The 57343-nt window shown below is 70.6% G+C and carries 51 protein-coding genes and 1 riboswitch (1 of these 52 cut by a window edge); of the genes, 24 read left to right on the top strand and 27 right to left on the bottom strand.

The features are described from left to right. Positions 1-221: 221 nt before the first annotated feature. The 4 genes from ACIRJP_RS03305 to lipB form a co-directional block, all read right to left on the bottom strand. Positions 222-929: a DUF4191 domain-containing protein gene (locus tag ACIRJP_RS03305; protein ID WP_266736869.1), complete on the bottom strand. Its 708-nt coding sequence runs from the start codon at positions 927-929 to the stop codon at positions 222-224. A 19-nt stretch (positions 930-948) separates the two neighbouring features. Next, the gene (locus ACIRJP_RS03310) at positions 949-1149 is read right to left on the bottom strand and encodes a hypothetical protein (protein WP_404167676.1); all 201 of its coding nucleotides are present in this window, start codon (positions 1147-1149) and stop codon (positions 949-951) included. A 342-nt stretch (positions 1150-1491) separates the two neighbouring features. Then, positions 1492-2457, bottom strand: coding sequence for a lipoyl synthase (gene lipA, locus ACIRJP_RS03315; RefSeq protein ID WP_404167678.1), 966 nt, complete (start codon positions 2455-2457; stop codon positions 1492-1494). Between the two features lie 132 nt (positions 2458-2589). Further along, entirely contained in the window at positions 2590-3402 is an 813-nt protein-coding gene (lipB, locus tag ACIRJP_RS03320) for a lipoyl(octanoyl) transferase LipB (protein ID WP_404167680.1), read from the bottom strand. Positions 3403-3666: 264 nt separating this feature from the next. Between lipB and ACIRJP_RS03325 the strand changes: the two genes are divergently transcribed. Beyond that, positions 3667-5364 (top strand): regulator, encoded by a 1698-nt coding sequence (locus tag ACIRJP_RS03325; RefSeq protein WP_404167682.1) that lies wholly within the window; start codon positions 3667-3669, stop codon positions 5362-5364. An 83-nt stretch (positions 5365-5447) separates the two neighbouring features. On the opposite strand, the gene ACIRJP_RS03330 is transcribed toward ACIRJP_RS03325, so the two are convergent. Beyond that, a complete protein-coding gene (locus tag ACIRJP_RS03330) occupies positions 5448-6749 on the bottom strand; it encodes an NAD(P)/FAD-dependent oxidoreductase (RefSeq protein ID WP_404167684.1) in 1302 nt (433 codons plus the stop codon). 177 nt (positions 6750-6926) lie between these two features. Then, on the bottom strand, positions 6927-7826 hold the full coding sequence (locus ACIRJP_RS03335; RefSeq protein WP_404167686.1) for a TIGR01777 family oxidoreductase: 900 nt from the start codon (positions 7824-7826) through the stop codon (positions 6927-6929). Positions 7827-7978: 152 nt separating this feature from the next. Here ACIRJP_RS03335 and ACIRJP_RS03340 point away from each other — a divergent pair, with 152 nt between their 5' ends. Next, a complete protein-coding gene (locus tag ACIRJP_RS03340) occupies positions 7979-8503 on the top strand; it encodes a GNAT family N-acetyltransferase (protein WP_404167688.1) in 525 nt (174 codons plus the stop codon). Positions 8504-8543: 40 nt separating this feature from the next. Here the strand turns inward: ACIRJP_RS03340 and ACIRJP_RS03345 are convergent, their stop codons facing one another. Further along, positions 8544-9179 (bottom strand): TetR family transcriptional regulator, encoded by a 636-nt coding sequence (locus ACIRJP_RS03345; protein WP_404167690.1) that lies wholly within the window; start codon positions 9177-9179, stop codon positions 8544-8546. Positions 9180-9336: 157 nt separating this feature from the next. Here ACIRJP_RS03345 and ACIRJP_RS03350 point away from each other — a divergent pair, with 157 nt between their 5' ends. Next, positions 9337-10107, top strand: a complete 771-nt coding sequence (locus ACIRJP_RS03350) for an SDR family NAD(P)-dependent oxidoreductase (RefSeq protein WP_404167692.1) — start codon at positions 9337-9339, stop codon at positions 10105-10107. A gap of 19 nt (positions 10108-10126) precedes the next feature. Here the strand turns inward: ACIRJP_RS03350 and ACIRJP_RS03355 are convergent, their stop codons facing one another. From ACIRJP_RS03355 to ACIRJP_RS03385, 7 genes are all read right to left on the bottom strand, one after another. Then, the gene (locus ACIRJP_RS03355; protein ID WP_358951865.1) at positions 10127-10648 is read right to left on the bottom strand and encodes a DUF4240 domain-containing protein; all 522 of its coding nucleotides are present in this window, start codon (positions 10646-10648) and stop codon (positions 10127-10129) included. Positions 10649-10709: 61 nt separating this feature from the next. Then, positions 10710-11681 (bottom strand): helix-turn-helix transcriptional regulator, encoded by a 972-nt coding sequence (locus ACIRJP_RS03360; protein WP_404167693.1) that lies wholly within the window; start codon positions 11679-11681, stop codon positions 10710-10712. A gap of 113 nt (positions 11682-11794) precedes the next feature. Beyond that, complete coding sequence (gene aceE, locus ACIRJP_RS03365) at positions 11795-14464, bottom strand: pyruvate dehydrogenase (acetyl-transferring), homodimeric type (RefSeq protein ID WP_404167695.1); 2670 nt, start codon at positions 14462-14464, stop codon at positions 11795-11797. Positions 14465-14729: 265 nt separating this feature from the next. Next, positions 14730-15353 carry a GntR family transcriptional regulator gene (locus ACIRJP_RS03370; protein ID WP_404167697.1) on the bottom strand — a complete coding sequence of 208 codons (624 nt, stop codon included), beginning with the start codon at positions 15351-15353 and terminating at the stop codon, positions 14730-14732. Between the two features lie 148 nt (positions 15354-15501). Next, positions 15502-17322 (bottom strand): 2-oxoglutarate dehydrogenase, E2 component, dihydrolipoamide succinyltransferase, encoded by a 1821-nt coding sequence (gene sucB / locus ACIRJP_RS03375; protein WP_404167699.1) that lies wholly within the window; start codon positions 17320-17322, stop codon positions 15502-15504. Positions 17323-17384: 62 nt separating this feature from the next. Then, complete coding sequence (gene lpdA, locus ACIRJP_RS03380) at positions 17385-18773, bottom strand: dihydrolipoyl dehydrogenase (protein WP_266736850.1); 1389 nt, start codon at positions 18771-18773, stop codon at positions 17385-17387. Between the two features lie 327 nt (positions 18774-19100). Beyond that, complete coding sequence (locus ACIRJP_RS03385; RefSeq protein ID WP_404167701.1) at positions 19101-20657, bottom strand: leucyl aminopeptidase; 1557 nt, start codon at positions 20655-20657, stop codon at positions 19101-19103. A 259-nt stretch (positions 20658-20916) separates the two neighbouring features. Here ACIRJP_RS03385 and ACIRJP_RS03390 point away from each other — a divergent pair, with 259 nt between their 5' ends. Continuing rightward, positions 20917-21756 (top strand): endo alpha-1,4 polygalactosaminidase, encoded by an 840-nt coding sequence (locus tag ACIRJP_RS03390; protein WP_404167703.1) that lies wholly within the window; start codon positions 20917-20919, stop codon positions 21754-21756. Here ACIRJP_RS03390 and cobS read toward each other — a convergent pair. Beyond that, the gene (gene cobS, locus ACIRJP_RS03395; protein WP_404167705.1) at positions 21753-22532 is read right to left on the bottom strand and encodes an adenosylcobinamide-GDP ribazoletransferase; all 780 of its coding nucleotides are present in this window, start codon (positions 22530-22532) and stop codon (positions 21753-21755) included. The two genes, ACIRJP_RS03390 and cobS, sit on opposite strands and share 4 nt — an antisense overlap. 88 nt (positions 22533-22620) lie before the next feature. Here cobS and ACIRJP_RS03400 point away from each other — a divergent pair, with 88 nt between their 5' ends. Beyond that, a complete protein-coding gene (locus ACIRJP_RS03400) occupies positions 22621-23382 on the top strand; it encodes a hypothetical protein (RefSeq protein WP_404167707.1) in 762 nt (253 codons plus the stop codon). Here ACIRJP_RS03400 and ACIRJP_RS03405 read toward each other — a convergent pair. The 4 genes from ACIRJP_RS03405 to ACIRJP_RS03420 all read right to left on the bottom strand — a co-directional run bounded on the left by ACIRJP_RS03405 (position 23289) and on the right by ACIRJP_RS03420 (position 28401). Next, positions 23289-24044 carry a hypothetical protein gene (locus ACIRJP_RS03405; protein WP_404167709.1) on the bottom strand — a complete coding sequence of 252 codons (756 nt, stop codon included), beginning with the start codon at positions 24042-24044 and terminating at the stop codon, positions 23289-23291. The two genes, ACIRJP_RS03400 and ACIRJP_RS03405, sit on opposite strands and share 94 nt — an antisense overlap. Next, positions 24041-25843 (bottom strand): phosphatidylglycerol lysyltransferase domain-containing protein, encoded by a 1803-nt coding sequence (locus ACIRJP_RS03410; protein WP_404167711.1) that lies wholly within the window; start codon positions 25841-25843, stop codon positions 24041-24043. Before ACIRJP_RS03410 ends, ACIRJP_RS03405 begins: the two co-directional genes overlap by 4 nt. 103 nt (positions 25844-25946) lie before the next feature. Continuing rightward, positions 25947-27059: a nicotinate-nucleotide--dimethylbenzimidazole phosphoribosyltransferase gene (gene cobT / locus ACIRJP_RS03415; protein ID WP_404167713.1), complete on the bottom strand. Its 1113-nt coding sequence runs from the start codon at positions 27057-27059 to the stop codon at positions 25947-25949. A gap of 139 nt (positions 27060-27198) precedes the next feature. After that, entirely contained in the window at positions 27199-28401 is a 1203-nt protein-coding gene (locus ACIRJP_RS03420; protein WP_404167715.1) for a bifunctional adenosylcobinamide kinase/adenosylcobinamide-phosphate guanylyltransferase, read from the bottom strand. 128 nt (positions 28402-28529) lie between these two features. Here ACIRJP_RS03420 and ACIRJP_RS03425 point away from each other — a divergent pair, with 128 nt between their 5' ends. Further along, positions 28530-28739 (top strand): hypothetical protein, encoded by a 210-nt coding sequence (locus tag ACIRJP_RS03425; RefSeq protein ID WP_072483289.1) that lies wholly within the window; start codon positions 28530-28532, stop codon positions 28737-28739. Between the two features lie 215 nt (positions 28740-28954). Here ACIRJP_RS03425 and ACIRJP_RS03430 read toward each other — a convergent pair whose 3' ends face one another. The 3 genes from ACIRJP_RS03430 to ACIRJP_RS03440 form a co-directional block, all read right to left on the bottom strand. After that, the gene (locus ACIRJP_RS03430) at positions 28955-30025 is read right to left on the bottom strand and encodes a S1C family serine protease (protein ID WP_404167717.1); all 1071 of its coding nucleotides are present in this window, start codon (positions 30023-30025) and stop codon (positions 28955-28957) included. Positions 30026-30122: 97 nt separating this feature from the next. Then, positions 30123-30857, bottom strand: a complete 735-nt coding sequence (locus tag ACIRJP_RS03435) for a class I SAM-dependent methyltransferase (protein ID WP_404168187.1) — start codon at positions 30855-30857, stop codon at positions 30123-30125. A gap of 113 nt (positions 30858-30970) precedes the next feature. Then, a complete protein-coding gene (locus ACIRJP_RS03440) occupies positions 30971-31570 on the bottom strand; it encodes a DUF3043 domain-containing protein (RefSeq protein WP_404168189.1) in 600 nt (199 codons plus the stop codon). Positions 31571-31867: 297 nt separating this feature from the next. Here ACIRJP_RS03440 and ACIRJP_RS03445 point away from each other — a divergent pair, with 297 nt between their 5' ends. The 6 genes from ACIRJP_RS03445 to ACIRJP_RS03470 all read left to right on the top strand — a co-directional run bounded on the left by ACIRJP_RS03445 (position 31868) and on the right by ACIRJP_RS03470 (position 39493). Continuing rightward, positions 31868-32650 (top strand): PspA/IM30 family protein, encoded by a 783-nt coding sequence (locus ACIRJP_RS03445; RefSeq protein ID WP_360918550.1) that lies wholly within the window; start codon positions 31868-31870, stop codon positions 32648-32650. Between the two features lie 9 nt (positions 32651-32659). Then, positions 32660-32938, top strand: coding sequence for a hypothetical protein (locus ACIRJP_RS03450; RefSeq protein ID WP_404167719.1), 279 nt, complete (start codon positions 32660-32662; stop codon positions 32936-32938). 205 nt (positions 32939-33143) lie between these two features. After that, complete coding sequence (locus ACIRJP_RS03455) at positions 33144-34373, top strand: sensor histidine kinase (protein ID WP_404167721.1); 1230 nt, start codon at positions 33144-33146, stop codon at positions 34371-34373. Between the two features lie 74 nt (positions 34374-34447). Beyond that, on the top strand, positions 34448-35143 hold the full coding sequence (locus tag ACIRJP_RS03460; protein WP_404167723.1) for a response regulator: 696 nt from the start codon (positions 34448-34450) through the stop codon (positions 35141-35143). A 322-nt stretch (positions 35144-35465) separates the two neighbouring features. Then, positions 35466-38624 (top strand): efflux RND transporter permease subunit, encoded by a 3159-nt coding sequence (locus ACIRJP_RS03465; protein ID WP_404167725.1) that lies wholly within the window; start codon positions 35466-35468, stop codon positions 38622-38624. A gap of 557 nt (positions 38625-39181) precedes the next feature. Next, positions 39182-39493 carry a hypothetical protein gene (locus ACIRJP_RS03470; protein WP_404167727.1) on the top strand — a complete coding sequence of 104 codons (312 nt, stop codon included), beginning with the start codon at positions 39182-39184 and terminating at the stop codon, positions 39491-39493. 102 nt (positions 39494-39595) lie between these two features. On the opposite strand, the gene nadA is transcribed toward ACIRJP_RS03470, so the two are convergent. Continuing rightward, positions 39596-40792: a quinolinate synthase NadA gene (gene nadA / locus ACIRJP_RS03475; RefSeq protein WP_404167729.1), complete on the bottom strand. Its 1197-nt coding sequence runs from the start codon at positions 40790-40792 to the stop codon at positions 39596-39598. Positions 40793-41037: 245 nt separating this feature from the next. Between nadA and ACIRJP_RS03480 the strand changes: the two genes are divergently transcribed. Continuing rightward, a complete protein-coding gene (locus ACIRJP_RS03480) occupies positions 41038-41394 on the top strand; it encodes an iron-sulfur cluster assembly accessory protein (RefSeq protein ID WP_030933606.1) in 357 nt (118 codons plus the stop codon). Positions 41395-41525: 131 nt separating this feature from the next. On the opposite strand, the gene ACIRJP_RS03485 is transcribed toward ACIRJP_RS03480, so the two are convergent. Continuing rightward, on the bottom strand, positions 41526-43007 hold the full coding sequence (locus ACIRJP_RS03485) for a hypothetical protein (RefSeq protein WP_404167731.1): 1482 nt from the start codon (positions 43005-43007) through the stop codon (positions 41526-41528). A 147-nt stretch (positions 43008-43154) separates the two neighbouring features. Then, a complete protein-coding gene (locus ACIRJP_RS03490; RefSeq protein ID WP_351257415.1) occupies positions 43155-43352 on the bottom strand; it encodes a hypothetical protein in 198 nt (65 codons plus the stop codon). 159 nt (positions 43353-43511) lie between these two features. Here ACIRJP_RS03490 and ACIRJP_RS03495 point away from each other — a divergent pair, with 159 nt between their 5' ends. After that, complete coding sequence (locus ACIRJP_RS03495) at positions 43512-44486, top strand: carbohydrate kinase family protein (protein WP_404167733.1); 975 nt, start codon at positions 43512-43514, stop codon at positions 44484-44486. Here ACIRJP_RS03495 and ACIRJP_RS03500 read toward each other — a convergent pair whose 3' ends face one another. Further along, entirely contained in the window at positions 44487-45869 is a 1383-nt protein-coding gene (locus tag ACIRJP_RS03500) for a cysteine desulfurase/sulfurtransferase TusA family protein (RefSeq protein WP_404167735.1), read from the bottom strand. 270 nt (positions 45870-46139) lie between these two features. Here ACIRJP_RS03500 and coxB point away from each other — a divergent pair, with 270 nt between their 5' ends. From coxB to ACIRJP_RS03520, 4 genes are all read left to right on the top strand, one after another. Beyond that, positions 46140-47102 (top strand): cytochrome c oxidase subunit II, encoded by a 963-nt coding sequence (coxB, locus tag ACIRJP_RS03505; RefSeq protein ID WP_404167737.1) that lies wholly within the window; start codon positions 46140-46142, stop codon positions 47100-47102. Continuing rightward, positions 47099-48835 carry a cytochrome c oxidase subunit I gene (ctaD, locus tag ACIRJP_RS03510; RefSeq protein ID WP_388580486.1) on the top strand — a complete coding sequence of 579 codons (1737 nt, stop codon included), beginning with the start codon at positions 47099-47101 and terminating at the stop codon, positions 48833-48835. The genes coxB and ctaD overlap by 4 nt, the downstream gene beginning before the upstream one ends. Next, entirely contained in the window at positions 48832-49230 is a 399-nt protein-coding gene (locus tag ACIRJP_RS03515) for a cytochrome c oxidase subunit 4 (RefSeq protein WP_404167739.1), read from the top strand. Before ctaD ends, ACIRJP_RS03515 begins: the two co-directional genes overlap by 4 nt. Before the next feature lie 119 nt (positions 49231-49349). Continuing rightward, entirely contained in the window at positions 49350-50606 is a 1257-nt protein-coding gene (locus ACIRJP_RS03520) for an Ig-like domain-containing protein (protein WP_404167741.1), read from the top strand. A 56-nt stretch (positions 50607-50662) separates the two neighbouring features. Here the strand turns inward: ACIRJP_RS03520 and ACIRJP_RS03525 are convergent, their stop codons facing one another. Then, positions 50663-51064, bottom strand: coding sequence for a hypothetical protein (locus ACIRJP_RS03525; RefSeq protein ID WP_404167743.1), 402 nt, complete (start codon positions 51062-51064; stop codon positions 50663-50665). 187 nt (positions 51065-51251) lie between these two features. On the opposite strand from ACIRJP_RS03525, the gene ACIRJP_RS03530 reads away from it, so the two are divergent. The 6 genes from ACIRJP_RS03530 to ACIRJP_RS03555 all read left to right on the top strand — a co-directional run. After that, positions 51252-51872 (top strand): heme-copper oxidase subunit III, encoded by a 621-nt coding sequence (locus ACIRJP_RS03530; protein WP_124718117.1) that lies wholly within the window; start codon positions 51252-51254, stop codon positions 51870-51872. A gap of 62 nt (positions 51873-51934) precedes the next feature. Continuing rightward, the gene (locus ACIRJP_RS03535) at positions 51935-52744 is read left to right on the top strand and encodes a c-type cytochrome (protein ID WP_356080000.1); all 810 of its coding nucleotides are present in this window, start codon (positions 51935-51937) and stop codon (positions 52742-52744) included. Continuing rightward, positions 52741-53793: a Rieske 2Fe-2S domain-containing protein gene (locus ACIRJP_RS03540; protein ID WP_404167745.1), complete on the top strand. Its 1053-nt coding sequence runs from the start codon at positions 52741-52743 to the stop codon at positions 53791-53793. Before ACIRJP_RS03535 ends, ACIRJP_RS03540 begins: the two co-directional genes overlap by 4 nt. Beyond that, complete coding sequence (locus tag ACIRJP_RS03545) at positions 53790-55415, top strand: cytochrome bc complex cytochrome b subunit (RefSeq protein ID WP_376416800.1); 1626 nt, start codon at positions 53790-53792, stop codon at positions 55413-55415. Before ACIRJP_RS03540 ends, ACIRJP_RS03545 begins: the two co-directional genes overlap by 4 nt. Positions 55416-55539: 124 nt before the next feature. Continuing rightward, positions 55540-56604 (top strand): anthranilate phosphoribosyltransferase, encoded by a 1065-nt coding sequence (gene trpD, locus ACIRJP_RS03550; protein ID WP_404167747.1) that lies wholly within the window; start codon positions 55540-55542, stop codon positions 56602-56604. Between the two features lie 85 nt (positions 56605-56689). Beyond that, a riboswitch (SAM riboswitch) is annotated at positions 56690-56807 on the top strand. Between the two features lie 176 nt (positions 56808-56983). Next, positions 56984-57343, top strand: the 5' portion of a protein-coding gene (locus ACIRJP_RS03555; protein ID WP_404167749.1) for an aminotransferase class V-fold PLP-dependent enzyme. The gene runs 1017 nt beyond the window's last position; only the first 360 of its 1377 coding nucleotides appear in the window; its start codon is at positions 56984-56986; its stop codon lies off the right edge, out of view.

Here is a 57343-nt window from a genome sequence, read left to right on the forward strand (position 1 = left end):
GCTCAATCGGCGCGCGTGGAACGGGCGTAGCACTCCGAATCTCCCAGGCCGCTGTCTCCCGCAACCTGCTCGCCCTGGAGAAGGTCGTCGGGGTGGGGGGGGGGGGCCCCCCCCCCCCCCCCCCCCCCCCCCCCCCCCCCCCCCGGGGGGGGCCCCCCCCCCCCCCCCCCCCCCCCCCCGCCTCTTTGTCTGCCGTCCGACGACTCCTCGTGCGTACGGCGTCAGCGCATCTTTCCGCCGCGCGGCATCCGCATGCCCTTCGGCATCGGGCCCTTGGGCAGCGGCATGTTGCTCATCAGGTCGCCCATCGCGCGCAGCCGGTCGTTCGCGGCCGTCACCTGCGGGCCGGTGAGCACGCGCGGCATCTTGAGCATCTTGGTGCGCACCTTCTTCAGGGGCACCTGGCCCTCGTCGTTGCCGACGATGATGTCGTGCACCGGGACGTCCACCAGGATGCGCGCCATCTTCTTCTTCTCGGCCGCGAGCAGCAGCTTCACGCGGTTCGGGTTGCCCTCGCCGACCAGCACGATGCCCGCCTTGCCCACGGCGCGGTGCACGACGTCCTGGCTGCGGTTCATCGCGACCGCGGGTGTCGTCGTCCAGCCGCGGCCCACGCGGTCCAGCACCGCCGCAGCGGCGCCCGGCTGCCCCTCCATCTGCCCGAAGGCGGCACGCTCGGCACGCCGTCCGAAGACGATCGCCATCGCGAGGAGGGCCAGCACGAAGCCCAGGATGCCCAGATAGATCGGGTGGCCGATCAGGAAGCCGACCCCGAGGAGGACACCGAAGGTGACAATTCCCACGCCCGCGACGACAAGACCGACCTTCGGGTCGGACCGCCTGGCCATCTTGTAGGTCAGGGCGATCTGCTTGAGCCGCCCCGCGTTCTCGGCGCTGTCCGCGCCTTCAGTGTTTGCCTTCCTCGCCATGTACAGAAGTTTACGTGGCCTAGGAATGGTGGTCGGCCGCGGCCTCCAGTACGTACTCGGCCTCGACCCGGTCCTTGGCCCGGCGCCGGTCCTCCAGGACGGCGTTCCAGGCGTTGCGGCGGGCGGTGCGCTGGCCGCCGCCCAGGAACAGCGACTCGACGGCACGGAGGGCATCGGTGACGGAAGGGATGGCGGTGGCGCGTACCGGCACGGCCTGCATCGTGGAGATCTCCTCGGAGCGGATGTGCGGACTGAGTTGCGTGGACTCAGCTGCCCGGGCCGAACTGCCCGGGACTGCGTTGCGCGAAGTGGGTGGCGGGCGCTGGGGTGTGGGGCGTGGCGGCGGCAGCGGCCCGGACGGCTGCTGCCGGCCACCGCGTCGTGTGCACCCAGCGTCACTGCTCGGTGTTACCAGCGCATGACCGGTCGGTCAAACACCAATGAAACCTTGATACGGGCGCCGCGCACGCCGAAGCGGCCCATACGCGCCCCCGGCCTGCGGGGGAACGTACGGGCCGCGTCGAAACAGCGATTACCGCTCGGTAGCTTCTTGTGCTCGGATTCACACGGTGGGCGCCGCGGCGGTCGCGCCGCGACGCTCGATCGCCTGCTGGAAAAGACGGCCCGCGCGGTACGAGGAACGGACCAGCGGCCCGGACATCACGCCGGAGTAGCCGATCTCGTCGGCCTCCTCCTTCAGCTCCACGAACTCCTGCGGCTTCACCCAGCGCTCGACCGGGTGGTGGCGCACGGACGGCCGCAGGTACTGCGTGATCGTGATGAGCTCGCAACCCGCGTCGTACAGGTCCTGGAGCGCCTCGCTGACCTCCTCACGGGTCTCGCCCATGCCGAGGATCAGGTTGGACTTGGTCACCAGACCGGCCTCACGGGCCCGGGTGATGACCTCCAGGGAGCGCTCGTAACGGAAGCCGGGGCGGATCCGCTTGAAGATCCGCGGCACCGTCTCGACGTTGTGCGCGAGCACCTCGGGGCGCGACGAGAAGACCTCGGCGAGCTGCTCGGGCTCCGCGTTGAAGTCGGGGATCAGCAGCTCGACCTTGGTGCGGCCGGCCTCTCGCTCAGCGGTCAGCGCGTGGATCTGGCGCACGGTCTCCGCGTACAGCCAGGCACCGCCGTCCTCCAGGTCGTCGCGGGCGACGCCGGTGATGGTGGCGTAGTTCAGGTCCATCGTGACGACGGACTCGCCGACGCGGCGGGGCTCGTCCAGGTCCAGCGCCTGCGGCTTGCCCGTGTCGATCTGGCAGAAGTCACAGCGCCGGGTGCACTGGTCACCCCCGATGAGGAAGGTGGCCTCGCGGTCCTCCCAGCACTCGAAGATGTTGGGGCAGCCGGCCTCCTGGCACACCGTGTGCAGACCCTCGCTCTTCACGAGTTTCTGCAGCTGGTTGTATTCGGGGCCCATCTTCGCCCGGGTTTTGATCCACTCGGGCTTGCGCTCGATGGGGGTCTGGCTGTTCCGGACCTCAAGGCGCAGCATCTTGCGCCCGTCGGGTGCGACAGCGGACACTCCGGCACTCCCCTTTGCTTTCACTGCATTGGATTCTTCGGCGAACACCAGGGTACGCCCGTGGTTCATACGGCTTTACGTGTGGCCAACCTGTGGCCGGCAGGCCCTATTCCCCGGAGGGGGATCCGTAAGTCATGCCGTGGCCACGGCATCGGTCGGGCGCTCGACGGTGCGCGGGGCGAGCTCGGCGTTCTCCAGGACGTCCCGGAGGTGCTTCTCGACGACCGGGAGCACGTCCGCGATGGTGATGTCGCGGCCCAGCTCGTACGCCAGTGAGGTGACGCCGGCGTCCCGGATGCCGCACGGCACGATCCGGTCGAACCAGGTGTTGTCCGGGTTCACGTTGAAGGAGAAGCCGTGCATGGTGACGCCCTTGGCCACCCGGATGCCGATCGCCGCCAGCTTGCGGTCCTCGCGGCGCTGGCCGGCGTTGGACGGGGCGTACTCGGGGCCGTTCAGCCGGGCGTCGAACTCCTCGTCGTGCAGCCGCGGGTCGAAGTCGAGCGAGAGTCCACCGATCGCCGGGCGGTCCTCGACCGGGTCGCCGAGCACCCAGACGCCGCTGCGGCCCTCGACCCGGGTGGTCTCCACGCCGAACTCGGCGGCGGTACGGATCAGCGCGTCCTCCAGCCGCCGGACGTGCGCGACGACGTCCACCGGGCGGGGCAGCTTCTGGATCGGGTAGCCGACCAGCTGACCGGGGCCGTGCCAGGTGATCTTGCCGCCGCGGTCCACGTCGATGACGGGGGTACCGTCCAGCGGGCGTTCGCTGTCGGTCGTGCGCCGACCGGCCGTGTAGACCGGCGGGTGCTCCAGCAGCAGGCAGGTGTCGGGGACGGTGTCCTCGAATCTGGACGCGTGCACCTCGCGCTGCTTCTGCCAGGCCTCCTGGTAGTCGACGGCTTCCTCGCCGAATCCCAGCCGGACGAACCGAAGCTCAGCCACGACAGATGCCTCCCTACTTGTGGTGCCGTGCGTCCGGGGTGCCCGGAGCCGCGTCACCATGCACTGAAATCACGCCCCCGGCCACTGTACGACCGGCACTCGGGCGATGGCCCGGCAGGTCTTCCCGTCAGCGCCGACCTCAATCCTCACACGATCGGATGAAAGTGAAGCGAAGGTGGCTGTGACCACTGCGTAGGCCGCTAAATTCGCGCCGTTCCATAAGGGCTGCCCGCCCGGCCCCGAAGGCAGGAGACCGTACAGCTGATGTCGGAACGACCTCCGCAGCGCACCCCCAACCGCCGACTCGCCTCGCTCATCACGGAGGCCGGGTTCTCCAACGCCGGCCTCGCCCGCAGGGTGGACCAACTCGGCCTGGAGCACGGCCTCGACCTGCGGTACGACAAGACCTCCGTGACTCGCTGGCTGCGCGGTCAGCAGCCCCGCGGAACCACCCCCGCGCTGATCGCCGAGGTCTTCACCCGGCGGCTCGGGCGCCGTCTCTCCGCACAGGACCTGGGCCTCGACGCCTGCGCCCCGGTCTACGCGGGCCTGGAGTTCGCGGCCACGCCCGCGGAGGCGGTCGACATCGTCAGCGGGCTGTGGCGGAAGGACTCGGGCAGCCATGCGGAGCTGCGCAAGATCGCCTTCACCCCGGCCGGGCTCGTCGTCCCCAGCCGGGACTGGCTGATCGGACGGGCCGACGAGTGGGTGGGGCGGGGGAGCGAGCCCGCGCCCCAGACGCCCGGCGGGACCGGCGGGGACCACGGGGCGGGTGGGATCACGAGGCCCGCCGGGGCCGCCGGGCCCGCCGAGGCCGGTGCCCCCGCGCGGCCCGGTGGTCCGGGCGCGGCGCGCGGCCCGTACGGGGGGCACGGCGGGAGCCCGGCGAACGGCGCCGGTGGCCGGGGCGGCGCCCGCGGACCCGTCCCCTCCCGGCCCTTCGGTCCCGGTGCCCCACCGGGATCCCCCACCGCTGCGACGGCTCCGGCCCCGCTGGCCGCGGGGCTGCCGGGCGCCCCCGGCGTCCCGCGGCAACGGCAGTCCGAACGCGCCCCCGGCCAGCGGGTCAGCGGCGGTGACGTCGCCGCCCTGCGCTCGGTCGGCGAGCTCTTCCGGGCCCTGGACAACACCTACGGCGGCGGTCACGCCCGCCAGGCCCTCGTCCGGTACCTGGAGCACGAGACGGAACCCATGCTCCGCGGTACGTACGGGGAGGCCACCGGGCGCCGGCTCTTCGCCGCCGCCGCCGACCTGACCCGGCTGGCGGGCTGGACCTCGTACGACATCGCGGCCCACGGCCTGGCCCAGCGGTACTTCGTCCAGGCGCTGCGGCTGGCCCAGGCCGCCGGGGACCGCGCGTACGGCAGCTACGTGCTGATCACCATGAGCCGGCAGGCGGTCTACCTCGGCCACGGCAGGGAGGCCGTGCAGCTGGCCCGGGTGGCCCAGCAGGGCATCGGCTCCTCGGCGCCACCCGTGGTCCAGGCCCTGCTGCACGCCGTCGAGGCGCGCGGCCACGGGGTGCTCGGCGAGGCCAGGCCCTGCACCACCTCGCTGGCACGGGCGGAACACGCGCTGGAGATCGCCCGGTCGGGTGACGAGGTCCCGCACTGGGCGCGGTACTTCGACGAGGCCCAGCTCGCCGACGAGTTCGGGCACTGCCACCGGGACCTCCAGCAGTACCGGGCCGCGGCGCAGCACGCGGAGCGCTCCCTCCAGCTGCGCTCCCCGGCGTACGCCCGCAGCAGATTGTTCTGCCGGGTGGTGCTGGCCTCCGCCCGGCTCGGGCTCGGCGAGCTCGACCAGGCGTGCGCGCTCGGCGCCGAGGCCGCCCAGCAGGCCACGGAGATGCGGTCGGTGCGCGCGACGGAGTACGTGCGGGACTTCGAACGGCGCCTGGAGCCGTACCGGGACGCCGCCGCGGTACGCGGCTACCGCGACCGGGTGGCCGCGCTCGGCTGAGCCCGGGGAGGCCACCGGCGCGCCCCGGCCCGGTGTCGCGGACATGACGCCGTCGGACGAGCCCCGGGCGATCGCGGCCGGGCCTACGCGGCCTCGGGCAGCGCCGTCCCGCTCCCCGGCCGTACACCCAGGTCGGTGAGGATCGCGTCGGCCGCACGGTGGCCCGAGAACAGGGCCCCCTGGACCGTGCTCGTGTCGCGGTGGTCGCCGCACACGTACAGGCCGGCCAGCAGCCGCACCGGGCGGCGCGGATCGTGAGGGGCGGGCATCGCGGGGACCGCCTCCGGATCGTGGTGAGCGGCCAGCAGCTCCCAGTCGCCGGTGGGAGTGCCGTACAACGCGGCGAGATGGGTGCGGACCGTGCGGTCCAGGTCGGGCGGCGGGGTGCCGAGCACCGTCGAGCTGATCAGCGTGCGGCCCCGCGGGGCGCGCGAGGGGTCGACCGCGCTCATCACCGCAGTGTGGGCGACCGGGCCCGAGCGGTCGGCGTCCAGCAGCAGCGCGGCGCCGGTCGGCGGGGGAGCGGGGGCGGTGTGGTGAAGGACCGTCACGGGATGGAAGGGCGGCACCCGCAGACCCGGCAGCAGCTCGGCGGCGGCGCCCGCACCGGTCGCCAGCAGCAGGGAACGGCAGCCCAGTTCGCCGTGCTCCCTGGTGCGGACCGAGGTGATGTCGGCGGCCGTGACATGCACCCCGGTGCGTACGGTGCCGGGCGGCAGCGCCGCCGCGAGGAGTTCGGGCAGCGTCGCCGCGCCGCCCTCGGGCGCGCACAGCCTGCCGCTCGCATAGCCGCGCAGGGCCAGATCGGCGCACCGGCTGGACGTGCCTAGCTCCGGGTCGCTGAGCAGCGCGGAGAGCAGCGGGCGCAGAAAGCCGTTGACCGTACGGGAGGGCAGGCCGCGGTGGGACAGGGCGGCGAGCGCGGTCTGTTCGGGCCGGGCCAGGATGCGGGCGGACGGGGTGGCGGCGAGCCGGGTCAGGGCGGCGCCCAGCCGGGCCTGGTCGATCGGCCCGCCCATCGGTGGCCGGGGGGCGCTTGCCAGGGCGCGCGCTGCCTTGAATGCGCCCCGCGCGCCCCGCACATCGCCGGTCCGGTACTGACGGCCCTCGCTGTGGACGAGGACGCCCGGGGCGAAGTTGCGCAGCACCAGCCCTTCGAGGCCGGGCGTCGTGCGCAGGGCCGGGTAGGAGGTGCTGAGCAGTGGCCCGAGATGGTCGAGCCGGAAGCCGTCCATGTCGGTGGTGGTCATCCGGCCGCCGACCCGGGGGCCGGCCTCCAGGACGCTGACGCTTACCCCTGCGCTGGTCAGCCGGTGGGCGGCTGACAGGCCGGCGATCCCGGCCCCGATGATGACGACGTCCGCGTGGTGTGCCGTGCTGAGCACGTGCCCTCCCCGAGTCGGCGCAACTGGTGGGAGGCTCTTGCCCCCAACAGGCCCCCGGAATGCCCGAGTTCGCAAGGAGGGTAGGAAGGCGGCTGCTAAAGGCGCAGTCGCGCGCACCCGGGGCACCGTTGCACGGGGTCGCACGCCCGTCCGATTGGGTGAAGGGTGCGTCCGGGCTCAGCGCAGTGCCGCGCGGATCGCCGCGTCGATTCCCGGGAAGGCGAACACGAAGCCCGAGTCCAGCAGTTGACCCGGCAGTACCCGCTGACTGGCCAGCACGTCCTCGGCGAAGTCCCCCAGGGCGATCCGCAACGCCGGTGCCGGTGCCGTGAAGAGCGTGGGGCGGTGCAGCACCCGCCCCATCGCGGCCGTCACCTCGCGGTTGGTGACGGGGTCGGGGCCGGTCAGATTCACCGGGCCCGAGAGCGACTCCGTGTCCAGGATGTGGCGCAGCGCCGCGACCTCGTCGTGCAGTGCGATGAAGCTCCAGTACTGGCGCCCGTCGCCCAGCCGGCCGCCGAGCCCCGCCCGGAACAGCGGGAAGAGCCGGCCCCAGGCGCCGCCCTCGCGGCCGACGACCAGACCGGTGCGCGCGTGCACCGTCCGTACCCCCGCCTCCTCGGCGGGGGCCGTGGCCGCCTCCCACTCCACGCAGACGGACGGCAGGAATCCCTCACCGGCCGGGGCGCTCTCGTCGACGGCGCGGTCCCCGGTGTCGCCGTAGTAGCCGATCGCGGACCCGGACAGCAGCACCTTCGGCGGCACGTCCAGCGAGGCGACCGCCTCCGCGATCGCCGCCGTGCCCAGCACCCGGCTGTCCCGGATCTCCCGCTTGTACGCGGCGGTCCAGCGGTGGTCGCCGACCCCGGCCCCGGCGAGGTGGACGACGGCGTCGCAGCCCACCAGGCCCGCCACGTCGACGTAACCCCGCTTCGGATCCCACTCCACCTCGTCGCCGGCCCGCGCGGGGTGCCGCACCAGGCGCACCACCTCGTGCCCGTCGGCCCGCAGCGAGCGCATCAGCGCCGCTCCGATGAGTCCTGATGCTCCGGTGACAGCGATACGGGAGTGCGGCATGGGTCCATCCTGCCCCAGCGGCCCTGTGGGGCCCACCTGCCGGGGCCGCCTGCCCCTCGTTTCACCGGGGCGTACCGGGGTGGCGGAACCGGGCCGGCCGGGCGGTGAAACCGGGCTGACCGGGCCGGGGGCGCCATGGCACAGTGGCACGCATGTCCGAGACCCACACCCATCCGGTCCTCGTCCGCCCCGCCGTCCTCTCCGACGAGGCCGCACTCGGTGAGCTCGACCGCGCCACCTGGTCGCCGCTGCACGAGGTGGTGCCCAGGCCGCAGCCGCCGTACGAGCCGTTCTTCGACGAGCGCCACCTGCCCGAGGACTTCCTGGTGGCCGAGGCGGCGGACGCCGACGGCGAGCGGCACACGGCCGGATACCTCAGGCTGGTCCTGCCGACCCCGCTGGCCTGCAACTCCCATGTCCGGCAGATACAGGGCCTCGCCGTGGCCGACTGGGCGCGCGGCCGCGGTGTCGCGAGGACTCTGCTGCGGGCCGCCTTCGCGGCGGCGCGCCGCGAAGGGGCGAACCGGATGACGCTGCGGGTACTCGGACACAACACACCCGCGCGCGCCCTGTACGAGTCGGAGGGATTCGTCGTCGAAGGGGTGCTGCCCGGCGAGTTCTTCCTGCACGGGCGTTACGTGGACGACGTGCTGATGGGCCGCCCGCTCGCCCCGTGAGTAGACCGACCGGCAATTTTTTTGGGGGGCCTCAGGCTTCTTACGGCTTGAACAGACGCATGCCGCCCATGAGTTCGTGCAGGCAGCGCACCGCCAGCTCGGCGGGTGAGCCGGGCCCGGTCGTCGGGGCGTCCGTCTCCGACCAGGCCTCCAGCGCGACCCGTACCGCGTCCGTCGCGGCGGCCGCGGCGAGCCGGATCTCCAGCGGGTCCGCCCCGTCGCCCGCCAGCCGGGCCAGCACCGGCAGCAGCCGCTCCTCCGAATCCTGATTGACCCGGTACCAGACGGCCCGCAGCGCCGGGTCCTGTGCCGCCGCCCGCAGCAGCCCGCGCGTCACGCCCAGCTGCTCGGCGCCGTCCGCTCCCGGTGGCCGGAGCGCCTCGGCGACCGCCCGCTCCAGGGCCCCGGCGAGCGGCTCCCCGGGCTCGGCCGCCTCCAGCAGTGCCCGCCAGCGATCGCCGCCGCCGGAGAGCAGCGGGCCCACCGCGTCCTGCTTGGAGCGGAAGTAGCGGTAGAAGGTGCGCAGCGCCACCCCCGCCCGGCCGGCGATGTCCTCCGCCGTGGTGCCGTCGGGCCCGTGCTCGGCGAAGAGCGCCGCCGCGGCGCGCGCGATCTCCAGCTGGGTCGCGGCCTTCCGGCGCTCGGTGAGGGAGGGCTGACTCGGCTCGGTGCTCATTCCCAGGAGATTACCCCGGCGGAGTAGAAGCATGCGCGACATGCCATTGTGGCAAAACGTGCCACTCGGGCGTACGGTGGACATCGATCGGGACGTCACCGGGGCGCCGCCGAGCCGCTTCGTGACAGCAGTCACCGGGATCGGAAGAGAGACAGACATGAACCGCTACGAAGGTCGCCGCGTACTCATCACCGGAGGCGGCTCCGGCATCGGACAGGCCACCGTCCACCGCGTCCTCGCCGAGGGCGGCCACGTCGTCGCGGCCGACGTCAACGAGGCTGGGCTGAAGGCCACGTACGAGACGGCCGTGGCGAACGGCGCCGCCGAGCGCCTCACCACCCTCGCCCTGGACATCTCGGACGAGGCCGCGGTCCAGGCGGGCGTCGCCTCCGCCGTGGAGACCCTCGGCGGGCTCGACGTGCTGGTCAACGCGGCCGGGATCCTGCGCTCCGAGCACACCCACAAGACGACGCTGGAGTTCTTCAACAAGATCCTCGCCGTCAACCTCACGGGTACGTTCCTGATGATCCGCGAGGCGCTCCCGGCCCTGCTTGCGGGCGACGAGCCGGCCGTCGTGAACTTCTCCTCCACCTCGGCGAGCTTCGCGCACCCCTACATGTCGGCGTACGCGGCGAGCAAGGGCGGCATCCAGTCGATGACGCACGCGCTGGCGAGCGAGTACAGCAAGCAGGGGCTGCGGTTCGTCGCCGTCGCTCCTGGTTCGATCGCCTCCGACATGACCAGCGGCCACGGCCCCGGTCTGCCCGCCGACGCCGACATGTCGCTCTTCATGAAGCTGGCCCCGGCGCTCGGCGCGGGCTTCGCCAGCCCGGACACCGTCGCCGGCGTCGTCGCGATGCTCGGCTCCCGGGACGGGGCCTTCATCACCGGTACGGAGATCCGTATCGACGGCGGCACCCACTTCTGAGGTCCGGGGCGACAGCCCCTCAGCCGGGCCCGAACCGCTCCCAGAGCGAGGGGAAGCGCTCCGCCAGGACCGCGTCGTCCTCGAAGCTCACGGGGGTCCCCTCGGGCTCGGCGGCCTGGGGCGGCAGGCCGAGGTCCGGGGCGACCACGCCGGTGAGCTGTTCGTACGCCTCGTCGGCGGCGTAGCCGAGATCCTCGGCGTCCCCGTCGATCTCCTCGTCGAAGTCGTCGAGGAGATCGGCGAGGCTGTCCGGGTCGTGCAGAGCCCCCTCGAAGACCTCCCGGCCCTGGCCGATCAGCCAGCAGCGGAAGAAGTCGAAGGCGTCGTCGCTCGCGCCGCCGAGCAGTACGGCGGCGGCGCCCCACAGGTCCCAGCGGTAGGCGCGGTTGAAACGGGCCTCGAAGTGCCGGGCGAAGTCCAGCACCGCATCGGGATCGAGCCGCACCAGCCGTTCGACCAGCAGGTCGGCCTGATCCTCGGGATCGCCCCCGGCGGCCGTGCGGGTGCCGTCGATGAGCTCCCAGAACTCCGTCTCGTCCATCACGGGTCAAGCATCGGCCCTGGCAGCGGCCCATGCACGCGGACGCGGCGAGAGATGTTCCTCAGCGATAGAGCTCGCGCAGACGTTCGGCGGCCGCGGTGAAACGCTCCCGCAGGGCGGCCGGCGCCAGCACCTCCGACTCCGGCCCCAGAGACAGCAGTTGGCTGTAGGCGACCTCCATCGACTCGACCCGCAGGGTGAGCGCGAGCCACCCCTCGGCATCCGGCGGGCCGGCCGCGTCCAGAGCGTCATGGACCGCCGAACGGTCCATGACGTACGGCAGTCGGCGTACACCCTCGGGCGACACCCGCACCGTCACTTCGGCCCGCAGCAGCGACCGGGCGAACTGCGCGGCCCGCTCCTCCCAGAAGCCCGCCAGATCGAACCGCCCGTCGCGCTCGAACCGCTCGTCCGACACCGTCACGGCCGAGAACCGGTCGATCCGGTACACCCGGAAGTCGTCGCCCGCCCGGGCGCAGACGTACCAGACCCCGGCCTTCAGGACGAGCCCGTACGGTGCCAGCTCCCGCTCCACCTCGCCGTCCGCACCGCCCCGGCGGTAGCGGGCACGGATGATCCGGTCGTCCCGGACGGCCTCGGCGACGGCCGGCAGCAGTTCGGGAGTGACCGGCTCCTGGTACCAGCCCGGAGCATCCAGGTGGAAGCGCCGGGCGGCGTTCTCGGAGGCGTCCCGCAGCGAGGGCAGCAGGGCCGCCGACACCTTGAGCCGGGCGGCGGAGGCGGCGTCCTCCAGCCCCATCTCGCGCAGCGCGGACGGCAGCCCGGAGAGGAAGAGCGCCTCCGCCTCGTCACGGGCCAGGCCGGTCAGGCGCGTGCGGTAGCCGCCGATCAGGCGGTAGCCCCCGGCCCGGCCCCGGTCCGCGTACACCGGGACACCCGCCTCCGAGAGCGCCTGGGCGTCCCGGGTCACGGTCCGCTCCGACACCTCCAGTTCGCGGGCGAGCTCGGCGGCGGTCATGGCCGGGCGGGACTGCAGGAGCAGCACCATTCTGATCAGACGGGCAGCACGCATCCTGCCATTGTGAGCGCAGAACGCGCGCCCCCGGTCACCGGACGGCCCGCTTCAGGGGACCGCCCGGCGACCGGGGGCGAAGCGGCGGCCGGGCGTACCCGGCCGCCCAGGCATCACAGCCCGTACCGCTCCCGGGCCTCCTTGACCGCGGACGCGGGCACCTCGCCGCGGCGGGCCAGCTGGGCCAGCGCCGCGACCACGATGGACTGCGCGTCGACACCGAAGTGACGGCGGGCGGCGTCGCGGGTGTCGGAGAGGCCGAAGCCGTCGGTGCCGAGCGAGGACCAGTCCTGCTCCACCCACTGGCTGATCTGGTCCGGGACCTGACGCATCCAGTCGCTGACCGCGAGGACCGGACCCGGTGCACCCTCCAGCGCCTGGGTCACGTACGGCACCCGCTGCTCACCGCGGAGCAGCGCCTCGTCGCACTCCAGCGCCTCTCGGCGCAGCTCGCCCCAGGAGGTGGCGGACCAGACGTCGGCCGTGACCCCCCACTCCGAGGCCAGCAGCTCCTGCGCCTTGAGTGCCCAGTGGATCGCCGTACCGGAGGCCAGCAGCTGTGCCCGCGGGGCGTCCGCCGAGGCGGGCGTGCCCTCCTTGAAGCGGTACAGGCCCTTGACGATGCCCTCCTCGACGCCTTCCGGCATCGCGGGCTGCGGCTTCGGCTCGTTGTAGACCGTCAGGTAGTAGAAGACGTTCTCGGCCTCGGGGCCGTACATCCGCCGCAGACCGTCCTTGACGATCACCGCGATCTCGTACGCGAACGCCGGGTCGTAGTTGAGCGACGCGGGGTTCGTGGCGGCGATCAGCTGCGAGTGGCCGTCCGCGTGCTGGAGGCCCTCACCGGTCAGCGTCGTGCGGCCCGCCGTGGCACCGACGATGAAGCCCTTGCCGAGCTGGTCGGCGAGCTGCCACATCTGGTCGCCGGTGCGCTGCCAGCCGAACATCGAGTAGAAGATGTAGAAGGGGATCATCGTCTCGCCGTGCGTCGCGTACGACGTCGACGCGGCGATGAAGTCGGCCATGGCCCCGGCCTCGGTGATCCCCTCGTTGAGGATCTGGCCGTCCTTGGCCTCCTTGTAGTACATCAGCTGGTCGCGGTCGACCGGATCGTACGTCTGGCCCAGCGGCGAGTAGATGCCGGCCGACGGGAACAGCGACTCCATACCGAAGGTACGGGCCTCGTCCGGGACGATCGGAACCCAGCGCCTGCCGGTCTCCTTGTCCCGCATCAGGTCCTTGACCAGGCGGACGAAGGCCATGGTCGTGGCCATCTCCTGCTTGCCGGAGCCCTTCTTGAGCGCGGCGAACGCCCGATCCTCGGGCTGCGGCAGCGCCGCGGCGTGCACCCGGCGGGCCGGGGCGGGACCGCCGAGGGCGGCGCGGCGCTCCTGGAGGTAACGGACCTCGGGTGAGCCGGCGCCCGGGTGGCCGTAGGGGACCAGGCCGTCGGCGAAGGCACTGTCCGGGATCGGGAGTCCGAGCAGCTCGCGCATGTCCTTGAACTCGTCGACGGACAGCTTCTTCATCTGGTGGTTGGCGTTCTTGGACTCGAAGCCCTTGCCGAGTGTGAAGCCCTTCACCGTCTGGGCGAGGATCACGGTCGGCGCGCCCTTGTGCTCGACGGCCGCCTTGTACGCCGCGTACACCTTGTGGGCCTCGTGGCCGCCGCGCGAGGTGTAGAAGCACTCGGCGATCTTCGCGTCGGTGAGCAGCTTCGCCAGCTCGGCGAGCGCGGGCTCGGCGCCGAAGAAGTGCTCGCGGATGTACGAGACGTCGCGGGTGGCGTACGTCTGGAACTGCGCGTCCGGGACCTCGCGGAGCCGGCGGACCAGCGCACCGGTGGTGTCCAGCTGGAAGAGCTCGTCCCAGGCGTTGCCCCAGAGCGTCTTGACGACGTTCCAGCCGGCGCCGCGGAACGCGCCCTCCAGCTCCTGGACCACCCGGAAGTTGGCGCGGACCGGGCCGTCGAGGCGCTGCAGGTTGCAGTTGATGACGAAGGTCAGGTTGTCGAGGCCCTCACGGGCCGCCAGCGCGAGGGCGGCGGTCGACTCGGGCTCGTCCATCTCGCCGTCGCCCAGGAAGGCCCAGACGTGAGAGTTCGACGTGTCCTTGATGTTGCGGTTGGCGAGGTAGCGGTTGAAGCGCGCCTGGTAGATCGCCGAGAGCGGGCCGAGGCCCATCGAAACGGTGGGGAACTCCCACAGCCAGGGCAGCCGCCGCGGGTGCGGGTAGGACGGCAGACCGTCGCCGCCCGCCTCCTGGCGGAAGTTGTCGAGCTGCTGCTCGCTGAGGCGCCCGTCGAGGAAGGCGCGGGCGTAGATGCCGGGGGAGGCGTGGCCCTGGATGTAGAGCTGGTCGCCGGAGCCGTCCCCCTCCTTGCCGCGGAAGAAGTGGTTGAAGCCGGTCTCGTACAGCCAGGCCGCCGAGGCGAAGGTGGCGATGTGGCCGCCGACACCGAAGCGGGAGCCGCGGGTGACCATCGCGGCGGCGTTCCAGCGGTTCCAGGCGGTGATCCTGGACTCCATCTCCAGGTCGCCGTCGAACGCGGGCTCGGCGGCGGTCGGGATGGAGTTTACGTAATCGGTCTCCAGCAGCTTGGGCAGCGCGAGACCGGCGCCCTCGGCGTGTTCGAGCGAGCGACGCATCAGGTACGCGGCCCGGTGCGGGCCCGCGGCCTTGGTGACGGCATCCAGGGAGGCCGCCCATTCGGCGGTCTCCTCGGGGTCACGGTCCGGGAGCTGGTCGAGCTCGCTCGGAAGCTTTCCTACGGGGTCGGTCATGATCGCCGCCTTCCGGAGTGGAGGGGGGTGGAGAAGGCCCTGACTGGCAGGACAGGGCGATGGGGCCGGTGGGCCCGCGAAGTGAACTGTAAGTCGCCGATCGATGATCGATCAAAGGGTGAAGCGCAAAACTTCTCGATATGAAGAAATTGGCATGCGGTGCCGCGAAACGGGGCACGGAGTGACGGGATTTAGCGCACAAAAAGGGCGCTCGCCTGCACAGGCGAGCACCCTCTACGACAGATGCGACGACCCTCAAGGGTCCTCAGGCGCGCGGCGCGCAGCCGAGTACGTGGGCCTTGGCCAGCACCCCGATGTCCGGGTCCTTGCGCAGGAACGCCTCGATGAGCGCCTCGTGCTCCTCCGCGTACGACTTCTGCACCGTGCCCAGCCACCGGATCGACAGCGCGGTGAACACCTCGATGCCCAGCCCCTCCCAGGTGTGCAGCAGCACCGCGTTCCCGGCGGCCCGCACCATCTCGCGGTGGAAGCCCACGGTGTGCCGTACCTGCGCCTCGCCGTCGGCCAGCCGGTCCGCCTCGTAGAGCGCCCTCACGTACGGTGTGAGGCGCGAGCAGTCCTCGCCGAGGGCCGGCGCCGCCAGCTCCGCCGCGATCTGCTCCAGACCGGCCCGTACCGGATAGCTCTCCTCCAGGTCGGCGGCGGTCAGATTGCGGACCCGTACGCCCTTGTTGGGCGCCGACTCGATCAGCCGGAGCGTCTCCAGCTCCCGCAGCGCCTCGCGCACGGGCGTCTGGCTGACCTCCAGCTCGGTGGCGATCCGGCGCTCCACGATCCGCTCACCGGGCTTCCAGCGCCCGCTGACGATCCCGTCCACGATGTGCTCGCGGATCTGTTCGCGCAGCGAGTGGACGACGGGCGGGGTCATGAGGGGCTCCTTCGAGGCAAACCGGTGCTGTCCGCACCGTCCACGATTGCCGGGGCGACCGGTGGTGTCTAGACAATACGGCGGCGCCCCCGCCCGGAAGTGTTCCGGACGGGGGCGCCGCTGGTGAGGCTGGTTACAGCCGGAGGGCTCAGAGGCCGAGCTCGACCTCGAACTCACCGGCCTCCAGGATCGCCTTGACCGAGGTCAGGTAACGGGCGGCGTCCGCGCCGTCCACCAGACGGTGGTCGTAGGAGAGCGACAGGTACGTCATGTCGCGGACACCGATGACGGTGCCCTCCTCGGTCTCGATGACCGCCGGACGCTTGACCGTGGCACCGATGCCCAGGATGGCTGCCTGGTTCGGCGGCACGATGACGGTGTCGAACAGCGCACCGCGCGAGCCGGTGTTGCTGATGGTGAAGGTGGCACCGGACATGTCGTCCGGCGTCAGGCCGCCGCCGCGGGCCTTGCCGGCCAGCTCGGCGGTCTTCTTCGAGATACCGGCGATGTTCAGGTCGCCCGCACCCTTGATGACCGGGGTCATCAGACCCTTCTCGGCGTCCACGGCGATGCCGATGTTCTCCGAGTCGAAGTACGTGATGGTGCCCTCGTCCTCGTTGATCCGGGCGTTGATGACCGGGTGGGCCTTCAGCGCCTGGGCCGCCGCCTTGACGTAGAACGGCATCGGGGACAGCTTGACGCCCTCGCGGGCGGCGAACGCGTCCTTCGCCTTGTTGCGCAGCTTCATCAGCTTGGTGACGTCGACCTCGACGACCGAGGTCAGCTGGGCCTGCGAGTGCAGGGCCTTCATCATGTTGTCGCCGATGACCTTGCGCATGCGGGTCATCTTCACCGTCTGACCGCGCAGCGGGGACGCCTCCAGCTTCGGCGCCTTCGAGGCGGCCGTAGCAACGGCGGCGGCCGGAGCCGGAGCCGGGGCGGCTGCGGCGGCCCTGGCGGCCTCCGCGGCGGCGACGACGTCCTGCTTGCGGATACGGCCACCGACGCCGGTGCCCTTGACCGAGCCCAGGTCGACGCCGTTCTCGGCGGCGAGCTTGCGGACCAGCGGCGTGACGTACGCGCCGTCGTCACCGGAGGTCGCGGCCGGAGCGGCCGGGGTGACCGGAGCCGGAGCGGCGACCGGTGCGGCCGGAGCCGGAGCGGCGGCCACGGGCGCCGGGGCAGCGGGCGCCACCGGGGCCGGAGCCGGAGCGGGAGCGGCCGGGGCGGGAGCGGCCGGGGCCGGAGCGGGAGCGGCCGGGGCGGCAGCGGCCGGGGCCGGAGCCGGAGCCGGAGCCGGAGCGGCCACGGGGGCCGGCGCGGCCGGAGCCGGAGCGGCGGCCGGGGCAGCACCCGCGGCACCGATGACGGCGAGCTTGGCGCCGACCTCGGCGGTCTCGTCCTCGGCGACGACGATCTCCAGCAGCACACCGGAAACCGGGGCCGGGATCTCGGTGTCGACCTTGTCCGTGGAGACCTCCAGGAGGGGCTCGTCCTCCGTGACCTCCTCGCCGACCTCCTTCAGCCAGCGGGTGACGGTGCCCTCGGTGACGCTCTCGCCGAGCGCCGGGAGGGTGACGTCGGTACCGGCGGCGCCACCGGCCGGTGCGGCGGCGGCCGGAGCCTCGGCCGCAGGGGCCGGTGCGGCGGCGGGGGCCTCGGCGACCGGCGCCGGGGCCGGGGCGGCCGCGGGCTCGGCGGCCGGAGCCGCGGCGGCCACGGGTGCGCCCGTGCCGTCGTCGATGACGGCCAGCTCGGCGCCGACCTCGACGGTCTCGTCCTCGGCGACCTTGATGGCGGCCAGGATGCCGGCCGCGGGGGCCGGGATCTCGGTGTCGACCTTGTCGGTCGAAACCTCGAGCAACGGCTCGTCGGCCTCGACGCGCTCGCCCTCGGCCTTCAGCCAGCGGGTGACAGTGCCCTCGGTGACGCTCTCGCCGAGCGCCGGAAGGGTTACGGAAACCGACATGGTTTCAGTTGCTCCTTACGAATGTGCGGAAGTAGGTCGGTCGTCGCGCCCGGTCGACCGGATCAGTCGTGGGAGTGCAGCGGCTTGCCGGCGAGGGCCAGGTGGGCCTCGCCCATGGCCTCGTTCTGCGTCGGGTGGGCGTGGATGAGCTGCGCGACCTCGGCGGGCAGCGCTTCCCAGTTGTAGATCAGCTGGGCTTCGCCGACCTGCTCGCCCATACGGTCACCCACCATGTGGACGCCGACCACGGCACCGTCCTTGACCTGGACGAGCTTGATCTCGCCCGCGGTCTTGAGGATCTTGCTCTTGCCGTTGCCCGCGAGGTTGTACTTCAGGGCGACGACCTTGTCCGCGCCGTAGAGCTCCTTGGCCTTGGCCTCGGTGATACCGACGGAGGCGACCTCGGGGTGGCAGTACGTCACCCGCGGGACACCGTCGTAGTCGATCGGAACGGTCTTCAGACCGGCCAGCCGCTCCGCCACCAGGATGCCCTCGGCGAAGCCGACGTGCGCGAGCTGGAGCGTCGGGGCCAGGTCGCCCACCGCCGAGATGGTGGGCACGTTGGTCTGCATGTACTCGTCGACGAGGACGTAACCGCGGTCCATCGCGACGCCGGCCTCCTCGTAGCCCAGGCCCTGCGAGACCGGGCCGCGGCCGATGGCGACCAGCAGCACCTCGGCGTCGAAGGTCTTGCCGTCGGCGAGGGTCACGCGGACGCCGTCCTGCGTGTACTCGGCGCTCTGGAAGAACGTACCGAGGTTGAACTTGATGCCGCGCTTGCGGAAGGCGCGCTCAAGAAGCTTCGAGCTGTTCTCGTCCTCGACCGGGACGAGGTGCTTCAGACCCTCGATGATCGTCACGTCGGTGCCGAAGGACGTCCACGCCGAGGCGAATTCGACGCCGATGACGCCGCCGCCCAGCACGATCGCGGACTTCGGGACGCGGTCCAGCTTGAGCGCGTGGTCCGACGAGATGATGCGGTTGCCGTCGATCTCCAGGCCGGGCAGCGACTTCGGCACGGAGCCGGTCGCGAGCAGCACGTGGCGGCCCTGGACGCGCTGGCCGTTCACATCCACCGAGGTGGGGGAGGACAGCCGTCCCTCACCCTCGATGTAGGTGACCTTGCGCGAGGCGATGAGCCCCTGCAGACCCTTGTACAGGCCCGAGATCACGTCGTCCTTGTACTTGTGGACGGCGTCGATGTCGATGCCCTCGAAGGTGGCCTTGACACCGAACTGCTCGGACTCGCGCGCCTGGTCGGCGATCTCGCCGGCGTGCAGCAGAGCCTTCGTGGGGATACAGCCGTTGTGCAGGCAGGTGCCGCCGACCTTGCCCTTCTCGATCAGAGCGACGTCCAGGCCCAGCTGCGCTCCGCGCAGGGCCGCGGCGTAACCGCCGCTACCACCGCCGAGGATCACTAGGTCGAAAACGGTGCTGGCGTCGTTCGCCACGTCACGTCCTCCATGCATGTGCGCCGTACGCCGGGCCCCGTCGCTGGGGTGTGACCGGCCGGTCGGCTGGTGTGCGGCCGCTTTGTCATTCGGCCCTGTGGTGGGGGCCCTGTCCTGCCGAGAACCCATCTTCGCACTTGTTGACGGTGAGCGGGACGCGGGGCCCGGGTCTGAGACGGATGATCATCCGTCTCAGGGGGTTACCGCTGCGTAGACCCCTACTGATTTCGTCGAGAGCGAAACCGGCCGGATCCGTGCGGCGATGCCGTCGGCTTAACACGTACGGCCCCGGGCCTATGCCCGGGGCCGTACGTCACAGCAGCGGCCTCAGCCGAGGTCGCCGGCGGCGGTGCGCTCGGCCAGCCTGACCAGCGTGCGGACCGCGGAACCGGTGCCGCCCTTGGGGGTGTAGCCGTACGGCGCGCCCTCGTGGAAGGCCGGACCGGCGATGTCCAGGTGCGCCCAGGCGATGCCCTCGCCCACGAACTCCTGCAGGAACAGACCGGCCACCAGGCCGCCGCCCATCCGCTCGCCCATGTTGGCGATGTCGGCGGTCGGGGAGTCCATGCCCTTGCGCAGGTCGGCGGGGAGCGGCATCGGCCAGGAGGCCTCGCCGACCTCCTCGGCGATCTCGTGGATGGAGGTACGGAAGGCGTCGTCGTTCGCCATGATGCCGAAGGTGCGGTTGCCCAGCGCCAGCACCATCGCGCCGGTCAGGGTCGCCACGTCGACGATCGCGTCCGGGTTCTCCTCGGAGGCGCGGGTCAGCGCGTCGGCGAGGACGAGCCGGCCCTCGGCGTCGGTGTTGAGGACCTCGACGGTCTTGCCGCTGTACATGCGCAGCACGTCACCGGGGCGGGTGGCGTTGCCCGACGGCATGTTCTCGGCGAGCGCCAGCCAGCCGGTCACGTTGACCTGGAGGCCGAGGCGGGAGGCCGCGACGACGGCCGCGAACACGGCGGCGGCGCCGCTCATGTCGCACTTCATCGTCTCGTTGTGGCCGGCCGGCTTCAGCGAGATGCCGCCCGAGTCGTAGGTGATGCCCTTGCCGACCAGGGCCAGGGTCTTCTCCGCCTTCGGGTGCGTGTAGGCGAGCTTCACCAGGCGCGGGCCGTGGGTCGAGCCCTGGCCGACGCCCAGCAGACCGCCGAAGCCGCCCTTGACGAGCGCCTTCTCGTCGAGGACCTGCACCTTGATGCCGTGCTCCTTGCCCGCGGCGGTGGCCACGGCGGCGAAGGACTCGGGGTACAGGTCGTTCGGCGGGGTGTTGATCAGGTCGCGGGAGCGGTTGATCTCCTCGGCCACCGCGACGGCGCGCTCGGCGGCGGCCTTGAACGCCTTGTCGCGCGGCTTGGCGCCGAGCAGGGCGACCTCGCCGAGCGGCAGCTTCGCGCCGTTGCCGTTCTTCTTGCCCTTGGGGGCGAGCTTGTTCTCGCCGCCCTGGTACGCGGTGAAGGCGTACGCGCCCAGGAGCGCGCCCTCGGCGATCGCGCCGGCGTCCTCGGCGGACTCGACGGGCAGCGCGAAGCCGGCCTTCTTCGAGCCGGACAGGGCACGGGCGGCCGAGCCGGCGGCGCGGCGCAGCGCCTCGCTGTCGTACGCCTCGTCCTTCTTCGGGACGGAGCCGAGCCCGACCGCGATGACGACCGGGACCTTGAGGCCGTCGGGTGCGGGAAGCTTGGTCACCTCGCCCTCGGTACCTGCGGCGCCCAGGGCCTCCAGGACGGTGGCGAGCTTTCCGTCGAACGCCTTGTCCACGGCCTCGGAGCCCGGCGCGAGGACCAGACTCCCAGACTTGGATCCAGAGCCCTTGGCGACGCCGACGACGAGTGCGTCGGCGCGCAGCGTCGCCGCACCGGCAGTGCTGAGAGTGAGAGCAGTCACGGTGGTGAAATCTCGCTTCCGTTGAGTTCGTTGTCGGTCGAGGGGTGGGCCGACCGTGCCCGGCGCATCGTAGACGCCGCCGCAATGTGCCGGGAATGAGCCTACGCGCGCCCTTGGTGCCGGAACACGGCGGCGGGCCGTGGATGGCTCGTTGTGGAGCCACGGCTCCGGCCCCGGGCATCCGGGCCGGGGTCCGTGCGGCCGGAAACGGCGGTGGACATAGGGTCGTTGGAGGTGCCGGACCCGCGGGAGGAGAACCATGCGCGCCCGTGGGGTCGCACGCGTGACGGGAGGGAGCCGGGCACTGCCCGTCGCCGTACTGATTCTGCTGGCCCTGCTGGCCGGCTGTACTTCGGCGCCCGAGCCCGCCGGGAAGGACCTCTGGCGGCCGGAGCCCGGCACCGGCTGGCAGTGGCAGCTCTCCGGACGGCTGGATCCGACGGTGGACGTCCCGGTGTACGACATCGACGGCTTCGACCACAAGGCATCGGCGGTGGCCGATCTGCACCGCCGGGGCCGCAAGGTGATCTGCTACCTCTCCACCGGAGCCTGGGAGGACTTCCGTCCGGACGCCGGGAAGTTCCCCGCCTCGGTACGCGGCAGGGGCAACGGCTGGGAGGGGGAGTACTGGCTCGACATCCGCCGCACGGACATCCTGGAGCCGCTGATGGAGCGGCGGATCCAGATGTGCGCCGAGAAGGGGTTCGACGCGGTGGAGCCCGACAACATGGACGGCTACCGCAACCGCACCGGCTTCCCGCTGACCGCCGCCGACCAGTTGCGCTACAACCGGCTGATCGCCCGGATCGCCCACCGCCACGGGCTCGCCGTCGGCCTGAAGAACGACCTCGGGCAGATCCCGGAGCTGGAGCCGGACTTCGACTTCGCGGTCAACGAGCAGTGCGCACAGTACGAGGAGTGCGAGAAGCTCACCCCGTTCGTGAAGGCGGGCAAGGCCGTCCTCCACGTCGAGTACGAGCTGCCCCTCACCCGGTTCTGCGCCGGTTCGCGGCGGCTGGGGCTCAGCTCGCTGCTGAAGAAGTACGAACTCGGCGTGTGGCGCCAGGAGTGCCCGAAGGACCGCGCGCAGAACGGCTAACCGAACGTCAGGACCACCAGGGCCGCCGTCGCCGCCGTCTCCGCCAGCGCGCCGAACACGTCGCCGGTCACCCCGTCGAAGCGCCGCACGCAGTGCCGCAGCAGGAGCTGGGCGACGCCGAGCGCGGCCACCGCGGCGAGCGCGTGGTGCAGCGCCCCGTACCCGCCGAGCAGCGCACCGGCACCCGCGCAGCCAGCGGCCACCACGGCCCCGACCGCCACCGCGTCCCGCCCCGTGACCGTGCCCGCCACTGCCGCACCCAGCCCCTCCGGACGGGCCGGCGGCACACCCCGGCGGGAGGCCAGGGTGAGCGCGAGCCGGGCGGTGACCGCGGCGACCGCCGCCGCCACCGCGCCGTACGCCCAGCCCCGCCCGTACAGCTCGTACAGCGCCGCGACCTGGGCCAGCAGCACGAACAGCAAGGTGATCACACCGAACGGACCGATGTCCGACTGCTTCATGATCCGCAGGGCGTCGTCGGCGGGCTTGCCGCTGCCCAGGCCGTCGGCGGTGTCAGCGAGCCCGTCCAGATGCAGACCCCGGGTCAGCGCGGCGGGAACGGCGGCCGAGGCGACCGCGGCGAGCAGCGGTCCCGAGCCGAGCAGCAGCAACAGGCCGCCGGCCGCAGCCGCGAGCAGCCCGACGACGACGCCGGCCAGCGGCGCGCACAGCATCCCGGCGCGGGCGGCCTCCCGGTCCCAACGGGTGACGCGGACGGGGAGCACGGTCAGGGTGCCGAAGGCGAAGCGGACGCCGTGGCTGTTCAGGGAGGTCACGGCGCGCAGGCTAATCGGTGCGCCCGGCCGATAGATTGCCCGTAACGCGACAGACCATGACAGAAGTGTCTTATCGGGAGTGGATGGCATGGGTCACTGGTTCGAGCAGAACATCGTCGAGCCGGGGAAGCTGCCGCTGCTCCTCGCCCTGGCCTCCTTCGTGCTCACCTTCGCGATCACCCGGTTCATCACCCGGATGATCCGGGCTGGGAAGGGCCCGTTCCGCAACGTCACTCCCGGCGGGATGCACATCCACCACGTGGTCCCCGGGGTGGTGCTGAGCGTCGTCGGTGGCTTCGGCGCGGTCGCCAGCGGGCGGGAGGGCGTCACCGCGGCGATCTGCGCCGTGGTCTTCGGCGCGGGCGCGGGACTGGTGCTGGACGAGTTCGCGCTGATCCTCTACCTCGACGACGTGTACTGGACCGAGGAGGGCCGCCGGAGCGTGGAGGTGGTGGTCCTCACCGCGGCGCTGGTGCTGCTGGTGCTGGGCGGGTTCTCACCGCTCGGCGTGAACGAGCTGAGCAGCGACGAGCAGCAGGGCCGGCTCGGCGTCGTCCTGACCCTGATCGTCAACTTCTGCTTCGTGCTGATCGCGCTCTTCAAGGGCAAGGCGCGGCTCGCGGTCGTCGGCACGCTCGTCCCGTTCGTCGCGCTGATCGGCGCGATCCGGCTGGCCCGGCCGACCTCGATGTGGGCCAGGCGCTTCTACCGAAACCGCCACCGGGCCCGCGCCCGCTCGGTGCTGCGCGCCTACCATCACGACGTGCGCTGGGTGGGGCCTCGGCGCAGGTTCGAGGATCTGATCGGCGGCGCACCGGACAAGGTGCCGCTCCCCGGACGCAAGCCCTGATTCCGGGCCCGCTCGCGGCGGGGCGCGCGGACGCACATCAGAAGGACCGCGGCGATCGCCACCAGGTGCTCCTTGCCCGCCAGATTGTTCTTCAGCACCACCTCGGCCACCATCGCCGCGATCACCAGCGCCCCGGTGAAGGGGGCCCGGTGGACGTAGCAGAGATAGACGGCGAGGCCCACGACCGCCGCCGACGGGCCGGTGTCGACGACCTGGGCGTCCGAGGCCGGCAGCCCGAACAGCCTGTCCGGGCCGAGGGCGACGCCGATCCGCGCGTACAGCGTCCCGGTCAGCGTCGCCACGTACGCGATCAGCAGCGTGCGCCACCGGCCCAGGCAGATCTCGGCGGCGCCGAACACCAGCAGGATCTGCACCAGCGCCCCCCAGACCGGCAGATCCAGCGCCGGTACGAACAGCGACAACGGCGTACGCAGCAGCGACGCCCACAACGGGTCCTCGGCCCGCACCGCCCCGAGGGAGTGGACCACCCCGAACCCCCACGAGCGGTTCTGCAACGCATGGAGCAGCGCCGTCAGGCAGACCGCGGCGACCGTCATCCCGGCCGCCCGCAGCCGGCGGGCCGTGAGCGCCGCGCGTACGGTCGTCAGCAGCGGACCCCACTCGCGGCGGGCTGCCCGGCGCAGCGCACGCACGGGTCTCATCCGTCGTTCCCCAGGTGCGAGCGGTGCAGCCACTTGGGCAGGCCGGGCGCCTCCAGGAAGCCTTCGGCACGGCCCGCCGCGACGCCGATGCGCAGCAGATCCGAACTCTTCTCGAACAGCATGAAGCGTGGCTCCCAGATCGGCCGGTACTTGGCGTTGGCGCGGTACAGCGACTCGATCTGCCACCAGCGCGAGAAGAAGCTGAGCATCGAGCGCCAGAGCCTGAGCACCGGTCCGGCGCCGAGCCGCGAACCGCGCTCGAAGACGGACCTGAACATCGCGAAGTTCAGTGAGACCTGCGTGATCCCGATCTCCTGGGCGCGCTGGAGGAGTTCGATGACCATGAACTCCATCAGCCCGTTCTCGGCGTCCCGGTCACGGCGCATCAGGTCCAGCGAGAGGCCGTTCGGCCCCCAGGGCACGAAGCTCAGTACGGCACGCAACTCGCCCGGCGCGCCCTCCTCGGTGGGGGCGTTGCGGCATTCGAGCATCACGCACCGGCCGTCGGCCGGATCGCCGAGCCGGCCCAGCGCCATCGAGAAGCCGCGTTCGGTCGCCCCGTCGCGCCAGTCGTCGGCGCGACGCACCAGTTCGGCCATCTCGGCCTCGGGGATGTCCGCGTGGCGGCGGACGGTCACCTCGTACCCGGCGCGCCTGATCCGGTTGTACGCCTGGCGGACGGTCCGCATCGCCCGCCCTTCGAGGGTGAACTCGGAGGTCTCCACGATCGCTTCGTCGCCCAGCTCCAGGGCGTCCAGGCCGTGCCGCGAGTAGACGGTGCCGCCCTCCTCGCTCGCTCCCATCACCGCCGGGATCCAGCCGTGCTCGCGGGCCTCGGCCAGCCACGGCCCGATCGCCCCCGGCCAGGCCTCCGGGTCACCGATGGGGTCACCGGAGGCGAGCGAGACCCCGCCCACCACCCGGTAGGCGACGGCGGCCTTCCCGGTCGGGGACCAGATGACGCTCTTCTCCCGGCGCAGCGAGAAGTAACCGAGCGAGTCGCGGTCGCCGTGCTTCTCCAGCAGCGCCCGGAGCCGGGCCTCGTCCTCGGGGGTGATCGGGTCGACGGCCCGGCGGGACCGGAACGCCGCGTACACGACGGCGATCAGCAGCAGCGTGGAGAGCACGTTGATGGAGACGTCGACCCAGCCGGGGGTGGTGATCCCGGGGAAGGCGGCGTCGTTGTCGGCGACGGAGACCAGCCTCAGCGCCCCGTAGCGCCAGCGGTCCAGGAAGGTCGCGCGGTAGTCGTCGGTCGCGGTGTTGGTGAGGGTGACCAGGCCCGCGGCGATCAGCGAGGTGACCAGCAGCCCGCCGACCGCGACGACGGCCGCCAGCTTCGGGTTGGACCGGTCGCCCTTCGCGTAGAACTCGCGCCGCCCCAGTACCAGCGCCAGGACGAAGGCGGCGGTCAGCGCCAGCGAGATCCAGTTCTGCGGATACCGCCGCATCTCCGGGGAGGCGATCACCAGGGCGAAGAGGAGCAGCAGCAGCCCGCTCACCACGATGTTCACGATCCAGGCGGCCCGCTTTCGGCGGCGCATGGTGACCGCCAGGAAGAGGGCGACGACCCCGGAGGAGAAGCCCGCGGTGAGCAGGTAGGGGGTGAAGTAGTTCGCCGTGTTGTGGCGGCGCAGATCGTTGCCGAGAGTGACCCAGACGGCGCTCAGGAAATTGATGAACGACACGACGCGCAGGTACCAGATGGCGAACGCCGCGCCGCGCCGCGACCGGACGGTGCTCGGTGCCCGGACGGAGCCCCGCCCGCAATCGTCGGTGGCCAATCGGACCTCTCCCATGAAAAGCGATCATATGGTGCATCGCACTGCATGAGGGGCTGCGCTGCGGCCGGTGTTCAACGGCCGCAGCACCGCCGGCCCGTGAGCCCGGGACCGGCCGGTCTCAGGTCGCGTCGCCGTACGCGGCGGCGCCTGTCCCGGCTCCCTCTTCGGCGCCGTCGTTCTCCTCCTCGGCGACGAGTTCGCGTTCGGGCAGTTCGGCCGCGAGTGCGGCCGCCGCCCGGACCAGCGGGAGTGCGAGCAATGCCCCGCTTCCTTCCCCCACGATGACGCCGTGGTCCAGCAAGGGGTTGAGCGCCATCCGGTCCAGGGCCTTGGCCTGGGCCGGCTCGCCGCTCGCCTGACCCGCCAGCCACCAGTCCGGCGCCCGGAAGGCGGCCCGCTGCCCCACCAGCGCACAGGCCGCGGAGACCACGCCGTCCAGGATCACCGGCAGCCTGCGCACCGCGCACTGCAGCAGGAACCCGGTCATCGCCGCCAGATCCGCGCCGCCCACCGTGGCCAGCAGCTCCATCTGGTCACCGAGGACCGGCCGGGCCCGCCGCAGCGAGTCCCGGATCGCCGCACACTTGCGCATCCACGCCAGATCGTCGATGCCCGTGCCGCCGCGCCCGGTCACCACCGAGGCGTCCGTACCGCACAGCGCCGCGACCAGCGTGGCCGCGGCCGTCGTCCCGCCCACGCTCAGGTCGCCGAGCACCACCAGATCGGTGCCCGAGTCGGCCTCCTCGTCGGCGATCGCCATGCCGAGCCGTACCGCCTGTTCGGCCTCCTCGGCCGTCAGCGCGTCCTCGATGTCGATCCGGCCGCTGCCGCGCCGCACCCGATGACGTACCACCGACTCCGGCAGCAGCTCCGGATCGCAGTCCAGGCCGGCGTCGACGATCCGTACCGGTACGGAGAACTGCCGGGCCAGCACCGCGAGCGGCGTCGCGCCGTCCAGCGTGGCCCGCACCAGCTCGTGCGCGGTCTTGGCCGTGCGCCCGGAGACACCCAGTTCGGCAACCCCGTGATCACCGGCGAAGAGCACCACGCGCGGCTGCTCGATCGCCCTGACCGGTACGGACTGCTGCGCGGCCGAGAGCCATTCGCCCAGCTCGTCCAGGCGGCCGAGGGCGCCGGCGGGAACGGCCATGCGTTCCCGGCGTTCCTCGGCATCGCGCCGTACGCCGCCGTCGGGGCGTTCGATCAGGTCGGAGAAGTCGTCCAGATTCACGGGGATCTGCCTCGCGGGTCGATGCGTCGAGTGGGCCGGTGAGCCCGGCGGCGGGCTCACTGCGGAACAGTACCCGCCGCATTTCCGGCGCCCGCTCGGCGCGATGCACTTCCCCCGGACCGCGGGCGCGGGCGCCCGGTCAGCCCCGCAGGACCAGCGCCTGACCGGCAACCACCAGCAGCACCTGCTCGCACTCGTCGGCGAACGCGGCGTTCAGCCGGCCCAGCTCGTCCCGGAAGCGCCGCCCGGCGGCCGTCGCGGGCACCACGCCCGAGCCGGTCTCGTTGGTGACGGCGACGACCGTACGACGCGTTCCCCGCACCGCCGCGACCAGCTCGGCGGTCCGCTCCCGCAGGGCGCCCTCGCCGGACTCCGCCCACGCCGCGTCGTCCCAGGCGTCCACCCGGTCCATCGCGTCGGTCAGCCACAGCGACAGGCAGTCGATCAGCAGCGGCGGCCCGTCCGACTCCAGCAGCGCCACCAGCTCACAGGTCTCCTCGGTGCGCCAGGCGGCCGGCCGCCGCTCCCGGTGCAGACCGATCCGGGCCGCCCACTCCGCGTCGCCTTCGCGGCCGCCGCCGGTCGCCACGTACACCACCTCGGGAAACGTCTCCAGGCGCCGTTCGGCCTCCACCGACTTTCCCGACCTGGCCCCTCCCGTCACCAGCGTGCGCCGGGGCACCGCCGGGGCCGTGCGGTACTCGCCCACCAGCAGAGTCGTCCCGTCCACCGCCGCCCGCGCGCCGGCCGCCGCGAGCCGCCGGTCCAGCTCGGCACCGGGCGGCGCGTCATGGTCCAGATGGACGGCCACGATCTCGGTGGCCGGGCCGATCGCCGCCACGGCCCGCAGCCGCGCCACCGCGTCCGGCCGCCCCACCACATCGCCGACCACCATGTCGTACGGCTCCGCGACCCGGTCCGTGAGACCGGCGGGCGCGGCCCCCGGCGGCATGTACAGCAGCCGCGCTCCCGCCGGTCCGGTGACCTCGTACCCGGTCCCCGGCGCGTCCATGGGCACCGCCCGCACCCGGTGCCCGCTGATCAGCGTCAGCTCCCGCCCGTCCGGCACCCGCCCCGCCGGGGGCAGCCCCGCGGGCAGTTCCACGGCGGGCCCGTCGTGCGGATGGGTGAGCAGCACCTGCCGCACCCCGGTGAGCGAGTGCCCCGCACGGGCCGCGGCGAACACGGCCCCCGGAGTGAGGTCGAGCAGCAGCGCGTCGTCGACCAGCAGCGCGGTCGCGGCCCGCGAGCGCGCCCCGTGGGCGACGGCGCAGGCGGCGCAGGGGCATTCGGGCCGCGGCAGCCCATCGGGGGCTCCGGTGCCGAGCAGAGTCAGTTCCACGCCTTCGATCCTCCCGTGTCCGTGCGACCGGTGCGCGACCTGGGTGCGTCCGGACAGGTGCGGAGCCGGTCCCCGCACCGGACGCAGGCACTAGGCTGCGGGGCAGCAAAGCGACCCAGGAGGCGGACATGGCGTGGACGTGGCGGTTCGAGAAGTCCGACGGTACGGAGACGGAGCCGGCCCTGCAGCCGGAGGAATTCACCACCCAGGGCGACGCGGAATCCTGGATCGGTGAGTACTGGAAGGAACTCCTCGACGGCGGGGCGGACCAGGTGACGCTCTTCGACGACTCGACGAAGATCTACGGCCCCATGAGCCTCCAGGCGGACCAGGGCTGATCCGCCTCCGCGCGCGAGGAGAGACGATCCCGGGTTCCCCGTCTCCTCGCGCGCGGGAGTTCCAGGGTCCTTCGTTCGAATCAGGGACCGGGGGCCGGTGCCGTGCATCGCGAGGCGGAGCCGACAGCTCGGGAAAGGAGCGTCGGCGACCGACGACAACGCGGCGAGGCGCGGCACCGGGGCACGCGAGCCCGGCATGATCCGGACGAGTGGCCCTAGATCTCGCCCAGGGTGACCTTCGCCGTCTTCTCCGCCCCGTCGCGCAGATAGGTCACCGTGACCTTCTGGCCCGGCTTGTCCGAGGCCAGCGCCTCCGACAGGGTGGTGATCGTCGTGACCGGCTGGTCGTCGATCCTGGTGATGATGTCGCCGGGCCGCAGCCCGGCCTTGTCCGCGGAGCCGTCCTTCGTCACGCTCGCCAGCGCCACCCCGGCCGGGTTGTAGTTGTCGTCGACTACCGTACGGCCGGTGATGTTCAGGGCCGCCCGGCCCGAGTCGGTGACCTTGCCGCTCTTGATGATCTGATCGGCGACCGTCTTCACCATCGACACGGGGATCGCGAACCCGATCCCCGGCGCCGCGCTGCCGCCCAGTTCAGGGTCGGTCGCCGCCAGGGTCGGGATGCCGATCACCTCACTGTTCAGATTGACCAGCGCACCCCCGCTGTTGCCCGGGTTGATCGCAGCCGAGGTCTGCACCATGTTCGCGATCGTCGCGCCGGTGCCGCCGCCCGTGCGGCTCTCGCTGACGGTGCGGCCGAGCGCCGAGACGATGCCCTGGGTGACGCTGGAGGACAGACCGAGCGGCGAGCCCATCGCCAGAACGATCTGCCCCACCTCGACCTTCTCCGAGTTGCCGAACTTGGCGGGCTTCAGCCCGTCCGGCACGCTGTCGAGCTTGATGACGGCCAGATCCTGATCCGGGTAGGAGGCCACCAGCGCGGCCTTCAGCACCTTCTCGCCGGTCGCGACGGTGACCTTGAACGTCCTGTCGTTGCCGACCACATGGGCGTTGGTGACGATATGGCCCTTGGTGTCGTAGACGATGCCGGAGCCCAGGCCCTCGGAGGTCTGGATCTGCACCACCGACGGCAGCACGGTCTTGATCACTGCCTGGTAGTCGCTCTGCAGATCGCTTGCGGTCCGGGTCGCGGAGGCCGGATCGCTGGGTTCGGTCCTGGGTGATTCGGAGGCCGCGTCCGAGCAGCCGCTCACCAGGGCGATCGCACAGACTCCGGCGGCCAGGGGCAGCAGCAGCCGGCGAACGCGGGAGTGGAATATATCCATGCCCCGATTGTTGCTTTTGGCCCTTTTGGCGGCCTCTTGAGTTCGGCCGGTCGGGTCACGTCGCCGGGCAGCCCCGGCGACGTGCCGCCGTGTCCGCTCAGCCCCGGACGCCGCACAGGTGCAGCAGCGCGGCCACCCGGCGGTACGGATCCGTCCGCCCGGCCCGGTCCTCCGCGGCGAGCACCTGCTCCAGCTCTGCCGCGGCCGGCAGCTCCACGTCGTTGCTCACGTTGTCGGTGAAGACGCGCACCCCGTACCAGGCGTGCAGGGGCGCAGCGATCCCGGCGAGGGTGGACGTCAGGGCGTCCAGCCGGTCGGCCCGTACCGTGAGGCCCAGCCGGTTGGTGTACGTGTCCGTGTCGAAGGCGGCCAGTGCCGCGTCCCAGTCCCCGGCGGTCCCGGTGCGCATCGCCAGGGCGTCCGCGTTCCGTACGAGCAGCGACAGCAGCCCGCCCGGGGCGAGCATCCGGGCCAGGCCCGCCAGCATCGCGTCCGGATCCCGGACATACATCAGCACGCCGTGGCAGAGCACCACGTCGAAGCTGCCGGGCAGGAAGTGCACCCCGGTGTCCAGGCCGTTGCCCTCGATCAGCCGGACCCGCTCGCGGATGCCCGCGGGTTCGCTGCCGAGCGCCTCCCTGGCCACCCGCAGCATCTCCGCGTCCGACTCCAGGCCGGTCACCGTATGACCGGCCCGCGCCAGGCGCAGCGCCTGGGTGCCCTGGCCCATGCCGACGTCCAGCACGCGCAGCCGCTGCCCGACCGGGAAGCGTGCCGCGATCTGTTCGTCGAGCTGCCGGGCCACGAGCTCCTGGCGGACGGTGTTGCGCAGCCCGCCGAGCCCCTTCAGCCACACCGAGGAGGCTCCGGTGAACCCGGTGACCGGAACGACATCGTCCGGCCGGCCGGCGGACGGACCGCCGGCCGAGCCGGAGATGGGCGTGTTCAGGGCCGCTCTCCCCGCTTGACCTGCGGCTTGGGCAGCCGGAGGCGTCGCATCTGAAGCGTGCGCATCAGGCCGTAGGCGACCGCGCCGCGCTTGGGCGTATCGGGGAAGCGCTGGTTCAGCTGCTTCTTCAGGCGGAACGAGAGGCCGATCGAGTCGATCACGATCAGCACGATCACGATGAGCCAGAGCAGCAGCGAGATGTTCTGGATGTTCTGCACCTGGATCACGCTGAGGATCAGGATGATCACGGCGAGCGGCAGGAAGAACTCCGCGACGCAGAAACGCGAGTCCACGTAGTCGCGGACGAAGCGCCGCACCGGGCCCTTGTCGCGAGCCGGCAGATAGCGCTCGTCGCCACTGGCGAGCGCCTCGCGCTGCTTGGCCATGTCCACACGGCGTGCTTCGCGCTGCCGCTTCATGGCCTCCTTGCGGTCGAGAGGCGCGCCACTGGAGGCGCGACGGCGCTGCGACTGGGCATCGCTGCGCCTGGGGGTGGGGCGACCTTTGGGGGCCTGCGGGTCGCGGGGCTGCTTGGAGAGGTCCGCCGTCACCTTGCCGGTGGGCGCCTTCTCTTCCTTCGAACGGCTACGGAACACAAGGCCCAAGGGTACGGGGTCGATCGCCACGACCCCAGGCCGGTCGGGAACGATCCGGCAACGGCCCGCGTCCTCGCAGGTGTACCGGTGTCTCCGGCACGGATGACGGGACCGGGTCCCCCTGACCTACGCCTACTCCTTGGGCCGGAGTGATGACCCGGTGCAGTCGTCCTTGGGTAGGAGCCCATCCTTGCTCGAACAGTGCGGTAATAGAGGCAGGGCCCGTACTGTGGGTTCTGTTGGAGTGCTGGAGCTCAGTCCGTCAGAAGGGGGCGCGCGAAGCCCATGAGCGGTGTCATGAAGCGTATGGGGATGATCTTCCGCGCGAAGGCAAACAAGGCCCTTGACCGGGCCGAGGATCCGCGCGAGACCCTCGATTACTCGTACCAGAAGCAGCTCGAACTGCTTCAGAAGGTACGTCGCGGTGTCGCCGACGTGGCGACCTCGCGCAAGCGGCTGGAGCTGCAGCTGAACCAGCTGCAGGGACAGTCGTCCAAGCTGGAGGACCAGGGCCGCAAGGCGCTCGCGCTCGGCCGCGAGGACCTGGCCCGCGAAGCGCTGTCCCGGCGCGCCGCACTCCAGCAGCAGGTCACCGACCTGGAGACGCAGCACACCACGCTGCAGGGCGAGGAGGAGAAGCTCACCCTCGCGGCGCAGCGGCTGCAGGCCAAGGTCGATGCCTTCCGCACCAAGAAGGAGACCATCAAGGCCACCTACACCGCCGCCCAGGCGCAGACCAGGATCGGCGAGGCCTTCTCCGGGATCTCCGAGGAGATGGGCGACGTCGGCCTCGCGATCCAGCGGGCCGAGGACAAGACCCAGCAGATGCAGGCCCGCGCCGGCGCGATCGACGAGCTGCTCGCCTCCGGCGCCCTGGACGACCCGACCGGCACGGCGAAGGACGACATCGCTGCCGAGCTGGACCGGATCTCCGGTGGTACGGATGTGGAGCTGGAGCTCCAGCGCATGAAGGCCGAGCTGGCCGGCGGCTCCACCCAGCAGCAGGCGATCGAGGGCGGCTCGCAGGACGCCGCCCAGCAGCAGTCGTCGCAGTCCCCGCACAGGTTCGACAAGAGTTGAGGCGGCGTCATGATCGTACGGATCATGGGGGAGGGCCAGGTCGCACTGGCCGACAGTCATCTCGCCGAGCTCGACGGGCTCGACGACGAACTGCTCGCCGAGATGGAGAGCGGTGACGGACCGGGTTTCCGGGCCACCCTCCACGCGCTCCTGGCCAGGGTGCGCGAGCTCGGTACAGCGTTGCCGGACGACTCCCTGGAGCCGTCCGAGCTGATCCTCCCGTCGTCCGACGCGACCCTCGAAGAGGTGCGCGCCATGCTCCGTGACAACGGCCTGATCCCCGGCTGACGTCGCCCGCCCCTCTCCAGCACCCGCATGAACCCGTGCCCCGGGTCCGGTCCGCCGGACCCGGGGCACGGCCGTGTCCGGGCCTCTCGCATCCGGTCACGTCCGGCCCATTCGCATCCCGGTCTTCCGCGTCCGGGTTTCGCATGCTGGTCTTTCACGCGGGACCGGCCCGGTTCCCACGCGACACGCCGTAACGTGGCTTGACGTGACCACCCTCGGAACCGGTGTCCTGCGCGTCCGGCACTGGCTGCGCGACCATCCCCTCGCGCTGGACGCCGCCCTGGCCCTGGCCGTGCTGGTGGCGATGATCATCGGGTCGTTCGTCCACCCGCGCCCGGGGGAGGGACCCTCCTTCGGGGCCCGCCGGCCCGAGGTGAGCGGCGTGCTGCTGATGGTGGCCGGCGCCGTGGCGCTCATCTGGCGGCGGCGCAATCCCATGGCGGTGCTCGCGGTCACCGCCGGGCTGACCGTCGTCGAGCTGGTGAAGTCCGACCCGCCCGCGCCCGTGGTCATGGCCACCGTCATCGCGCTGTGCACCGTCGCCGCCCGCACCGACCGGCCCACCACCTGGCGGGTCGGGCTGCTGACGGTGGCCGTGCTGACGGCCGCGGCGATGCTCTTCGGTGCGGCGCCCTGGTACAGCCAGGAGAACTTCGGCATCCTCGCCTGGACCGGCATGGCCTGTGCGGCGGGCGATGCCGTCCGCTCCAGGCGCGCCTTCGTCGACGCGATCAGGGAGCGGGCCGAACGGGCCGAACGCACCCGCGACGAGGAGGCCCGGCGCCGGGTCGCCGAGGAGCGGCTGCGCATCGCCCGGGATCTCCATGACGTCGTCGCCCACCACATCGCCCTGGTCAACGTCCAGGCCGGGGTGGCCGCCCACGTCATGGACAAGCGCCCCGACCAGGCCAAGGAGGCACTCGCCCACGTCCGGGAGGCCAGCCGCTCCGCGCTCGACGAACTGCGGGCCACCGTCGGGCTGCTGCGCCAGTCCGGCGACCCGGAGGCGCCGACCGAACCCGCCCCGGGGCTCGCCGTCCTCGACGAGCTGGTCGAGACCGTCCGCCGGGCCGGGCTCCCCGTCGAGGTCGCCTGCACCGACCGGCGGCCCCCGCTGCCCGCGGCCGTCGACCTGGCCGCGTACCGGGTCATCCAGGAAGCGCTGACCAATGTCCGCAAGCACGCGGGTCCCGGGGCCAGGGCCGAGGTGAGCGTCGTACGGGTCGGGAACACGGCCGAGGTCACCGTGATCGACAACGGCTCCGGCGGGGGTGGCTGCCACGGCGACGGCGACGGCGGCGGGCACGGCCTGCTCGGCATGCGCGAACGCGTCACCGCGCTCGGCGGCACCCTCACCGCCGGGCCCCGCTACGGCGGCGGATTCCGGGTCCATGCGATCCTGCCCGTCGAGGCCCGCACGGCGGAGTCCGGGTGACGGGGCGCGGCGGGCCGGACGGGGGAGAGCGCATGACACCGGGGGAGAGCGGCACGTCGGCGGGCGGAGACCGCATGGCACCACCCATCAAGGTGCTGCTCGTCGACGACCAGGCGCTGCTGCGCAGCGCGTTCCGGGTGCTGGTCGACTCGGAGGCCGACATGGAGGTGGTCGGCGAGGCGGCGGACGGCGCGCAGGCCGTGGAGCTGGCTCGCTCGACCGGCGCCGACGTGGTCCTGATGGACATCCGTATGCCGGGTACGGACGGACTCACCGCGACCCGGATGATCAGCGCCGATCCGGAGCTGTCCGGCGTACGGGTCGTCATGCTCACCACCTTCGAGGTGGACGAGTACGTGGTGCAGTCGCTGCGGGCCGGGGCGTCCGGCTTCCTCGGCAAAGGGGCGGAACCGGAGGAACTGCTCAACGCGATCCGTATCGCGGCGGGCGGCGAGGCGCTGCTCTCGCCCGCCGCGACCAAGGGGCTGATCGCCACCTTCCTCGCCCAGGGCGACAGTTCGCAGGGCGACGGGCCGAGCGCCGCGGAGTACTCCGATCGGCTCACCGCGCTCACCGGCCGCGAGCGCGAAGTGCTCGTCCAGGTCGCGGGCGGCCACTCCAACGACGAGATCGCCGAGCGGCTCGTCGTAAGCCCGCTCACCGTCAAGACCCATGTGAACCGGGCGATGGCGAAGCTGGGCGCCAGGGACCGGGCCCAATTGGTGGTAATTGCCTACGAATCAGGCCTGGTGCGCCCCAGAGTGGAGTGAGGGGTGGAGATTCGGCGTACTCCACCTGCGGTATGCGCGGCATAAGAAAGCAACCCGGGGGCCGACGCTTTCACCCCTGCCGGTGGGCGATCGTATAAGACCGACCGGCACCTGGGGGCGGCGTCGCGGGGTTGGGCACGAGCGTCTGCGGCGTTGTCGTCCATCACCATGACTCCGCCATGGCTCAATCCTCCGCCTTGCAGCTGCACGCACCCGACCCCGCTCCTTCTTCCACCTCCCATATGCCGGTCGGTCCGGGCCGGGTCTGTCCCCCAGCCGCCGGCCCACCTGCCGCGTAAGCCACAGAAGAGAGACCTCACCCATGTCCTGGCTGTCCAGATTCAGCCTCGCGCAACGGGCCCTGATCGGTTTGATCTCGATCGTCGCGCTCGTATTCGGAGCGATCGCGATCCCGCAGCTCAAGCAGCAGCTGCTGCCCACCATCGAACTCCCGATGGTGTCGGTCATCGCCCCCTACCAGGGCGCGTCCCCCGATGTGGTCGAGAAGCAGGTCGTCGAGCCGCTGGAGAACTCGGTCAAGGCCGTCGACGGCGTCACCGGGATCACCTCGACCGCCAGCGAGGGCAGCGCCGTCATCATGGCGTCCTTCGACTTCGGCAGCGAGGGCACCAAGCAGCTCGTCGCCGACATCCAGCAGGCGGTGAACCGCGCCCGCGCCCAGCTTCCCGACGACGTCGACCCGCAGGTCATCGCCGGCTCGACGGACGACATCCCGGCCGTCGTCCTCGCCGTCACCTCCGACAAGGACCAGCAGGCGCTCGCCGACCAGCTGGACCGCACGGTCGTCCCCGCCCTGGAGGACATCAGCGGCGTCGGCCAGGTCACCGTCGACGGGGTGCAGGACCTCCAGGTCTCCGTCACCCCCGACGACAAGAAGCTCGCCGCCGCCGGGCTGAACGCCATGACGCTCTCCCAGGCGCTCCAGGCCGGCGGCGCGACCGTCCCCGCCGGTTCCTTCTCCGAGTCGGGCAAGAGCCGCACCGTCCAGGTCGGCGGCGCCTTCACCTCCCTGAAGCAGATCAAGGATCTGCGGGTCGCCGGTCAGGACCCGGCCACGGGCAAGCCCGGCAAGCCGGTCCGGGTCGGTGACGTCGCCACGGTGAAGCAGGAGCCGTCCACCGCGGTCTCCATCACCCGCACCAACGGCAAGCCGAGCCTCGCCGTGATGGCCACCATGGACAAGGACGGCAGCGCCGTCGCCATCTCGGACGCCGTCAAGGACAAGCTCCCCGACCTCCGCAAGGACCTGGGAGCCGGCGCCGAACTGACCGTCGTCTCCGACCAGGGCCCCGCCGTCTCCAAGGCGATCTCCGGTCTGACCACCGAAGGTGCGCTCGGTCTGCTCTTCGCCGTCATCGTGATCCTGGTCTTCCTCGCCTCGCTGCGTTCGACCCTGGTCACCGCGGTCTCCATCCCGCTCTCCGTGGTCCTCGCGCTGATCGTGCTCTGGACCCGTGACCTCTCGCTCAACATGCTCACGCTGGGCGCGCTGACCATCGCGATCGGCCGCGTCGTCGACGACTCGATCGTGGTCCTTGAGAACATCAAGCGGCACCTCGGCTACGGCGAGGAGCGCCAGTCGGCGATCATCGCCGCGGTGAAGGAAGTGGCCGGCGCGGTCACCTCCTCGACCCTCACCACGGTCGCCGTCTTCCTGCCGATCGGTCTCGTCGGCGGCATGGTCGGCGAGCTCTTCGGCTCCTTCTCCCTGACGGTCACCGCGGCCCTGCTGGCCTCCCTGCTGGTCTCGCTGACCGTCGTCCCCGTCCTGTCCTACTGGTTCCTGCGCGCCCCGAAGGGCGCCACGGAGAACCCGGACGAGGCCCGTCGCAAGGCCGAGGAGAAGGAGGCCCGCAGCCGGCTCCAGCGGCTGTACATCCCGGTACTGCGCTTCGCCACCCGGCGCCGCATCACCAGCATCGTCATCGCGATCGTCGTCTTCATCGGCACCTTCGGCATGGCCCCGCTGCTGAAGACCAACTTCTTCGACCAGGGCGAGCAGGAGGTCCTCTCCATCAAGCAGGAGCTGGCCCCCGGCACCAGCCTGGCGGCCGCCGACGAGGCAGCCGAGAAGGTCGAGAAGGTCCTCACCGACGACAAGGGCGTCAAGGACTACCAGGTCACCGTCGGCTCCTCCGGCTTCATGGCGGCCTTCGGCGGCGGCACCGGCGCCAACCAGGCCTCGTACCAGGTCACCCTGAAGGACTCGGGCGACTTCGACGCCACGCAGAAGCGCATCGACACCGCGCTCGGCAAGCTCGACGGCATCGGTGACACCACCATCTCCGCGGGCGACGGCTTCGGCAGCCAGGACCTCAGCGTCGTGGTCAAGGCCGCCGACGCGGATGTGCTGAGGAAGGCGTCCGAGCAGGTCCGGGCCGAGGTGGCGAAGCTGAAGGACGTCACCGACGTCCAGAGCGACCTCGCGCAGAGCGTCCCGCGGATCTCGGTCAAGGCCAAGCCCAAGGCCGCCGAGGCCGGCTTCAGCCAGGCCACGCTCGGCGCGGCCGTCGCCGGAGCGGTGCGCGGCACCCCGTCCGGCAAGGCGATCATGGACGACACCGAGCGGGACGTCGTCATCAAGTCCGCCCACCCGGCCACCACCATGGCCGAGCTGAAGAACCTGCCCCTCGGCCCGGTGGAGCTCGGACAGATCGCCGACGTCGAGCTGGTCCCCGGCCCGGTCTCCATGACCCGGATCGACGGCCAGCGCGCCGCGACGATCACCGCCAAGCCCACAGGTGACAACACCGGTGCGGTCAGTGCCTCGCTCCAGACGAAGATCAACGCGCTGAAGCTCCCGGACGGCGCCACCGCCACCATCGGCGGTGTCTCCGAGGACCAGAACGACGCGTTCCTGAAGCTCGGCCTGGCCATGCTGGCCGCGATCGCGATCGTCTTCATGCTGCTGGTGGCGACGTTCAAGTCCCTGATCCAGCCGCTGATCCTGCTGGTCTCCATCCCGTTCGCGGCGACCGGCGCGCTCGGCCTGCTCGTGATCACCGGCACCCCGATGGGCGTCCCGGCGATGATCGGCATGCTGATGCTGATCGGCATCGTGGTGACCAACGCGATCGTGCTGATCGACCTGATCAACCAGTACCGGACCCAGGGCATGGGCGTCGTCGAAGCGGTCGTCGAGGGCGGCCGCCACCGTCTCCGCCCGATCCTGATGACCGCACTCGCGACGATCTTCGCACTGCTCCCGATGGCGCTCGGCGTCACCGGCGACGGCGGCTTCATCTCGCAGCCGCTCGCGGTGGTTGTGATCGGCGGCCTGGTCACCTCGACGCTGCTGACACTGCTCCTGGTGCCGACGCTCTACACGATGGTCGAGCTCCGCAAGGAGCGCCGCGCGAAGAAGAAGGCGCTCAAGCGCGCGAAGAAGGCGGGCGCTCCCGCCCAGGCCGATTCCGCCGAGTCGGACGGCACGCGCACGGCGGAGCCGTCGGGCGTGTAGTCGGGCCGGTGGAAGCCGCAATGGCCTGTCCCACGCGGGAGCGTGGGACAGGCCATTTTGCCGGCTCCGCCGTTTCTGCTGGTCCTGCTGTTTTCGCGCCCTGCGTGATGAGGCGACGAAGCCGCTCCGGGCGGAGGCCGGGACGAGGACTCTGCCTCGCCTGCCGCGACATGACGTACTCCTCGATCTGGGCCTCGTTCAGGTCCTCCCGGCAGCGCAGCAGTTCGCGCGAGTGCACCTGGGTCCGGCACAGGCCGGGCAGGTCGCGGCACGGCGCGGTACGGGACTCACGCCGGTGAACGGGCCCGTCCAGGACGGTCGGAGAGGCGATCGATGCGCCGGGTCGAGTGGGGCCGACGTGGTTCCCGCGCAGGCGGGGTGCGCCGTCTCATCGGCTGCCGCAGGCGGTCCCCGCGCAGGCAGGGTGCTCCGCCGCCAGCGGCTTCCTTCAGTGGCGGAGCGGAGTGTTCCGACCGCTCGGAGTGAGGTCGCGACCGGGCCATGTCCGGCGCAACATGAAAAAGCACGCTGTTCTCGCAGACCGAAGGAGAAAGCCCATGCGTACCAACAAGGCGTTCGCGGTTCTCTGTTCAGCTCTGTTCGCAGGCAGCCTTGCATTCGTGCCGGCGGTGCAGGCCTCGGCCGCTCCCAAACCCGCGCAGACGGTAGCTGCAGACGTAATCGTCTTTCCGTACGCGGACGGCTACCGGCATGGCTTCAGGGATGGATTCGGCGATGCGCGGGACGAATGCGTGCGCAGGTCCGGGGCAGGGCTCGTAGCCGAGCAGTCACTGGGCGAACGGTGGGCGCAGGGATACGCCGACGGCTACGACCAGGGCTTCAACCAGGGCTACAACCAGTTCTGCTAGCTGCCTCCACGGGCCGGCCGCGCCTCACGGGGCCGGCCCTCCGGCGCATCGCGACCCCCGCAGCGCTCTGCGGGGGTCGTGTGCGTCAGGCGGGAACTGCCCCTACGGCAGCGCCAGCATCCGCTCCAGCGCGAGCTTGGCGTACTTCTCCGTCTCCGGGTCGACCTCGATCCGGTTGATCAACTTGCCCTCGGCCAGCGACTCCAGCGCCCACACCAGGTGCGGCAGGTCGATCCGGTTCATCGTCGAGCAGAAGCAGACCGTCTTGTCGAGGAAGACGATCTCCTTGTCCTCGGCCGCGAACCGGTTGGCCAGTCGGCGCACCAGGTTCAGTTCGGTGCCGATCGCCCACTTCGAGCCGGCCGGGGCCGCCTCCAGGGCCTTGATGATGTACTCCGTCGAGCCGACGTAGTCCGCCGCCGCCACGACCTCGTGCTTGCACTCGGGGTGCACCAGGACGTTGACGCCCGGTATCCGCTCGCGGACATCGTTGACGGACTCGACCGAGAAGCGGCCGTGCACCGAGCAGTGCCCGCGCCACAGGATCATCTTCGCCCTCCGCAGCTCCTCGGCGGTCAGGCCGCCGTTGGGCTTGTGCGGGTTGTAGAGGACGCAGTCCTCCAGCGACATCCCCATGTCCCGGACCGCGGTGTTCCGGCCCAGGTGCTGGTCGGGCAGGAAGAGGATCTTCTCGCCCTGCTCGAAGGCCCACTCCAGCGCCCGCTTGGCGTTGGAGGAGGTACAGATGGTGCCGCCGTGCCTGCCGGTGAACGCCTTGATGTCGGCGGAGGAGTTCATGTACGAGACGGGCACGACCTGCTCGGCGACCCCGGCCTCGGTCAGCACGTCCCAGCACTCGGCGACCTGCTCGGCGGTGGCCATGTCGGCCATGGAGCAGCCCGCCGCCAGGTCCGGCAGCACGACCTTCTGGTCGTCGGTGGTCAGGATGTCCGCGGACTCGGCCATGAAGTGCACGCCGCAGAAGACGATGTACTCGGCCTCCGGCCGCGCGGCCGCGTCCCGGGCGAGCTTGAACGAGTCGCCCGTGACGTCCGCGAACTGGATGACCTCGTCGCGCTGGTAGTGGTGGCCGAGGACGAACACCTTGTCCCCGAGTTTCTCCTTGGCCGCGCGGGCACGCTCCACCAGGTCCGGGTCGGACGGGGAGGGCAGGTCGCCGGGGCACTCGACGCCGCGCTCGCTCCTCGGGTCGGCCTCACGGCCGAGCAGGAGCAGGGCGAGGGGCGTCGGCTGGACGTCGAGATCCTGGACGGGGTGGGCCGTGGTCACGTCACGCACCCTTTCTTCTCTGCTGAAAGCCTCTGCGAAAGCTTCCGCGAAGCCTTTTCGTCTAATTGACGCTATCTATCATAACCCGTTCACGTCACTTTGACGATGTCCATAGTGTCGATGTGACGCATCCCCCCGGCCGACCGGTGTGCGAGCATGAATGGAACAGGCAAGCGCTCGGCCCGGAATGAATCCGCGGTCCCGACGGTTGCAACGTCGGCAAGCAGTCTCCGTACAACCCGGGAGAGAAGCAGATGTCCGTATCGGACGAGACCACCACCGTGAGCGACGGCATCCTCCTGTCCGACGCCGCCGCAGCCAAGGTCAAGGGCCTGCTGGAGCAGGAAGGCCGTGATGACCTGGCGCTGCGCGTCGCCGTCCAGCCCGGCGGCTGCTCGGGCCTGCGCTACCAGCTCTTCTTCGACGAGCGTTCGCTCGACGGCGACGTCGTGAAGGACTTCGACGGCGTCAAGGTCGTCACCGACCGGATGAGCGCTCCGTACCTGGGTGGCGCCTCCATCGACTTCGTCGACACCATCGAGAAGCAGGGCTTCACGATCGACAACCCCAACGCCACGGGCTCCTGCGCCTGCGGCGACTCCTTCAGCTGAGCCCTGAAGGCAGCTGAGCCCTGAAGGCGGCACGTACGCCTGAGCGCGACGCGGAACGGCACAACGGCGGCGGCCCCGGAATCCGGGACCGCCGCCGTCGTCGTGCCCGAGCCGTACCCGGGGCCCGGCGCTCAGGCGCGGGGCACGTCGCCGCCCGACACCGCGTCGACCACGGTCCGGTCGCCGAGCGGCGTGTCGAGCGTCACCGTCCGGGTCAGCTCCTTGGCGATCATGATGCAGACCTTCTTCCCGGGCTGCTTCGCCTCCGTCACCTTCACGGTCACCCGGCCCGGGCTCTCGGCCGCGCTCGCGGTGTACGTGCTGCACACCCCGCCCCAGAACGTCACCGACAGGGTCCGTCCGTCGGCGCTGTACGACAGCAGCTGCCGCTGGGGCTTCTCCGCGTTCCCCGGGGGCGTCGGAGCCGGTGTGGGGGCGGTCGTCGCCGGCGCGTCCTTCGCCAGGTACGAGGGGGCCACGGCGACCTGCGTCACCGTGGTGCCCAGGCCGCCCGCGGCGGGCCGCACCGAGAAGAGCCAGGACGGTACGAGCGTCTGCTTGCCCGCCACGTACTGCGCCGCAAGGCCGAACACCGCCTTGTCGACCGTCACGGTCGTCGTCGGCCGCTCCGCCCCGGTGCGCGCCCCGCAGTGGGCCTTCGGTGACTCCAGGGCCTCGTCAAGCGGTACGGGGGTGGCGCATCCGCCGATGTCCGCGCGAGCCTCCTTGCGGGACGCCGGCCCGTTCAGCTGCTCCAGCGCCTGGCTCGCGCCGATCACCGGATAGCTGTCGCCCTTCTCCAGGCCCTTCAACTGCCCGCTGCCGCCGACCACTTCACCGTCCGGGCCCACCTGGATCCCGGTCGACCAGCCGTACGTGGGAAGGCCGTCCACCTTCGGGTCGGCGTTCACCACCCGTACCGAGCCCATGAGTTGACCGGAATCGAGCGTGGCGCCGCCCTGCCCCGTCGCCTTCAGGACCGGTGCCGCGGCGGCCCTGGCGGCACTCTCGCTCACCGGAGAGCCGCTGCCGCCCGGAGCCGGGTTCCCGCCCGAACAGACCGCCCCCTTCTGGCAGTTGTCCGTACCGCCGGAGCCGTACCGGGAAAAGCTCCAGGTGCCCGGGGCCTGCTTGTTCACCCGCAGGACCGGGCCGGAGCCGTCTCCTTCGGACCCCACTTTCCAGTATGTGCCCTCGGCCTGTGGTGTGCCCGCCAGCTTCAGCGCCTTCGCCAGCCGGGCCACCTCGGCCGCCGAGACGGTCCCCACCGCGTGCCGCACCGCGGCCGTGCGCGGTCCCTCGGGCAGTTTGCCGGACGCGCGGTAGACCACCCGGCCGCCGCTCGGGTCGGGCTCGCCCGGCGCGATGCCCCGCGAGGGCGCCTCGGACGCCGCCGGGGCGCCCGGGTGCCGGTCCAGGGCCAGCGGGGGAGGGGTGCGCCGCCCGCCGTCGTCCGTGCTGTCGCCTGACCTGCCGTCGCCGTCGGCCGCGGTCGCGGCCCAGTACGCACCACCGCCACCGGCCAGCAGCACGGCTGCCGCCACCGAGGCCACGGCGAGCGGCGAACGCCGCCGGGGGCCGGTCACGTCGTTGTCGGGTCGCTCGGTGCTCACCGGATCGCTCCTTCGCCTGCATGGCCGTACGTGCCGTCGCCCGGCCTGTCGTCCGTCCCCGGACGGGGACAACGGTGGGACGGGGCAGCGGCGCGCACGGTTCCCTCGCGGGGCTCAGGCGCGAACGGTGCGGGTCTCGGCCGCCCCTCAGTCGCCGTAGTCGGACATGGCGTCGATCAGCCGGGCGGAGGCGGCGGGCACGGTGACCCCGTGAATCCGGGACGGCGCGACCCGAACGGGGGCAGACTTCGGGTGGGCCACCCAGTGCGGAGCCATCCGCGCGCAGTCACCGCGCAGCTCGGCCAGGCTCATCTCGGAGTCGCGCGTGGCGATGTGGTTCGACATATCCGCACCGTAGGCACCACCGGCCTCAGGAAGAAAGCCCTACTATCGGGTAGTTTTCCCCCCTTCGTGGTGCTCCGTGGAACCGGTAGCGTGAACTGTCACGCCGCCCCGGGAACACGGTCACCCGTTCCCCCCGATCTCCGCAGGAGCAGTCTCCCCGTGCGAATCGCAGTCACCGGCTCCATCGCCACCGATCACCTCATGACCTTCCCCGGCCGTTTCGCCGACCAGCTGGTCGCGGATCAGCTGCACACGGTCTCGCTCTCCTTCCTGGTCGACAACCTCGACGTGCGCCGGGGCGGAGTCGCCGCCAACATCTGCTTCGGCATGGGCCTGCTGGGCACGGAGCCGATCCTGGTCGGCGCCGCCGGCTCCGACTTCGACGAGTACCGCGCCTGGCTCGACCGCCACGGCGTCGACACCGGTTCGGTCCGGATCTCCGAGGTCCTGCACACGGCCCGCTTCGTCTGCACCACGGATGCCGACCACAACCAGATCGGTTCCTTCTACACCGGTGCGATGAGCGAGGCCCGCCTCATCGAGCTGAAGGCCGTCGGCGACCGGGTCGGCGGCCTCGACCTGGTCTCGATCGGCGCCGACGACCCCGAGGCGATGCTCCGCCACACCGAGGAGTGCCGCTCCCGGGGCATCCCGTTCGCCGCGGACTTCTCGCAGCAGATCGCCCGGATGGACGGCGACGAGATCCGGATCCTCCTGGAGGGCGCCACGTACCTCTTCTCCAACGAGTACGAGAAGGGGCTCATCGAGTCCAAGACCGGCTGGACCGACGAGGAGATCCTGTCCAAGGTCGGCCACCGGGTCACCACCCTCGGCGCCCGCGGCGTCCGCATCGAGCGCGCCGGCCAGGAGCCGATCGAGGTCGGCTGCCCGGAGGAGGAGACCAAGGCCGACCCGACCGGCGTCGGCGACGCCTTCCGGGCCGGTTTCCTCTCCGGCCTCGCCTGGGGCGTCGGCCTGGAGCGCGCGGCCCAGGTCGGCTGCATGCTCGCCACCCTGGTCATCGAGACGGTCGGCACCCAGGAGTACACCCTGCGCCGCGCCCACTTCATGGACCGCTTCACCAAGGCGTACGGCCATGAGGCCGCCGCCGAGGTCCGCACCCACCTCGCGTAGTCAGGACAGCCGGCGGACCACATAGGCCGAGCCGCGGTCCGCCGGCTCCTCGCCCACGTACTCCTGCTCGCGCATCGCGCACCAGGCCGGGATGTCCAGCCGTGCCGCCTCGTCGTCGGAGAGCACGGTCACCGTTCCGCCGACCGGTACGTCCCCGATCACCTTCGCGAGTTCGATCACCGGGATCGGGCACCGCTTCCCGAGCGCGTCGACCACCAGGGACGCGGCCGGGGCTGTCTTCGGGGGCACCGCGACGGGCGCGCCCAGCCTCTCCCGTACCTCCGCCACCACCTGTGGCAGCACGTCCAGGAAACGGTCGACGTCCTCCGAGGCGGTGCCGTTCGGCAGCGACACCCGTACGTTCCCCTCCGACAGCACCCCCATGGCCCTGAGCACATGGCTCGGGGTCAGCGTGCTGCTGGTGCAGGACGAACCGGACGATACGGAGAAACCGGCCCGGTCCAGCTCGTGCAGCAGTGTCTCCCCGTCGACATAGAGACACGAGAAGGTCACCAGATGCGGCAGCCGCCGCACCGGATCGCCGACCACCTCCACATCGGGCACCAGCTCCGGCACTGCGGCCCTGATCCGGTCCACCAGGCCCCGCAGCCGCACGGACTCGGCGGCGGCCTCGGCCCGCACCGCCCGCAGCGACGCCGCCGCGGCGACGATCGCCGGAAGGTTCTCGAACCCCGCCGCCCGCCCCGACTCCCGCTCGTCGGCCGGACTTTGGGCGGCGAACCGCACCCCCTTGCGCACCGCCAGCAGCCCGACGCCGGACGGCCCGCCCCACTTGTGGGCACTGCCCGTCAGCAGCGACCAGCCCGCCGGCACCGGCTCCCGGCCCAGCGACTGCGCGGCGTCCACCAGCAGCGGCACCCCGGCCGCCCGGCATGCCTCCGCGACTGCGGCCACCGGCTGCTCGGTGCCGACCTCGTGATTGGCGGACTGCAGACAGGCCAGCGCGGTGTCCTCGCGCAGCGCCCGCTCGTACGCCGCCGCGCTCACCGCTCCCGAGCGGTCGACCGGGACCTCGGAGACCGTCCCGCCCTGCGCCTCATGGGTGGCGGCCGAATGGAGCACCGACGAATGTTCGACCGAGGAGACGACCAGATGGCGGCCGACACGCCGACGCCCCGCGAGGGCTCCGGAAATTCCGGAGTGAACCGCCAGGGTCCCCGAAGGAGTGAATGTGAGCTCGTCCGGGCGGCACCCGACGGCCTCGGCGGCGGCCTCCCGGGCGGCGTCCAGCAGCAGACGGGCTCTCCGCCCCTCCCGGTAGAGCCTGGCCGGATCGGCCCAGCCCTCGTCCAGCGCGGCAAGCAGCGCCTGGCGTGCGACGGGGTGGAGGGGGGCGGCGGATGCGGTGTCGAAGTAGGGCACGCGGCCACGCTAGCCCGAGGTGGGCGCCGAGCCGGGGACGGGCCTGCCCAGGGGCCAGGAGAGGGGGCGTCAGATGGCGGCCGGAGGCCCGTATTCCACCCCTTCGGGGAGTCGGACGGCGCGTTGGGCACCCTCCCCGCGCGACCCCAAATAGCGTCCAGTAGGGTTTGGTCCGCATAAACATCCAAACCCCTGCCTGCGTCAGGGCGGCGACCGACCAGAAAGACGGCCGCGCCGACCGCGCGGGCGAGACTCTCGGGAAGGCGCTACGTGAGTCCCAACGGCTCCGACCGCTCGTCGCGGCGCCCGATGCGGCGGAAGCTGCCGCAGGTGCTGACTGCGGGCCTGATCCTGGCGACCGCAACCGGTTGCACATACAAGGACTTCCCCCGCCTTGGTATGCCCACGCCGGTAACAGAAGAGGCACCACGGATTCTTTCCCTCTGGCAGGGCTCGTGGGCGGCAGCGCTCGCCACGGGCGTGCTGGTCTGGGGCCTGATCCTGTGGAGCGTCATCTTCCACCGACGCAGCCGCACCAAGGTCGAGGTTCCTCCGCAGACCAGGTACAACATGCCCATCGAGGCGCTGTACACCGTGGTCCCTCTGATCATCGTCTCGGTGTTGTTCTACTTCACCGCGCGCGATGAATCGAAGCTCCTCACCCTCTCCCCGAAGCCCACCCACACCATCAACGTGGTCGGCTACCAGTGGAGCTGGGGCTTCAACTACATCGAGAACGTGGACGGCTCTGCCGCCACGGGCAGCGAGATCCCCAAGGAGCTCGACGCCATCCCCAACCGGTTCCGGAAGGACTTCCCCAAGGGTGCGGAAGGCGTCTACGACTTCGGCGTCCCGGGAACGCGGAACCCGCAGAACGGCAACCCGGGTCCGACCCTGTGGCTGCCGAAGGGCGAGAAGGTTCGTTTCGTCCTGACTTCGCGTGACGTCATCCACTCCTTCTGGGTGGTGCCGTTCCTCATGAAGCAGGACGTCTTTCCGGGCCACACCAACGCCTTCGAGGTGACTCCCAACCAGGAGGGCACCTTCATGGGCAAGTGCGCCGAGCTCTGCGGCGTCGACCACTCCCGGATGCTCTTCAACGTCAAGATCGTCTCCCCGGAGCGCTACCAGGCGCACCTGAAGGAGCTGGCGAAGAAGGGCCAGACGGGCTACGTGCCGGCCGGCATCGAGCAGACTGACCCGGCCAGGAATGCGGAGACGAACAAACTGTGAGCATCCTCAACGAACCTCAGGGTGCCGCGGCAGCAGACGACTCGTACGAGGACGAGCTGCCGGTTCGGCGCAAGCAGCCGGGAAACGTCGTCATCAAGTGGCTGACCACCACTGACCACAAGACGATCGGCACGATGTACCTGGTCACATCGTTCGCGTTCTTCTGCATCGGCGGTCTGATGGCGCTCTTCATGCGCGCCGAACTGGCCCGTCCCGGCACGCAGATCATGTCGAACGAGCAGTTCAACCAGGCGTTCACGATGCACGGCACGATCATGCTGCTGATGTTCGCGACGCCGCTGTTCGCCGGATTCGCGAACTGGATCATGCCGCTGCAGATCGGCGCGCCCGACGTGGCGTTCCCGCGGCTGAACATGTTCGCGTACTGGCTGTACCTCTTCGGTTCGCTCATCGCGGTGGCCGGCTTCCTCACCCCCCAGGGTGCGGCGGACTTCGGCTGGTTCGCCTACTCCCCGCTCTCGGACGCGGTCCGGTCGCCGGGTGTCGGCGCCGACATGTGGATCATGGGTCTGGCCTTCTCCGGCTTCGGCACGATCCTCGGCTCGGTCAACTTCATCACCACGATCATCTGCATGCGCGCGCCCGGCATGACGATGTTCCGCATGCCGATCTTCGTCTGGAACGTCCTGCTGACCGGTGTGCTGGTCCTGCTGGCCTTCCCGGTCCTCGCCGCCGCGCTCTTCGCACTGGAGGCGGACCGCAAATTCGGTGCGCATGTCTTCGACGCGGCCAACGGCGGGGCATTGCTCTGGCAACACCTCTTCTGGTTCTTCGGCCATCCAGAGGTGTACATCATCGCCTTGCCATTCTTCGGAATCATTTCCGAAGTGATTCCGGTGTTCAGCCGGAAGCCGATGTTCGGCTACATCGGTCTGATCAGCGCGACGATCGCCATCGCGGGTCTCTCCGTGACCGTGTGGGCGCACCACATGTACGTCACGGGCGGTGTGCTGCTGCCGTTCTTCTCGTTCATGACATTCCTCATCGCGGTACCGACCGGTGTGAAGTTCTTCAACTGGATCGGCACGATGTGGAAGGGATCGCTGTCCTTCGAGACACCGATGCTCTGGGCCGTCGGCTTCCTGATCACCTTCACCTTCGGTGGTCTGACCGGCGTGATCCTGGCATCGCCCCCGATGGACTTCCACGTCTCGGACTCGTACTTCGTCGTCGCGCACTTCCACTACGTCATCTTCGGCACCGTGGTCTTCGCGATGTTCTCCGGATTCCACTTCTGGTGGCCGAAGTTCACCGGCAAGATGCTGGACGAGCGACTCGGAAAGATCACGTTCTGGACGCTGTTCGTGGGCTTCCACGGCACGTTCCTTGTGCAGCACTGGCTGGGCGCGGAAGGCATGCCGCGTCGTTACGCGGACTACCTCGCCGCGGACGGCTTCACCGCGCTGAACACGATCTCGACGATCTCCTCGTTCCTGCTCGGTCTGTCGATGCTGCCGTTCTTCTACAACGTCTGGAAGACCGCCAAGTACGGCAAGAAGATCGAGGTCGACGACCCGTGGGGCTACGGCCGGTCGCTGGAGTGGGCGACTTCCTGCCCGCCGCCGCGGCACAACTTCCTCACCCTGCCGCGGATCCGTTCCGAATCCCCGGCGTTCGACCTGCATCACCCGGAGATCTCGGCGCTGGAGCAGCTGGAGCACCACTCCGAGGATGACAAGGCCCTCGCTGGTGGCAAGGAGGCCGGCAAGTGAAGATCCAGGGCAAGATGTTCATCTGGCTGAGCGTCTTCATTCTCGTCATCGCCGTCACGTACGGCGTGTGGTCGAAGGAGCCGGCCGGTACCACGGCACTCGTCCTGGGCTTCGGGCTGAGCATGATGATCGGCTTCTACCTGGCCTTCACGGCCCGGCGGGTCGACGCCATGGCGCAGGACAACAAGGAAGCCGATGTCGCGGACGAGGCCGGCGAGGTGGGGTTCTTCTCCCCGCACAGCTGGCAGCCGCTCTCGCTGGCGGTCGGCGGTGCACTCGCCTTCATGGGAGTCATCTTCGGCTGGTGGCTGCTCTACTTCTCGACCCCGATGATCCTGATCGGTCTGTTCGGCTGGGTCTTCGAGTACTACCGCGGTGAGAACCGCACCCAGTGACACAGCTGCACCGCTCCACCTGAACGGGGGGCCCGCACTTCTCCGCCGAGAGGAGTACGGGTCCCCCGTTCGCAGTCACATCGCGCGCTGATACGGGTGAATCTCCGTAGCTTGGGTTCATGAACCACACGCCGCGCATCCGCCCCGTAGTGAGCTGCACTCTGCTGGTCGTGACCCTGGTCGCAGGTGTGACCGCCTGTGGCGGGTCCGGAGGCCATCCGCTCGCGGAGAAGCCGTACGACGCCGTGGACGAGATCTCCGCCAACGCCACGGACGGCGACGAGAAGGTCGACCCCGGCAAGCCGCTGGAAGTCACCGTCAACGGCGACGACGGCCGGATCACGGACGTGTCGGCCGTCGACACGACCGGCCGCCATCTGGCGGGCGAACTCGACGCCGACGGGAAGCGGTGGCACTCCACCGTCCCGCTCGCCGCCGGCACCCGGTACACCGTCAGGGTCGGCATGGAGGACGACGACGGCGCTCCGGGCAGCCGTACGCTCTCTTTCGGGACCACCTCCGCCAAGAAGTTCCTGAAGGTCACCTTCGGCCCTCAGGCGGGCACCTACGGCGTGGGACAGCCCATCACGGCGGAACTCAGCGCTCCGGTCAAGGGCAAGGCGTCCAGGGCCAACGTCGAGCGCGCCCTCAGGGTCCGCTCGACGCCCGCCGTGACCGGCTCCTGGTACTGGGTCGACGACAAGACCCTGCACTACCGCCCCAAGAACTACTGGCCCGCCAGGGCCACCATCGACGTAACCAGCGGCCTGGCCGGCGTCAAGGTCACCGACGCCCTCTACGGCGCCCCCACGAAGGCGCTGAGGCTCACCACGGGCGACCGCGTCGAGGCCATCACGAACGCCGCGGCGCACTCGATGACGGTCAAGCGCAACGGGAAAGTGATCAACACCATTCCGGTGACGACCGGCAAGCCCGGCTTCTCCACCCGAAACGGCGTCAAGGTCGTGCTGGGCAAGGAGTACCGCGTACGTATGCGCGGGGAGACGATCGGCATCGCGGAGGGCTCCGACGACTCGTACGACCTGCAGGTCTACTACGCGACCCGGGTCACCTGGAGCGGCGAGTACGTGCACGCGGCCCCCTGGTCCACCGGCTCACAGGGGTACGCGAACGTCAGCCACGGCTGTACGGGCATGAGCACCAGCCAGGCCGAGTGGTTCTACAACACCGTGCGCACGGGCGACATCGTCACGGTCGTGGGCAGCCAGGGCGAGATGATGACGCCGTTCGACAACGGCTTCGGCGACTGGAACCTGTCCTGGGCCAAATGGCTGAAGGGCAGCGCCCTGCAGAAGGACACCACCCCGGAACGCGACGACACGATCCAGGCGGCGCGACTGCGCCCCGAGGTCTGACCGGCCCGGGGAGTGCACTGCCCCTCAGTGGTGCCGCGGACTGGGCCGCGGCGGGATCAAGCGTCCACGCAGTCCCTGCTGCGCAGCAGGGCGGCCAGGGCGTCCGCGAACTCCACCGGCTCGACCGGAAGGGTCACCGCGGCGTCCGCACGGCTCCAGGTGGCCAGCCAGGCGTCCTGCGGGCGCCCGATCAGCACCAGCACCGGCGGGCACCGGAAGATCTCGTCCTTGATCTGCCGGCAGACGCCCATGCCGCCCGCGGGCGCCGTCTCGCCGTCCAGGACGCAGACGTCGATGCCGCCGCGGTCCAGCGCCTCCAGCACGGCGGGCATGGTGGCGCATTCGAGGAATTCCACCGGTGGCACGTCAACCGCGGGCCTGCGCCCGGCTGCCAGCCTCACCTGCTCACGGGTGTTGGCGTCGTCGCTGTAGACCAGGACCGTGGCGGTCGGCTGCATTGTTCCTCCGTGACATCTGTGTCTTCGGGGCTTTCCGGGCATGAACCGATGCGCGGATCGTACTCCGACCGACGGGCTGTCAGCACCGCTTCGGACCGCTGTTCCATGGGCCGTTCGGGGAGGACACACCCGGCTGACACACCGAACGGCACCCCCCGGGGTGAGGGCGGGATAAGCGACCGACATAATGTCGGTCGTGGCGACAGCAACGACAGTAGAAACCGGGCACGCGCACCCGTCGGTCAATCGACCGAACCTCACCAGCGTCGGAACCATCATCTGGTTGAGTTCCGAGCTGATGTTCTTCGCGGCCCTCTTCGCGATGTACTTCACCCTGCGATCGGTGACCGGACCGGAGCACTGGAAGGAAATGGCTTCGGCCCTGAACTTCCCGTTCTCGGCGACGAACACCACGATCCTGGTGCTCTCCTCACTCACCTGCCAGCTCGGCGTCTTCGCCGCGGAGCGGGGCGATGTGAAGAAGCTCCGTGCGTGGTTCGTGATCACTTTCGTGATGGGTGCGATCTTCATCGGAGGCCAGGTCTTCGAGTACACCGAGCTGGTGAAGAAGGACGGCCTCTCGCTGTCCTCCGACCCGTACGGCTCGGTGTTCTACCTGACCACCGGCTTCCACGGTCTGCATGTGACAGGCGGTCTCATCGCCTTCCTGCTCGTTCTGGGCAGGACATACGCAGCCAAGAGGTTCACCCACGAACAGGCGACCGCCGCCATCGTCGTGTCCTATTACTGGCACTTCGTCGATGTCGTATGGATCGGCCTCTTCGCCACGATCTACATGATCAAGTAACCGGGTTCGAACCCGAACCACATCCAGCATCGACGCAGAAGATCCTGACACCGGGGTAATCCGTGAAAAAGCTCTCCGCACGACGACGCCATCCGTTGGCGGCGGTCGTCGTACTCCTCCTCGCGCTGGCGGCCACTGGGGGGCTGTACGCCGCGTTTGCGCCCGCGAGTAAGGCGCAGGCCGACGAAACCGCCCAGTCCCTCGCCATCGACGAGGGCAAGAAGCTGTACGCCGTCGGTTGCGCCAGCTGCCACGGAACCGGCGGTCAGGGCACCACCGACGGGCCGAGCCTGGTCGGCGTGGGCTCCGCCGCCGTTGACTTCCAGGTCGGCACGGGCCGTATGCCGGCGCAGCAGCCCGGCGCCCAGGTGCCGAAGAAGAAGGTCATCTACAACCAGGCGCAGATCGACCAGCTCGCGGCGTACGTCGCGTCGCTCGGCGCCGGTCCGGTCGTTCCGACCAAGAAGCAGGTCGACCCTGCCGGTGCGGACATCGCCAAGGGTGGCGAACTGTTCCGTACCAACTGCGCGCAGTGCCACAACTTCACCGGTGAGGGCGGCGCGCTGACGAACGGCAAGTACGCACCCAGCCTTGAAGGCGTGGACCCGAAGCACCTCTACGAGGCCATGCAGACCGGCCCGCAGAGCATGCCGTCCTTCCCGGACACGACGATGCCCGAGCAGCAGAAGCGGGACATCATCGCGTACGTCCAGACCGTGAACGGCGACCAGACGGAGAACCCGGGTGGTCTGAAGCTGGGCGGCCTCGGGCCGGTCAGCGAGGGTCTGTTCGCCTGGATCTTCGGGCTCGGCGCACTGATCGCAGTTGCCATTTGGGTCGCGGCCCACACCGCTAAGGCCAAGAAGTCATGAGTAGCCAAGAGATTCCAGACGAGAACCTGCCCGCTGAGCAGGGCACCGCGCACGGCGCGGTAGAGGTCGCGGACGACCCGTTCGCCGACCCGGGGCTGCCGGCGCACAAGCCGCGCATCCAGGACATCGACGAACGGGCCGCGAAGCGCTCCGAGCGCGCCGTCGCGTTCATGTTCACGCTGTCCATGCTGGCGACGATCGGCTTCATCGCCTCGTACGTCATCTTCCCGGTCGACAAGATCGTGTACATCTGGCCCTTCGGCCATGTGAGCGCGCTCAACTTCTCCCTGGGTCTGACCCTGGGCGTGGCGCTCTTCGCGATCGGTGCGGGCGCCGTCCACTGGGCGCGCACGCTGATGTCCGACGTGGAGGTCGCCGACGACCGGCACGCCATCGAGGCCGCGCCCGAGGTCAAGGCGAAGGTCATGGCGGACTTCGCGGCGGGCGCCGAGGAGTCCGCGTTCGGACGGCGCAAGCTGATCCGCAACACCATGTTCGGCGCTCTGGCCCTGGTACCGCTCTCCGGTGTGGTGCTGCTGCGCGACCTCGGTCCGCTGCCGGAGAAGAAGCTCCGCGCCACCCTGTGGGCCAAGGGCAAGCAGCTCATCAACATGAACACGATGGAGCCGCTGCGTCCCGAGGACGTCGCCGTCGGTTCGCTGACCTTCGCCATGCCCGAGGGCCTGTCGGAGCACGCGGAGGACTTCCAGAACCAGATCGCCAAGGCCGCGCTGATGATCGTCCGGATCCAGCCGGAGAACATCAAGGACAAGCGCGAGCGCGAGTGGGCCCACGAGGGCATCGTGGCCTTCTCCAAGATCTGCACCCACGTCGGCTGCCCGATCAGCCTGTACGAGCAGCAGACGCACCACGTGCTCTGCCCGTGCCACCAGTCCACCTTCGACCTCTCCGACGGCGCCCGCGTCATCTTCGGTCCGGCCGGTCACGCCCTTCCGCAGCTGCGGATCGGTGTGAACAGCGAGGGCAACCTCGAGGCGCTCGGTGACTTCGAAGAGCCCGTCGGTCCTGCATTCTGGGAGCGCGGATGAGTACTGCGACCGACACACAGCGCAAGGCGCCCGCCGGTGAGCGGGTGGCCGACTGGGCGGACGGCCGGCTCGGGATCTACTCCCTGGCCAAGGCCAACATGCGCAAGATCTTCCCGGACCACTGGTCCTTCATGCTCGGTGAGATCGCCCTCTACAGCTTCATCATCATCATCCTCACGGGTGTGTATCTGACGCTGTTCTTCCACCCGAGCATGAACGAGGTCGTGTACCACGGCTCGTACGAGCCGATGCAGGGCATCCGGATGTCCGAGGCCTACGCCTCGACGCTGGACATCAGCTTCGACGTCCGCGGTGGTCTGCTGGTTCGCCAGATCCACCACTGGGCCGCGCTGATCTTCCTGGCCGGCATGTTCGTGCACATGATGCGCGTCTTCTTCACGGGTGCGTTCCGCAAGCCGCGTGAGATCAACTGGCTGTTCGGCTTCCTGCTGTTCGTGCTGGGCATGTTCACCGGCTTCACCGGCTACTCGCTCCCGGACGACCTGCTGTCCGGTACGGGTGTCCGCTTCACCCAGGGCGCGATCCTGTCGACGCCGATCGTCGGCACGTACATCTCGATGTTCCTGTTCGGCGGAGAGTTCCCCGGTCACGACTTCGTCGCCCGGTTCTACTCGATCCACATCCTGCTGCTGCCGGGCATCATGCTCGGCCTGCTGGTGGCGCACCTGATCCTGGTCTTCTACCACAAGCACACGCAGTTCGCGGGTCCCGGCCGCACCAACAAGAACGTCGTCGGCATGCCGCTGCTGCCGGTGTACATGGCGAAGGCCGGTGGCTTCTTCTTCCTGGTCTTCGGCATCATCGCCATCATCGCGGCGATCGCCTCGATCAACCCGATCTGGGCCATCGGCCCGTACCGCCCGGACCAGGTGTCCACCGGCGCCCAGCCCGACTGGTACATGGGCTTCGCCGAGGGTCTGATCCGAGTGATGCCCGGCTGGGAGATCAACCTCTGGGGTCACACGCTCGTTCTGGGTGTGTTCATCCCGCTGATGGCCTTCGGACTGGTGCTCGCGATCATCGCGGTCTACCCGTTCGTCGAGTCCTGGGTCACCGGGGACAAGCGCGAGCACCACATCCTGGACCGCCCGCGCAACGCCCCGACCCGGACGGCCTTCGGTGTCGCCTGGATCACCGAGTACGTCATCGTCTTCATCGGCGGTGGCAACGACCTGTGGGCCACGCACTTCCACCTGTCGCTGAACGCCATCTCCTGGTTCGTCCGGATCTTCATCTTCGTCGGCCCGGTCATCGCGTTCATCGCCACCCGGCGGATCTGCCTCGGCCTCCAGCGCCGCGACAAGGAGAAGGTGCTGCACGGACGTGAGTCCGGCATCATCAAGCGCCTGCCGCACGGCGAGTTCGTCGAGATCCACGAGCCGCTCGGCCCCGAGAAGCTGCACACCCTCACCGCGCACGAGCAGTACAAGCCGGTCGAGATCGGCCCGACGGTCGACGAGAACGGTGTCGAGCGCAAGGTGTCGGCGCTGCAGAAGCTGCGGGCCCGGCTCAGCAAGGGCTACTACGGCGAGAACAACCAGATCGCCAAGCCCACCGCCGAGGAGTACAAGGAGATCACCAGCGGCCACGGTCACCACTGATCGCCTGAACTGATCGCCACAGCGAGAGCCCCGTCCATTCGATGGACGGGGCTCTTTGCTGCCCCTGGCGCTCGATAGGGTGGAGGTGATCCCTTTTACCGGCTGTGGACCCCAGGAGCGGACCATGAACGTTGTGACCCCGATCGGCGGCGACAGCGTGGCGGACCGTACCTGGCCCGGCGTGCTGAATCCCCTGCTGCGCGGCGAGAACCTCACCGCCGACGACACCGCGTGGGCGATGGACCGCATCATGTGCGGCGAGGCGAGCGATGTGCAGATCGCCGGATTCGCGGTGGCCCTGCGCGCCAAGGGCGAGACCATCGACGAGGTCTCCGGCCTGGTCCGGACGATGTACGCGCACGCCAACACCATCCGGGTACCCGGCCGCACGGTCGACATCGTCGGCACCGGTGGCGACCTCGCCAAGACGGTCAACATCTCCACCATGTCGGCGGTCGTCATCGCCGGCACCGGCGCCAAGGTCGTCAAGCACGGCAACCGCGCCTCCTCGTCGGCGAGCGGTTCCTCCGACGTGCTGGAGAAGCTCGGCGTCAACCTGGACCTCTCCGCGCAGCGGGTCGTCGAGGTCGCCGAGGAGGCCGGCATCACCTTCTGCTTCGCGGTGAAGTTCCACCCCGCCCTGCGGTACGTCGCAAAGGCCCGCAAGGAGCTCGGCACGCCGACCACGTTCAACATCCTCGGGCCGCTCACCAACCCGGCCCGGGTGCGTTCCCAGGCCGTCGGTGTCGCCGATCTGAAGATGGCGCCCATCGTCGCCGGTGTCCTTGCCGAGCGCGGCAATTCGGCGCTGGTCTTCCGCGGTGACGACGGCCTGGACGAGCTGACCACGACCGCGACCTCCCGGGTCTGGGTGGTCCGGGACGGAGCGGTGCGCGAGGAGGTCTTCGACCCGCGCGACGTCGGTCTGGAACTGGTGCCCGTCGAGGCCCTGCGTGGTGCGGACGCCTCGTACAACGCCGACGTCGCCCGGCGGGTGCTGTCCGGCGAGCAGGGGCCGGCGCGGGATGCCGTGCTGCTCAACTCGGCGGCGGCGCTGACGGCTCTCGACCCGACGGACGGCACGCTGAACGAGCAGCTCGCGGCCGGGATCGCGAAGGCCGCCGAGTCCATCGACTCCGGGGCGGCGGCGCGTGCGCTGGAGCGCTGGGTGGCGGCCAGCAACGCCTGAAACGGGCGCAGATGGGGCGCGAGGCGCAGTCCGGATCCTGGACTGCGCCTTGCGCGTCTTCGCACGTATGGCAAGATGCAGGTCAGGTCATGAGTGACAGCGACTACGGCCCCGGCCCGCTGTCCGGCAACCCTCCGTCCGTGGCGGGGTGCCCCGGGTGAAGACCAGGCCGTAGGCAGCGAGGTCTGCGGCAAGCGCGGGCCCCTCGGCATCTGTGAATGCCAACCCCCGGGGTCCTGGTCCCTAGGGAGCCTCTTGTGAGCACGCGAATGCGATAGGGCCGTCGGCCCTCCTCCGCACACCCCTCTTCATCTTTTCCGCTGCGCTGCCGCGTATCCGCCGGCGCATGCGATTCGCCTGCCTCTTACGGGAGTTCGCCATGTCTGTCTTCACCGCTGTCGCCGACCAGTCGCTTTGTGCCCCTCTGCCGGTTCTGGGCAAGGATGTGACGGTTCCGCTGGTCACGGGTGGCGAGGTCACCTACGCCGCGCTCGACTACGCCGCCAGCGCCCCCGCGCTCCAGCGGGTCTGGGACGACGTCGCCGCGTACGCCCCGTACTACGGCAGCGTCCACCGCGGGGCCGGCTACCTCTCGCAGCTCTCCACCGACCTCTTCGAGAACAGCCGCGCGACCGTCGCGGAGTTCCTCGGCTGCCGCGCCGGTGACCAGGTGATCTTCACCCGTTCGACCACCGACTCGCTGAACCTGCTGGCCGCGGTCGTCCCGGCCGACTGCCAG

It is taken from the genome of Streptomyces sp. NPDC102437 (assembly GCF_044765565.1).
In the GTDB taxonomy this organism is placed as follows: Bacteria; Actinomycetota; Actinomycetes; order Streptomycetales; family Streptomycetaceae; genus Streptomyces.

Coding starts and splice junctions, on each gene's coding strand:
- ACIRJP_RS03305 (WP_266736869.1), bottom strand. CDS start 929: ATGGCGAGGAAGGCAAACACTGAAGGCGCGGACAGCGCCGAGAACGCG.
- ACIRJP_RS03400 (WP_404167707.1), top strand. CDS start 22,621: ATGGGTCACTGGTTCGAGCAGAACATCGTCGAGCCGGGGAAGCTGCCG.
- ACIRJP_RS03425 (WP_072483289.1), top strand. CDS start 28,530: ATGGCGTGGACGTGGCGGTTCGAGAAGTCCGACGGTACGGAGACGGAG.
- ACIRJP_RS03390 (WP_404167703.1), top strand. CDS start 20,917: ATGCGCGCCCGTGGGGTCGCACGCGTGACGGGAGGGAGCCGGGCACTG.
- ACIRJP_RS03520 (WP_404167741.1), top strand. CDS start 49,350: ATGAACCACACGCCGCGCATCCGCCCCGTAGTGAGCTGCACTCTGCTG.
- ACIRJP_RS03470 (WP_404167727.1), top strand. CDS start 39,182: ATGCGTACCAACAAGGCGTTCGCGGTTCTCTGTTCAGCTCTGTTCGCA.
- ACIRJP_RS03490 (WP_351257415.1), bottom strand. CDS start 43,352: ATGTCGAACCACATCGCCACGCGCGACTCCGAGATGAGCCTGGCCGAG.
- ACIRJP_RS03445 (WP_360918550.1), top strand. CDS start 31,868: ATGAAGCGTATGGGGATGATCTTCCGCGCGAAGGCAAACAAGGCCCTT.
- ACIRJP_RS03325 (WP_404167682.1), top strand. CDS start 3,667: ATGTCGGAACGACCTCCGCAGCGCACCCCCAACCGCCGACTCGCCTCG.
- ACIRJP_RS03335 (WP_404167686.1), bottom strand. CDS start 7,826: ATGCCGCACTCCCGTATCGCTGTCACCGGAGCATCAGGACTCATCGGA.
- ACIRJP_RS03410 (WP_404167711.1), bottom strand. CDS start 25,843: ATGGGAGAGGTCCGATTGGCCACCGACGATTGCGGGCGGGGCTCCGTC.
- ACIRJP_RS03465 (WP_404167725.1), top strand. CDS start 35,466: ATGTCCTGGCTGTCCAGATTCAGCCTCGCGCAACGGGCCCTGATCGGT.
- ACIRJP_RS03405 (WP_404167709.1), bottom strand. CDS start 24,044: ATGAGACCCGTGCGTGCGCTGCGCCGGGCAGCCCGCCGCGAGTGGGGT.
- ACIRJP_RS03355 (WP_358951865.1), bottom strand. CDS start 10,648: ATGGACGAGACGGAGTTCTGGGAGCTCATCGACGGCACCCGCACGGCC.
- ACIRJP_RS03350 (WP_404167692.1), top strand. CDS start 9,337: ATGAACCGCTACGAAGGTCGCCGCGTACTCATCACCGGAGGCGGCTCC.
- ACIRJP_RS03340 (WP_404167688.1), top strand. CDS start 7,979: ATGTCCGAGACCCACACCCATCCGGTCCTCGTCCGCCCCGCCGTCCTC.
- ACIRJP_RS03540 (WP_404167745.1), top strand. CDS start 52,741: ATGAGTAGCCAAGAGATTCCAGACGAGAACCTGCCCGCTGAGCAGGGC.
- ACIRJP_RS03460 (WP_404167723.1), top strand. CDS start 34,448: ATGGCACCACCCATCAAGGTGCTGCTCGTCGACGACCAGGCGCTGCTG.
- ACIRJP_RS03450 (WP_404167719.1), top strand. CDS start 32,660: ATGATCGTACGGATCATGGGGGAGGGCCAGGTCGCACTGGCCGACAGT.
- ACIRJP_RS03525 (WP_404167743.1), bottom strand. CDS start 51,064: ATGCAGCCGACCGCCACGGTCCTGGTCTACAGCGACGACGCCAACACC.
- aceE (WP_404167695.1), bottom strand. CDS start 14,464: ATGACCGACCCCGTAGGAAAGCTTCCGAGCGAGCTCGACCAGCTCCCG.
- ACIRJP_RS03370 (WP_404167697.1), bottom strand. CDS start 15,353: ATGACCCCGCCCGTCGTCCACTCGCTGCGCGAACAGATCCGCGAGCAC.
- ACIRJP_RS03430 (WP_404167717.1), bottom strand. CDS start 30,025: ATGGATATATTCCACTCCCGCGTTCGCCGGCTGCTGCTGCCCCTGGCC.
- trpD (WP_404167747.1), top strand. CDS start 55,540: ATGAACGTTGTGACCCCGATCGGCGGCGACAGCGTGGCGGACCGTACC.
- ACIRJP_RS03310 (WP_404167676.1), bottom strand. CDS start 1,149: ATGCAGGCCGTGCCGGTACGCGCCACCGCCATCCCTTCCGTCACCGAT.
- ACIRJP_RS03545 (WP_376416800.1), top strand. CDS start 53,790: ATGAGTACTGCGACCGACACACAGCGCAAGGCGCCCGCCGGTGAGCGG.
- ACIRJP_RS03345 (WP_404167690.1), bottom strand. CDS start 9,179: ATGAGCACCGAGCCGAGTCAGCCCTCCCTCACCGAGCGCCGGAAGGCC.
- sucB (WP_404167699.1), bottom strand. CDS start 17,322: ATGTCGGTTTCCGTAACCCTTCCGGCGCTCGGCGAGAGCGTCACCGAG.
- ACIRJP_RS03530 (WP_124718117.1), top strand. CDS start 51,252: ATGTCGGTCGTGGCGACAGCAACGACAGTAGAAACCGGGCACGCGCAC.
- ACIRJP_RS03360 (WP_404167693.1), bottom strand. CDS start 11,681: ATGCGTGCTGCCCGTCTGATCAGAATGGTGCTGCTCCTGCAGTCCCGC.
- ACIRJP_RS03480 (WP_030933606.1), top strand. CDS start 41,038: ATGTCCGTATCGGACGAGACCACCACCGTGAGCGACGGCATCCTCCTG.